Annotated in this window: 51 protein-coding genes and 1 tRNA gene (1 of these 52 cut by a window edge); 14 read left to right on the forward strand and 38 right to left on the reverse strand. The window is 69.5% G+C overall.

The genetic code is table 11. From position 1 onward, the window contains the following. A protein-coding gene (locus tag ACGFRF_RS08290) for an LLM class flavin-dependent oxidoreductase (RefSeq protein WP_393737826.1) crosses the window boundary here: on the forward strand, positions 1-101 show its end. The gene continues 928 nt to the left of window position 1, outside the view; 101 of the gene's 1,029 nt are visible here — the last part of the coding sequence; its start codon lies beyond the left edge, outside the window; it ends in the stop codon at positions 99-101. Between the two features lie 113 nt (positions 102-214). On the opposite strand, the gene ACGFRF_RS08295 is transcribed toward ACGFRF_RS08290, so the two are convergent. Next, positions 215-607: an SCO5389 family protein gene (locus ACGFRF_RS08295; protein WP_317445441.1), complete on the reverse strand. Its 393-nt coding sequence runs from the start codon at positions 605-607 to the stop codon at positions 215-217. Positions 608-883: 276 nt separating this feature from the next. Here ACGFRF_RS08295 and nucS point away from each other — a divergent pair, with 276 nt between their 5' ends. Further along, positions 884-1,555, forward strand: a complete 672-nt coding sequence (gene nucS / locus ACGFRF_RS08300; protein ID WP_393737827.1) for an endonuclease NucS — start codon at positions 884-886, stop codon at positions 1,553-1,555. A 187-nt stretch (positions 1,556-1,742) separates the two neighbouring features. Here nucS and ACGFRF_RS08305 read toward each other — a convergent pair whose 3' ends face one another. The 6 genes from ACGFRF_RS08305 to ACGFRF_RS08330 form a co-directional block, all read right to left on the reverse strand. Beyond that, entirely contained in the window at positions 1,743-4,304 is a 2,562-nt protein-coding gene (locus tag ACGFRF_RS08305; protein WP_393737828.1) for an ATP-binding protein, read from the reverse strand. 269 nt (positions 4,305-4,573) lie between these two features. Then, on the reverse strand, positions 4,574-4,897 hold the full coding sequence (locus ACGFRF_RS08310; protein WP_031171888.1) for an STAS domain-containing protein: 324 nt from the start codon (positions 4,895-4,897) through the stop codon (positions 4,574-4,576). Positions 4,898-5,112: 215 nt separating this feature from the next. Continuing rightward, positions 5,113-5,961, reverse strand: coding sequence for a 3-hydroxyacyl-CoA dehydrogenase family protein (locus ACGFRF_RS08315; protein ID WP_393737829.1), 849 nt, complete (start codon positions 5,959-5,961; stop codon positions 5,113-5,115). Positions 5,962-6,370: 409 nt separating this feature from the next. Further along, entirely contained in the window at positions 6,371-6,913 is a 543-nt protein-coding gene (locus tag ACGFRF_RS08320; protein ID WP_393737830.1) for an SMI1/KNR4 family protein, read from the reverse strand. Between the two features lie 85 nt (positions 6,914-6,998). Further along, positions 6,999-7,433, reverse strand: coding sequence for a hypothetical protein (locus ACGFRF_RS08325; protein ID WP_393737831.1), 435 nt, complete (start codon positions 7,431-7,433; stop codon positions 6,999-7,001). Positions 7,434-7,595: 162 nt separating this feature from the next. After that, complete coding sequence (locus ACGFRF_RS08330; RefSeq protein ID WP_393737832.1) at positions 7,596-8,129, reverse strand: hypothetical protein; 534 nt, start codon at positions 8,127-8,129, stop codon at positions 7,596-7,598. A 1,243-nt stretch (positions 8,130-9,372) separates the two neighbouring features. Here ACGFRF_RS08330 and ACGFRF_RS08335 point away from each other — a divergent pair. The 5 genes from ACGFRF_RS08335 to ACGFRF_RS08355 all read left to right on the forward strand — a co-directional run bounded on the left by ACGFRF_RS08335 (position 9,373) and on the right by ACGFRF_RS08355 (position 19,655). Beyond that, positions 9,373-17,133: a DNRLRE domain-containing protein gene (locus ACGFRF_RS08335; protein ID WP_393738296.1), complete on the forward strand. Its 7,761-nt coding sequence runs from the start codon at positions 9,373-9,375 to the stop codon at positions 17,131-17,133. A gap of 129 nt (positions 17,134-17,262) precedes the next feature. Next, complete coding sequence (locus ACGFRF_RS08340) at positions 17,263-17,766, forward strand: SMI1/KNR4 family protein (RefSeq protein ID WP_393737833.1); 504 nt, start codon at positions 17,263-17,265, stop codon at positions 17,764-17,766. Between the two features lie 227 nt (positions 17,767-17,993). Next, entirely contained in the window at positions 17,994-18,494 is a 501-nt protein-coding gene (locus ACGFRF_RS08345; RefSeq protein ID WP_393737834.1) for a hypothetical protein, read from the forward strand. Positions 18,495-18,646: 152 nt separating this feature from the next. Further along, positions 18,647-19,498: a helix-turn-helix domain-containing protein gene (locus ACGFRF_RS08350; RefSeq protein ID WP_393737835.1), complete on the forward strand. Its 852-nt coding sequence runs from the start codon at positions 18,647-18,649 to the stop codon at positions 19,496-19,498. Beyond that, complete coding sequence (locus tag ACGFRF_RS08355; RefSeq protein WP_393737836.1) at positions 19,455-19,655, forward strand: DUF397 domain-containing protein; 201 nt, start codon at positions 19,455-19,457, stop codon at positions 19,653-19,655. Before ACGFRF_RS08350 ends, ACGFRF_RS08355 begins: the two co-directional genes overlap by 44 nt. On the opposite strand, the gene ACGFRF_RS08360 is transcribed toward ACGFRF_RS08355, so the two are convergent. Then, positions 19,652-20,290, reverse strand: a complete 639-nt coding sequence (locus tag ACGFRF_RS08360) for a TetR/AcrR family transcriptional regulator (RefSeq protein ID WP_393737837.1) — start codon at positions 20,288-20,290, stop codon at positions 19,652-19,654. The two genes, ACGFRF_RS08355 and ACGFRF_RS08360, sit on opposite strands and share 4 nt — an antisense overlap. An 80-nt stretch (positions 20,291-20,370) precedes the next feature. Between ACGFRF_RS08360 and ACGFRF_RS08365 the strand changes: the two genes are divergently transcribed. The 3 genes from ACGFRF_RS08365 to ACGFRF_RS08375 are packed head-to-tail and all read left to right on the forward strand — an operon-like array spanning position 20,371 to position 22,505. After that, entirely contained in the window at positions 20,371-21,156 is a 786-nt protein-coding gene (locus ACGFRF_RS08365) for an ABC transporter ATP-binding protein (RefSeq protein ID WP_393737838.1), read from the forward strand. 13 nt (positions 21,157-21,169) lie between these two features. Beyond that, positions 21,170-21,919: an ABC transporter permease gene (locus tag ACGFRF_RS08370; RefSeq protein ID WP_393737839.1), complete on the forward strand. Its 750-nt coding sequence runs from the start codon at positions 21,170-21,172 to the stop codon at positions 21,917-21,919. A 13-nt stretch (positions 21,920-21,932) separates the two neighbouring features. Further along, complete coding sequence (locus ACGFRF_RS08375) at positions 21,933-22,505, forward strand: cob(I)yrinic acid a,c-diamide adenosyltransferase (RefSeq protein ID WP_393737840.1); 573 nt, start codon at positions 21,933-21,935, stop codon at positions 22,503-22,505. Here the strand turns inward: ACGFRF_RS08375 and ACGFRF_RS08380 are convergent. After that, entirely contained in the window at positions 22,502-23,035 is a 534-nt protein-coding gene (locus ACGFRF_RS08380; protein ID WP_393737841.1) for a hypothetical protein, read from the reverse strand. The genes ACGFRF_RS08375 and ACGFRF_RS08380 overlap by 4 nt on opposite strands. Before the next feature lie 151 nt (positions 23,036-23,186). On the opposite strand from ACGFRF_RS08380, the gene ACGFRF_RS08385 reads away from it, so the two are divergent. From ACGFRF_RS08385 to ACGFRF_RS08395, 3 genes are all read left to right on the forward strand, one after another. Further along, the gene (locus ACGFRF_RS08385) at positions 23,187-24,359 is read left to right on the forward strand and encodes a sensor histidine kinase (RefSeq protein ID WP_393737842.1); all 1,173 of its coding nucleotides are present in this window, start codon (positions 23,187-23,189) and stop codon (positions 24,357-24,359) included. Beyond that, positions 24,356-24,997 carry a response regulator gene (locus ACGFRF_RS08390; RefSeq protein ID WP_393737843.1) on the forward strand — a complete coding sequence of 214 codons (642 nt, stop codon included), beginning with the start codon at positions 24,356-24,358 and terminating at the stop codon, positions 24,995-24,997. Before ACGFRF_RS08385 ends, ACGFRF_RS08390 begins: the two co-directional genes overlap by 4 nt. A 126-nt stretch (positions 24,998-25,123) precedes the next feature. Next, complete coding sequence (locus ACGFRF_RS08395; RefSeq protein ID WP_393737844.1) at positions 25,124-26,944, forward strand: glycosyl hydrolase family 18 protein; 1,821 nt, start codon at positions 25,124-25,126, stop codon at positions 26,942-26,944. 51 nt (positions 26,945-26,995) lie between these two features. On the opposite strand, the gene ACGFRF_RS08400 is transcribed toward ACGFRF_RS08395, so the two are convergent. The 25 genes from ACGFRF_RS08400 to ACGFRF_RS08520 all read right to left on the reverse strand — a co-directional run bounded on the left by ACGFRF_RS08400 (position 26,996) and on the right by ACGFRF_RS08520 (position 53,935). Beyond that, a complete protein-coding gene (locus ACGFRF_RS08400) occupies positions 26,996-27,442 on the reverse strand; it encodes a DUF2550 domain-containing protein (RefSeq protein WP_393737845.1) in 447 nt (148 codons plus the stop codon). Between the two features lie 154 nt (positions 27,443-27,596). Next, positions 27,597-27,971: a F0F1 ATP synthase subunit epsilon gene (locus ACGFRF_RS08405; protein ID WP_030610105.1), complete on the reverse strand. Its 375-nt coding sequence runs from the start codon at positions 27,969-27,971 to the stop codon at positions 27,597-27,599. A gap of 111 nt (positions 27,972-28,082) precedes the next feature. After that, positions 28,083-29,519, reverse strand: coding sequence for a F0F1 ATP synthase subunit beta (gene atpD / locus ACGFRF_RS08410; RefSeq protein WP_393737846.1), 1,437 nt, complete (start codon positions 29,517-29,519; stop codon positions 28,083-28,085). Then, complete coding sequence (locus tag ACGFRF_RS08415; protein ID WP_393737847.1) at positions 29,520-30,437, reverse strand: F0F1 ATP synthase subunit gamma; 918 nt, start codon at positions 30,435-30,437, stop codon at positions 29,520-29,522. A gap of 21 nt (positions 30,438-30,458) precedes the next feature. Further along, complete coding sequence (gene atpA / locus ACGFRF_RS08420) at positions 30,459-32,051, reverse strand: F0F1 ATP synthase subunit alpha (RefSeq protein WP_393737848.1); 1,593 nt, start codon at positions 32,049-32,051, stop codon at positions 30,459-30,461. A 132-nt stretch (positions 32,052-32,183) separates the two neighbouring features. After that, the gene (locus tag ACGFRF_RS08425; protein WP_393737849.1) at positions 32,184-32,999 is read right to left on the reverse strand and encodes a F0F1 ATP synthase subunit delta; all 816 of its coding nucleotides are present in this window, start codon (positions 32,997-32,999) and stop codon (positions 32,184-32,186) included. Then, positions 32,996-33,541 carry a F0F1 ATP synthase subunit B gene (locus ACGFRF_RS08430; RefSeq protein ID WP_393737850.1) on the reverse strand — a complete coding sequence of 182 codons (546 nt, stop codon included), beginning with the start codon at positions 33,539-33,541 and terminating at the stop codon, positions 32,996-32,998. Before ACGFRF_RS08430 ends, ACGFRF_RS08425 begins: the two co-directional genes overlap by 4 nt. Positions 33,542-33,575: 34 nt before the next feature. Beyond that, positions 33,576-33,824: an ATP synthase subunit C gene (locus ACGFRF_RS08435; RefSeq protein ID WP_010357477.1), complete on the reverse strand. Its 249-nt coding sequence runs from the start codon at positions 33,822-33,824 to the stop codon at positions 33,576-33,578. A 72-nt stretch (positions 33,825-33,896) separates the two neighbouring features. Further along, on the reverse strand, positions 33,897-34,733 hold the full coding sequence (gene atpB, locus ACGFRF_RS08440; RefSeq protein ID WP_393737851.1) for a F0F1 ATP synthase subunit A: 837 nt from the start codon (positions 34,731-34,733) through the stop codon (positions 33,897-33,899). Between the two features lie 210 nt (positions 34,734-34,943). Then, positions 34,944-35,384 (reverse strand): hypothetical protein, encoded by a 441-nt coding sequence (locus ACGFRF_RS08445; protein ID WP_393737852.1) that lies wholly within the window; start codon positions 35,382-35,384, stop codon positions 34,944-34,946. Positions 35,385-35,687: 303 nt separating this feature from the next. Then, positions 35,688-37,007 (reverse strand): MraY family glycosyltransferase, encoded by a 1,320-nt coding sequence (locus ACGFRF_RS08450; protein ID WP_393737853.1) that lies wholly within the window; start codon positions 37,005-37,007, stop codon positions 35,688-35,690. Between the two features lie 162 nt (positions 37,008-37,169). After that, a complete protein-coding gene (glyA, locus tag ACGFRF_RS08455) occupies positions 37,170-38,408 on the reverse strand; it encodes a serine hydroxymethyltransferase (RefSeq protein ID WP_393737854.1) in 1,239 nt (412 codons plus the stop codon). Positions 38,409-38,579: 171 nt separating this feature from the next. Then, entirely contained in the window at positions 38,580-39,257 is a 678-nt protein-coding gene (locus ACGFRF_RS08460; RefSeq protein ID WP_393737855.1) for a protein-tyrosine-phosphatase, read from the reverse strand. After that, complete coding sequence (locus ACGFRF_RS08465) at positions 39,254-39,901, reverse strand: L-threonylcarbamoyladenylate synthase (RefSeq protein ID WP_393737856.1); 648 nt, start codon at positions 39,899-39,901, stop codon at positions 39,254-39,256. Before ACGFRF_RS08465 ends, ACGFRF_RS08460 begins: the two co-directional genes overlap by 4 nt. A gap of 52 nt (positions 39,902-39,953) precedes the next feature. Next, the gene (gene prmC, locus ACGFRF_RS08470) at positions 39,954-40,799 is read right to left on the reverse strand and encodes a peptide chain release factor N(5)-glutamine methyltransferase (RefSeq protein ID WP_393737857.1); all 846 of its coding nucleotides are present in this window, start codon (positions 40,797-40,799) and stop codon (positions 39,954-39,956) included. 39 nt (positions 40,800-40,838) lie between these two features. Then, complete coding sequence (gene prfA / locus ACGFRF_RS08475) at positions 40,839-41,906, reverse strand: peptide chain release factor 1 (protein ID WP_393737858.1); 1,068 nt, start codon at positions 41,904-41,906, stop codon at positions 40,839-40,841. Positions 41,907-42,012: 106 nt separating this feature from the next. After that, a complete protein-coding gene (rpmE, locus tag ACGFRF_RS08480; RefSeq protein ID WP_014675000.1) occupies positions 42,013-42,237 on the reverse strand; it encodes a 50S ribosomal protein L31 in 225 nt (74 codons plus the stop codon). Between the two features lie 205 nt (positions 42,238-42,442). Next, the gene (locus ACGFRF_RS08485) at positions 42,443-43,573 is read right to left on the reverse strand and encodes an LCP family protein (RefSeq protein WP_393737859.1); all 1,131 of its coding nucleotides are present in this window, start codon (positions 43,571-43,573) and stop codon (positions 42,443-42,445) included. A 273-nt stretch (positions 43,574-43,846) separates the two neighbouring features. Continuing rightward, positions 43,847-45,871 (reverse strand): transcription termination factor Rho, encoded by a 2,025-nt coding sequence (gene rho, locus ACGFRF_RS08490; RefSeq protein ID WP_393737860.1) that lies wholly within the window; start codon positions 45,869-45,871, stop codon positions 43,847-43,849. 405 nt (positions 45,872-46,276) lie between these two features. Continuing rightward, entirely contained in the window at positions 46,277-47,194 is a 918-nt protein-coding gene (gene thrB, locus ACGFRF_RS08495; RefSeq protein WP_393737861.1) for a homoserine kinase, read from the reverse strand. 467 nt (positions 47,195-47,661) lie between these two features. Further along, the gene (thrC, locus tag ACGFRF_RS08500) at positions 47,662-48,720 is read right to left on the reverse strand and encodes a threonine synthase (protein ID WP_393737862.1); all 1,059 of its coding nucleotides are present in this window, start codon (positions 48,718-48,720) and stop codon (positions 47,662-47,664) included. Between the two features lie 6 nt (positions 48,721-48,726). Further along, entirely contained in the window at positions 48,727-50,076 is a 1,350-nt protein-coding gene (locus ACGFRF_RS08505; RefSeq protein WP_393737863.1) for a homoserine dehydrogenase, read from the reverse strand. 159 nt (positions 50,077-50,235) lie between these two features. Beyond that, on the reverse strand, positions 50,236-51,627 hold the full coding sequence (lysA, locus tag ACGFRF_RS08510; RefSeq protein WP_393737864.1) for a diaminopimelate decarboxylase: 1,392 nt from the start codon (positions 51,625-51,627) through the stop codon (positions 50,236-50,238). A gap of 54 nt (positions 51,628-51,681) precedes the next feature. Further along, on the reverse strand, positions 51,682-52,911 hold the full coding sequence (nrtL, locus tag ACGFRF_RS08515; RefSeq protein ID WP_393737865.1) for an ArgS-related anticodon-binding protein NrtL: 1,230 nt from the start codon (positions 52,909-52,911) through the stop codon (positions 51,682-51,684). 406 nt (positions 52,912-53,317) lie between these two features. Further along, positions 53,318-53,935: a response regulator gene (locus ACGFRF_RS08520; protein ID WP_393738298.1), complete on the reverse strand. Its 618-nt coding sequence runs from the start codon at positions 53,933-53,935 to the stop codon at positions 53,318-53,320. Positions 53,936-54,048: 113 nt separating this feature from the next. On the opposite strand from ACGFRF_RS08520, the gene ACGFRF_RS08525 reads away from it, so the two are divergent. After that, positions 54,049-54,120, forward strand: a tRNA-Arg gene (locus tag ACGFRF_RS08525). A 257-nt stretch (positions 54,121-54,377) separates the two neighbouring features. Here the strand turns inward: ACGFRF_RS08525 and ACGFRF_RS08530 are convergent. Genes ACGFRF_RS08530 through ACGFRF_RS08545 form a run of 4 tightly spaced genes read right to left on the reverse strand, consistent with a single transcriptional unit; the run spans position 54,378 to position 57,586 of the window. Continuing rightward, on the reverse strand, positions 54,378-55,760 hold the full coding sequence (locus ACGFRF_RS08530; RefSeq protein WP_393737866.1) for a tyrosine-type recombinase/integrase: 1,383 nt from the start codon (positions 55,758-55,760) through the stop codon (positions 54,378-54,380). Further along, positions 55,757-55,969: a helix-turn-helix transcriptional regulator gene (locus ACGFRF_RS08535; protein ID WP_393737867.1), complete on the reverse strand. Its 213-nt coding sequence runs from the start codon at positions 55,967-55,969 to the stop codon at positions 55,757-55,759. The genes ACGFRF_RS08530 and ACGFRF_RS08535 overlap by 4 nt, the downstream gene beginning before the upstream one ends. Next, the gene (locus ACGFRF_RS08540) at positions 55,959-57,329 is read right to left on the reverse strand and encodes a replication initiator (protein WP_393737868.1); all 1,371 of its coding nucleotides are present in this window, start codon (positions 57,327-57,329) and stop codon (positions 55,959-55,961) included. The genes ACGFRF_RS08535 and ACGFRF_RS08540 overlap by 11 nt, the downstream gene beginning before the upstream one ends. Next, on the reverse strand, positions 57,326-57,586 hold the full coding sequence (locus ACGFRF_RS08545) for a hypothetical protein (RefSeq protein ID WP_393737869.1): 261 nt from the start codon (positions 57,584-57,586) through the stop codon (positions 57,326-57,328). Before ACGFRF_RS08545 ends, ACGFRF_RS08540 begins: the two co-directional genes overlap by 4 nt. Between the last annotated feature and the right edge of the window lie 85 nt (positions 57,587-57,671).

A 57,671-nucleotide genomic window follows, 5' to 3' on the forward strand; every position in this document is an offset into this window, starting at 1 on the left:
TCTCCCGCTTCGCACTGCTCATGGAGGGCTCGGGCGACCTCGCGGCCACGGAGGAGAACCTGCGCCGCCTCGGCGCCGAGGTGCTGCCCCAGTTGCGCTGACCCTCGCCCGACGCGCAAGCCACCTGGGGGGCTTGCCGCCCCGGCACGGAATGCACCTCCCACGGGTGGAGCGGCAAGCAAGCGCCTCGATGCCTCGGCCGTACCGAGACCGGTCAGCAGTCCCGAAGCTCCGGCGACTGGTTGAGCAACTGGCTGCGCACCGACGTGAAGCGTGCCAACGTCTCGTCCACCGAGGCGTCCAGCGGGAACACCGCCACGCGGTGGCAGTTCTGGAAGGCAAGCCGCACACCGAAGTGCCGCTGCAACGCGCCGCGGATGGCGTCACTCGCGAGCGCGCGCAGCAGCTGACCGCGTGCCTGCTCGTCCGGCGGGGGCGTCTGGTTGTCGGCGAAGGATCCGCCGTCCACCTTCAGCTGGGCCACCAGGGAGCTGATCATCTCCCATGCATAGGGCAGGGAGGTCCGGACGCAGTCGACGAATGCTGCTTCGTCGACCTCGCCTCGCTCGGCCTGTTCGAGTAGGGCCGGTGAGACGTCGAGCGACATGGGTTCTCCTCTCGCACCCCCGAAGAGCAGGGGTTGCCGGACAGGTAAGGGAGTTCGCGATTTCGAACACGCTCAGTACATGGGCCGCGACCTCCCGTTCTCTACGGTAGGCAACGGTCGGTGACCACACCAGCAGAATGCGTATATGGAACGGTCCCGTTACGCCCACAATCGGCCAGGGATGAACAAGAGTTTCCAGGGACATATGGGGCGATCCCTGGGGAGCGGGGCGGGCGGATCGCGCGCACCGACGGGCGTCGAGTAGCGTTGCCGACCATGCGTCTCGTCATTGCCCGGTGCTCGGTCGACTACGCCGGCCGGCTCACCGCCCACCTGCCCTCGGCACCCCGCCTGATCCTGGTCAAGGCGGACGGCAGCGTCTCCATCCACGCCGACGACCGGGCCTACAAGCCCCTCAACTGGATGTCGCCGCCCTGCACGCTGAAGGAGGGCACGGGCGCGGACGAGGGCGTGTGGACCGTCGTCAACAAGGCGGGCGAGAAACTGATCATCACGATGGAGGAGATCCTCCACGATTCCTCGCACGAACTCGGCGTGGACCCCGGTCTGATCAAGGACGGCGTGGAAGCACACCTTCAGGAACTGCTCGCCGACCGCATCGAGACGCTCGGCGAGGGCTACACGCTCATCCGCCGCGAGTACATGACGGCGATCGGCCCGGTGGACATCCTGTGCCGGGACGCCGACGGGCAGACGGTCGCGGTCGAGATCAAGCGGCGCGGTGAGATCGACGGCGTGGAACAACTCACGCGCTACCTCGAGCTGTTGAACCGCGACCCGCACCTGGCTCCGGTCCGCGGCGTCTTCGCCGCCCAGGAGATCAAGCCCCAGGCCCGCGTCCTCGCCACCGACCGCGGCATCAACTGCCAGATCCTCGACTACGACGCCCTCCGCGGCATCGAGGACGACAAGCTACGGCTGTTCTGAGACCCGGCCGGGCGTGTTGCAGTGGGGCGCCCTTCTCCGCCGGTCCGTCTTCTGCGCCGCGACGGCGCTCAGCCCGTACGGCGTCGCCCGGCGGTGCCGGACCGGCCTGAGGCCCGTCGGGCACCGCCGGGCACCTCCGTCGTGGTCCAGCGCCGTCGCGGCGGACGGAGCGCTGCGGAAGGTGCCGTCACATCACTGTGTCCGCCGTCTCCGGTGCGCTCTGCGATGCCGACGCGCTGCTCGACGTCCCCGCGTCGGTGCCCGTCGTCGTGCCGGCGTCCGTGCCGCTCGTGGTGCCGCCGGTGTCGCCCTCCGTGCCGCCCGTGGTCGTACCCCCGGTGGTCGTCGTACCGCCGGTGTCACCGCTCGTGGTGCCGCCGGTGGAGCCACCCGTGGGCGTACCGCCCGTGGAGCCCCCCGTGGACGTACCGCCCGTGGGCCCGCCCGTCGTACCGCCGGTGGTGCCGCCTGTCGTACCGCCGGTGGTCCCACCCGTCGTGCCGCCGCTCGACGAGCTGGTCGACCCCGACGGCCTGGGCGACTTGGACGGGGAGCCGGAAGAGGCGCCGGAGCCGGACAGCTTGACGCTCTCCGACGGCCGGGCGGTGTCCGCCGGCGGCGCCGGGTCGTCCGTCGTGCCGTAACGGCCGTCGGGACCCGGCGACGTGGGCCGGCTCCGTGCCGTGCCGCCGGCGCCGTCCCCGCCGGGCTCCTTCGGGTCCGCGCCCAGGCTGCCGTCGTCCACGCCCTGGCTCGCCGACGGGTTGACGTCGACGGTGCCGGCCGGGTTCTTGCCCGCGTTCTCGTCGGACGTCATGCCGAGGGTGACGACCGTGCCGAGCACGGCGGCGAGCAGCGCGCCCGAGCCGGCCGCCACCAGATTGCGGCGGGCCAGGCGCCGGAAGCCGCCGTACTGCTTGGGGGCCGTGGGCCGATGGGTGACCGCGGGGTCGGCGGCGAGGCCGTACGGCGGCGGCGCCGACTCCTCGTGCCGTACCTCCGGCACCTCCTCGCCCGCCGTGGCCGCCACCCCCGGCACCTCGCCCGAACGGTCGGCGACCAGCGCCAGCGCCCGCCGGCCGGCCACGGTGCCCCGCTTGTCGGCGAGTGCCCCGCGCAGCCCGATGGAGGCCTCCAGCTCGGCGCGTGCCCGGTCGAGCTGCCCGCCGCACAGCGCGAGGACGCCCAACTCATGCTGGAAATAGGCTTGTTCGGATACCTCGCCGGAGGACCGGGAGGCTTCCGAGCCGGAGCGCAGGGCCCGCTCCCAGGCGCTCCAGTGGAGTCCGGCGGCGAAGGCGGGCGCGGCCGTTCTGGCGAGCCGTACCGCGCATGCCTCCTCGCCCTCGGCGGGCGGGGTGGTCTGCGGCACGACGGCGGCGAGCGCGGCCAGCACCGCGTCGGCCTCCGCAGACACCCGCTCGGGGGTGACCGAGGGGTGGCCGGCCCACCAGGCGTAGTGCTGGGCGGCGGTGAGGGCCTGGGCCGGGGCGTCGTCGGCGTACCCGGCGGCCTCCAGCTGGGTCTGCACGCCGGCCGCGAGGCGGTAGCGGGAGCCGACCGCGGAGACCAGTCCACAGCCCGCCAGCTCACCGAGGGCGGCGTCGGCGTGCGTGTCTCCGACCAGGGCCGGCAGGTGTGCCTGGTGGGGCACCTCTCCGTCGAGGGCGACCGCGAAGCGCAGGGCGGCGCGGGCGGAGGCGCTGAGCCGGGAGGCGAGCAGCGGGGCGGGGGCCGCGGCCTCGCCGAGGGAGGGCAGCGGGACGTCCTCCTCCGGGTCGACGGCCATGTCCGCGGGTATGTCCGCCGGCTCGCGCACGTCCTCGAAGACGCCGTACTCGTCCACCGCCCCGGTGCTGACCCGCAGCTGGTCGCGCTGCCGCAGCAGGGCGCCGGCCTGGACGAACCTCAGCGGCAGCCCCTCGGACTCGAACCAGAGGTCGCCGGCCCAGTTGGCCTCCTCCTCGGTGAGGACCCGGCCGACGGTCCGCTCCAGGATCTCCACGCCCGCGGCGCGGTCGAGGCCGCTGAGGAAGATCTCCTCGACCTCCGAGTCGGCGGAGGGCGCGGGGATGTCGGGGGTGGCGCCCAGCAGGAAGGCGCACTCGGGGGTGGCGTCGAGCAGCTCGTCCAGGGCGGTGCCGCCGAACTCGATGTCGTCCAGGACGACGACCGCGCCGATCTCCCCCACCAGCGCGAGCAGTTCGTCCCGTTCCGGGCGGTACCGGGGGGCGTCGTACACGGTGTGGAAGAGGTCGTGCAGGACCTCGCCGGCCGTGCGGTGGAAGCCGCTGAGGCGGACCACGCCGTCGGGGGCGAGGTCCTCGCAGTCCTCGGCGACCAGGTCGAGGAGGGCGGTACGGCCGGAGCCGCCGGGTCCGGTGAGCCGTACGGAGCGGCCCCGGGCCAGCAGCCGGACCAGGCGCTCGCGTTCGTCCTGACGCTCCAGCAGGGAGTACGTCGGCTGGGCGGGTCCGGGCGGCACCGGTGGCCGGGCGGCGCGCTCGGCCTCGGCGCGCTCGGCGGCGGTGCGCTTGCGGGGCCGGCCGGGACGTTCGGCCGGCGGGCAGGGCTCTATCTCGCTGCCGTCGACCGGGTTGACGGTCAGCAGCAGGTCGCCGGAGACGAGCTGCGCCGTACGGGCGGGCGCGGGCGCGCTCGGGACGAAGTCGGAGGTGAGGGATTCCCGGGGCGGGCGGCGACTGTGCGCCTGGCCGTGCTCCTCGGGTCCCTGGGTGTTCGGGTCCATGGGTTCAAGCCCCCAAAAGCGTCGTGTGCCCGTGATCCGGCCCCTCCCGGCCTGCGCACACCGCGCTGTCGCTTCTGGTCCGGGCCCGCTCGGTCGAGGGTTGCGAGGCAGCGGGCGACCGAACCCTAAACCTTCGCTCAGTATGTCCGACAGGGCGGGGTGCCGTGTGGTCCGAGACGTCACAGTCTCGTGAGGATTGCCCGCGACGTTGCGCTTCGGCGGCTGCGCCCGGCTCTCCCCCGTCGCCCGGTTCACACCGGATCCGGACGTTACACCCGGGGCAGTGACTCCACGCCGATGCCGCCCTCGATGGCGAGGATGCGGTGCAGCCGGGTGGCCACCAACAGGCGCTGCATCTGCGGCGGTACGCCGCGCAGCACCAGGCGGCGACCGCAGCGGCCGGCCCGCCGGTGGGCACCCATGATCACCCCGAGGCCGGTGGCGTCCCAGGAGTCCAGTTCGGACAGGTCGAGCACGAGGTCGCCGACCCCGTCGTCGACGGCCGAGTGCAAGGCCGTACGGGCGTCCGCCGCGCTGCGGACGTCGAGGCGGCCCCCGACGACCAGCTCGGCGTGGTCGCCCCTGATGTACATATGCGCTCCCCGTTGAGTGCGGTTGGCGTACTCCGTGACGGTGCTGTGCAACGTCTGACTGTGTGAGTGGCGGCGCGGTTGCTGTTTGTAAGCGAACCGATACCGAATTCACCCCTGGGGGTGACGCTCCCAGGGTGAATGTCCGGCGTATGTGTGTACGGGAGGGTCTCGGTACGTCGTACCGACGGGTCCCGGTACGACGTACTGATGTCTTCTCAGTACGTGTAGAAGCCCTGCCCGCTCTTGCGGCCGATGTCACCGGCGTCCACCATCCGGCGCATCAGCTCCGGCGGGGCGAACTTCTCGTCCTGGGACTCGGTGTAGATGTTGCTCGTGGCGTGCAGCAGGATGTCCACGCCGGTGAGGTCCGCGGTGGCGAGCGGGCCCATGGCGTGGCCGAAGCCCAGCTTGCAGGCGAGGTCGATGTCCTCGGCGGTCGCGACACCCGACTCGTAGAGTTTGGTGGCCTCGACGACGAGGGCGGAGATCAACCGGGTGGTGACGAAGCCGGCGACGTCGCGGTTGACGACGATGCAGGTCTTGCCGACGGACTCGGCGAACTCCCGGGCGGCGGCGAGGGTTTCGTCGCTGGTCTTGTAGCCGCGGACCAGCTCGACGAGCTGCATCATCGGCACCGGCGAGAAGAAGTGCACACCGACGACCCGTTCGGGGTGCTCGGTGGCCGCCGCGATCTTGGTGATCGGGATGGCGGAGGTGTTGGAGGCGAGCACGGTGTCCTCGCGCACGAGTTTGTCGAGCGTGCGGAAGATGTCGTGCTTGACCTCCAGCTTCTCGAAGACGGCCTCCACGACGATGTCGGCGTCGGCGGCCGCGTCCAGATCGGTGGTCGGGGTGATGCGGGCCAGGGCGGCCTCGGCCTCGCGGGCCTCCAGCTTGCCCTTGCCGACGAACTTGTCGTACGAGGCCTTGATGCCGTCGGTGCCACGCCTCAGCGCCTCGTCGGTGACGTCACGCAGGACGACGTCCCAGCCCGCCTGTGCGGCGACCTGAGCGATACCGGACCCCATGAGGCCGGCCCCGATGACGGCGAGCTTCCGTGCCACTGTGCGACTCCCCTGATACGCGCTGTCCCTGTTCTCTCGGGCGGACACTAGCGCCCGTGAGGGGCGGTGCGGCGGAGTTAGTAACGCGTTTCACGTCTCACGGGGTGAGACGCCCGTCACGTCGGCGGCACAGTGGGAGTTGACGCCGTGTCGGTGGTCGCGGGCGTACGGGCGACGCGCCGCTTCTTCGGGACTCAGCGGCCTTCGCCCGGAGACCGGGTCTTCGCCGCCCGTCCGGCGGACGACCACCCCGAGGGGCCGGTCGCGTCCGCGGACCGGACGTACCGGTCGCCGGGGTTGCTGTCCGACAAGTCCTGGAACGCCCGTGCCGGACTCACGTCGGTCTCCGAGCGCGTTCAGGGCCGGCATCGTGCGCCCGACGACGGCACGAGTGAGCTGTCACCGCTTTTCAGTCGACACGGTCGCTGAGCCCCAGCACCTCCGGGTGGTCGCCGGGGAAGTCCCTGGGCATGCCGGGCACGTCGATGGTCCGCCGGTAGACCCCGGCCAGGAACTCGACGGCACCGACCGGGAACTCGAACCACTCGGCGTTGTCCGTGCGGACGACCACCGGCCATGCGTCCGGGTCCGCGGGGCTCGTCCTCCAGTAGAAGGAGTCCCCCGAGTTGGACTCCGCCCAGCAGATCAGGCCTCCCGGCCGTGGGAAGGGAACGTAGCCCTCGGTGTCACCCATCTCGTACAAATCCTGGAGGATCTCGTCCTCCCTGGCCCCGGACGCCCACAACGCCTCCGTACCGGGCGTCGGAAGGGACACCATCAGGAAATCGTCGATGACCAGGACCGGATAGGCCTCCGCCAGGGCGCGGAAGTCCGAGGGCAGCGCCGCCCCGAGGCCCGCCTCGAGGGCAGCCCAGTCGACAGCGCGCCCACCTGGCACGCGCCACCGCGTCATCGACGCAAGCGCGGCCTCCAGCTCTTCGACTCGCTGCACGTCGTCTGCTCCTCTCGTCCCGCTCGCCGCGTGCCGCCCCGCCGCCCCTCGGACCGGGCGGCCTCCTCACGTGCATGAGCCCCTGTCAGTCCCCGGTGAGACCCCAGAAAGCCAGCCCCGCGGTGTTGCCGTGCTCGTCGTACACCGGGGTGCAGCAGCCGGAGCCGCGGAACATGGGTGGCAGATCCGAGGCGGAGGTCCGGTAGACCCGCTCGATGTCCCCGCGCGTGGGGGTGGCCGTACCGAAGAACTCGCTGGTTTCCCGAGGCGTGATCAGCCTGACCGTACCGTCCTCCTCCGCGTCCACGTCATCGGTGACGATCACCCGGTCGACGTCGATGATCGAATGGGTTCCGCCCTCCTCCTCGGCGATTCCGCTCTCCAGCAGATCCGCGAGGGTCTGGAGGAACGGCTCCCGAGGACGCCAGGTCTGCTGGAAAGCCTGCTCGCGAAGCTCGTCCAGGGCGGCTTGCGGGTCGGTGTCGTGGTCGGTGAAGCAGATCCACCTGGAGGCGCCCATGAGCGCTCCCTTCGCTGTGCGTGCCGTTCACCGGATGTCCGGCACAGGTCGGTGCCGGACGCCGTCACGGCAGACGTGGACGCGCCGGTTCGCCGGCGCGGTCGGCCTTCCAGCCGCGTGCGGCGGAAAGGGCGTACGGGTGGCGCGGGGCACCGGCGGGACTCAGCCCCGCGCGTCGCCGCCGGCCGAGGGAAGCGCGCCGGAGCAGGTGGCGCGACCGAAGGAGCCGGTGGCGGTCGCGCTCTGGACGTGGTGGCCGCGGATCGCGAGGGCGCAGCGCGCCGTGCCGCCGTCCTCGCCGAGCACGATGCCGATGAGCGGGTCCCGGCCGACGGGTACGTCGACCGTCGCACGCCAGGGCAGGTGTGCGTCCCGCACCACGGTGGCCTTCCCCGACTCGCTGCTCGCCTGGAAGGTGAGGTCGGCGGTGCCGGTGCCGGTCACCTCGTAGGTGACGGCAGCGGTGGGAGTCCGGGGGTGCGCCGACTCCTTGTCGCCGTCGCCGCCGGCGAGGACGCCGTACAGCACCAGGCCGCTGCACGCGACGAGTACGGCACCGGCGACGAGCAGCCCGGCACGGTCGGGGCGGCGGGACGAGGAGTTCGCGCTTTCCGACGCATTCGGGGATTCCGGCGCTTTTCCCGTCTCCTCGGGTGTTTTTTCGGCGGCCTGCGCCGACAGCTTTTCCTCGCCCATGACATTCCCTTTCCGCTGCGAAACCGGCTCCTTATACGCGATGGCGAGTGGCGTGCGCAAGCAAGGAGACAAATCGGGCGCCGATATTCCGGGATAGGTGAACTGTCGGACATCGGAGATCGCTTGACGCCACGTCATCTGCGTGGTTACAACCTGCGACGCCGCTACGTCTGGCCTGTCCGCAGGTGTTTTCCGGACGTATTCCGGCACTTCTTATGACGTCGGAGAAAAGGAAAGGGTTGCAGTGAGACCCAGACGGGGCAGGCTTACTGCGTGCCTGGTGGTGGCGGCGCTGACAAGTGCCGCGCTGCCCCAGGTAGCGTATGCGGCACCCACATCGGACGACGGCGACGACAAGGGAATTGTCGATGCCCTGAAGGGATGGTTCACGGGCGATGACGAGCACACGCTCGGCAAGCCCCCGTCCCACGACGAACTGGACATAGCCGACCGGCAGAAGCTGCCGAAGGGCACGAACGCGCCGAAGGCCGTGCGCGTCAAGGAGCTGACCGGCCGGCGCACCTCCAGTGCCCGCTTCTGGCAGCTTTCGGACGGTCGGGTCCAGGCCGAGCTGTCGGCGGTGCCGACCTCCTACCGGGACGCCAGGTCGAAGTCCTGGAAGGCCATCGACACCACCGTGCACGCGTCGGACGCACGGGGCTTCGACTTCGCCAACACCACCAACGAGGGCCGCAGCTGGTTCGGCGGCGACGCAGGCAAGCTGGTCCGCTTCCAGGCACCGGACGGCCGTTCGGTCACCCTGGGTCTGGCAGGCGCGGGCAAGAAGCTCAGGCCCACGGTCAAGGGCTCCAAGGTCACCTACCAGGACGCCGTGAACGGCGCCGACCTGGAGTACGGCGTCGGTCCGGGCCGGGTGAAGGAGAACATCACCCTTACCGAACCGCCCAGCGGCCCGGTGCGGTTCACGTTCACCCTCGACACCGCCGGCCTGACGCCGAAGGCCCGCAAGGACGGCTCGATCGCGCTGTACGGCGAGCTGCCGAACACCCCGGTGATGGTGATCCCGGCGCCGTACATGACGGACGCCAGGAAGGCGGACACCTCCGTCTTCGGCAAGACCTACAGCACGAAGGTCACGCAGAAGCTCACCCGGGACGGCACGTCCTGGAAGCTGACAGTGACCCCGGACCAGGCGTGGCTCGCTGCCAAGGAGCGGCAGTACCCGGTCGTCATCGACCCGACGATCACGATCGCGCCTTCCCCGTCGGAGTCGCAGGACACGATGGTCCTGTCGGACCAGGCGTCCACCAACTTCAACACCACCTGGAAGCTGGCGGCCGGCAAGACCGACACGGGCACCTCCCGCTCGCTGATCAAGTTCCCGCTGAGCGAGATCCCGTCGGGTACGAAGATCGACTCTGCGCGTCTGGAGATGTACTTCGACCAGGCGCACACCACCAACGCCAACGACGTCACCATCGGCGCCTACCGGGCGACCGGCGCGTGGGACGAGTCGACGGCGACCTGGTCCAACACCAGCTCCCTGGTGGGTGAGCTGTCGGGAACCAGCGTCCAGGTGGACGACGGCGACGCCGGTACCACGGCGGCGAAGGGCAGCTGGCCGCTGTCGACGTCGACCCTGGCGCAGTACGGCATCGGCGCCGACTACCGCGCGAACAAGGACTCGGTGGCCGGGGACACCTACACCTGGCAGCCGAGGATCCCGGAGACCGCCTCCTACCGCGTCGACGCGCACTACGTCGCGGCCACCGACCGCGCCACCAACGCGCCGTACACGGTGACCGGCCAGGACGGCACCGCCACCTACACGGTGAACCAGGCCTCCGGCACCAACGGCGTGTGGGCGTCGCTGAACGGTGGCACCCAGATCGACTTCAACCAGGGCACCGCCGGCAAGGTCGTCCTCGGTGACGGCCCCGCCTCCACGTCCACGGCGGTGATCGCGGACGCGGTGCGCTGGGTGAACCCGGCGTCGATCGTGAAGAACACCGGCGAGTACAACCAGTGGCACAGGTTCCCGGTCACCGACACCGTCCAGGGCTGGCTGAACGGCACGTACGCCAACAACGGCTTCGTGCTGAAGGCCGCCGACGAGTCGTCCACCGCCCCGACCGGCGGCCCGCGCTACGAGTCCGGTGACGGCGACTACGACGGCGAGACGGCCACGATCCCGCGGCTGACCGTCACCTACGGCAAGGTCGGCACCACGCTGAACTCGCCGACGGTGATCCACTCCACGGGCCCCGAGCTGAGCTGGAAGGCGTACACCAACACCACCGGCGACAGCGGCTACGACATCGCCGAGTACCAGCTGCACCGCTCCACGCAGCAGGTGTTCACGCCGTCCGCGGCGACCCTGGTCGCCCCGATCGACAAGTCGCTGACCGCGTACACGGACACCACGGCGACGCCGACCCCGGACTCCTCCTCGGCGGAGATCGGGCGGTCGTACTACTACCAGCTCGCGGTGAAGACGACGAACGGCCAGCTGCTGGGGTCGCCGACCCGGATCGTCGGCGTGCCGAAGGCGGGCCGCACGATGCGGCTGCTGCAGGGCACGACCGGGGTCACGGACACCACCCTCTCCTCGGGCCAGCCGACCACCAACGAGGACACCATCGCCTCCTTCGGGGTGGGCCAGAAGTGGCTGGAGGTGGGCAACAACTCCACCACCTACGGCAAGGCGCGCGCCGCGCTGAAGTTCACCACCAGCGCCATCCCGACCACGGCCACCGTGCTGGAGTCGCGGCTCTTCATGTGGGGCGCGGAGACCACCACCGACACCGACGGGGCGGTCTACGAACTCCACGGCCTGACCAAGGACTTCAACGAGACCCAGGCCACCTGGAACAACGCCACCTCGACGACGGCGTGGACGACGCCCGGCGGTGACTACTCCGCCACCGTCTCCGACACGGTCGCCCAGGTCTCTGAGGTCGGCCGGCACTGGTGGGACGCCACGTCCCTGACCCAGGGCTGGATCAAGACGCCGACCAGCAACAAGGGCGCCCTGATCAAGCTGAAGGACGAGTCCACCACGGGCCCCCAGGAGCGCACCCTGTTCCTGGCCTCCGAAGCCCCCGACCCGCAGCTCGGCCCGCTGCTGCGGGTGATCTACGTCGACTCCACCACGGACGACACGTACTACGCCCCGCAGACCCCGGCGCGGATGACCCCGAACTCCACGTACACGGTGGACTTCACGGTCACCAACACCACCTCCAGCGCGTGGGCGGCCGGTGAGCGCGTCCTGTCCTACACCTGGAAGCTCCCGGACGGCACGGACGTGACGACCGGCGGCAACCAGGCGTCCACGGCGATCCCGGCCCTGTCGCCGGGCCAGTCGGCGACGATCAAGGCCACGGTCAACACCCCGATCAACTCCGACAGCGGCAACAAGCGCACCGACTACGTCCTCGGCTGGGACGTGAAGAAGGTGTCGGACGGCAGCTGGCTGTCGGTCACCAACTCCAGCATCCAGCCGCTGAAGCAGAACGTGGCCGTGGAGGACCCCACCTCCAACGCGCTGGGTCTGGAGAAGTTCTACACCTACACCGGCAAGAACACCGGCGCCGGCTCGACGGTGATGAACAACCTCGCCTCGGGCAACAGCGTCTGGACGTACAACGCGTTCACCAACCCGGGCCGCGGTCTGACGACGTTCGCGCGGTTCGCGTACAACTCGCTGGACACGTCCGACACGGTGTCGGGCGCGGGCTGGTCGGCGCAGCTGGCCGGGCCCGTCCGCCTGGGCGCCCCGCTGGACTTCCACCCCAACCCGGGCCCGACCGAGATCCGCCTGCCCGACGGTGACGGCACCACGCACGTCTTCCGCAAGCAGGCCGACGGCAGCTGGAAGGCCCCGGCGGGTGTCCACTACCGCATCACGGCCAAGGCGGGCCTGGACTGCACCCCGGACAAGGACAACACCACCGACGCCTGGACGCTGCTGCGCCCGGACGGCACGCGCTTCCTGTTCGGCTGCGACGGCTACCTGACGTCGGTCGTCGACAAGAACGGCAACACGCAGACGTACACGTACGAGGAGCGCAAGTCCAACAACAAGCCGACGAAGTTCCTCACCTACATCACCGACCCGGCGGGCCGGCAGTCGCTGACGGTGGACTACTACAAGAAGGGTGACGCGTCGTACGACTACATCGACGACACGGGCGCCAAGGTCACCGGCAGCAACCTGACCAACTCCAAGATCTACGACCACGTCAAGTCCATCACGGACATCTCGGGCCGGAAGATCTCCTTCTACTACACCACCAAGGGCCTGCTGGGGCAGTTCACCGACGGTGACGGCTCCTCGCAGCCCAAGGTCTTCAAGTTCACCTACGACGCCACCCAGGGCAACAAGAACGTCAAGCTGGTCAAGGCAACGGACCCGCGTGGTCACGGCACGCAGCTGGCGTACTACGCGCCGCAGACGGGCGACGACCCGAAGTACCACTGGTGGACGAAGACCATCACCGACCGCCTCGGCGGCGACACCGGCTTCGCCTACGCGGCGGACACCGCGAACACCAAGTTCACCGACACCACGGTGACGGACGCCGAGACGCACGCCACGAAGTACGTGACGGACGACTTCGGCCGCGGCGTCCAGACCACCAACGCCAAGTCCCAGACCACCAAGATGAGCTGGGACGCGGACAACAACGTCACGTACCTGGAGGAGGACAACGGCGCCAAGACCGCTTACTGCTACGACCAGAAGACGGGCTACCCGCTCTGGCAGCGCGACGCGGAGAACAACAAGGCGGGCGTACCGGACCAGACGGCCACCTGCGTCACCGACTCCACCAAGTGGCCGGCGAACGCGGCGAAGTACGAGTACCAGACCCGCGCCGACGGCTACTCGGCCGACCTGTTCCGCAAGACATCCCCGGAGGGGCGTGCCTGGCAGTTCGGGTACGACAGCTTCGGCAACCTCAAGACGGTCACGGACCCGAAGGGCGTCGCGACCACGACGGCGGGTGACTACACCACGTCGTACGAGTACGACTCCTACGGCGAGCTGACCAAGGCGACGGACGCCAACGGCAACCCGACGACCAACAGCGACTTCGGTTCGACCGGTTACCCGAAGACCATCACGGACGCGCTGAACAACTCGACGACCTTCGTCTATGACGAGCGCGGCCAGGTCACGTCGGTCACCGACGCCTTGGGCAAAAAGACCACGCAGACGTACGACACGTTCGGCCGTCCGCTGGTCAACACGGTTCCGAAGGACCAGTCGGCGGGCACTCTGATCACGACGCCCGCACCGGTGTACGACGCCAACGACAACGTCACCACGTCGACGGCACCCAACGGCGCGGTGTCCACGGCGGTGTACGACGACGCGGACCAGATCACGTCGGCGACCGGGCCGGCGAACAACCTGACCGACCCGCGCACCTCGACGTACACCTACGACAAGGTCGGCAACCTGAAGACGACGACCGAGCCCAAGGGCACGGCGACGACGACGGATCCGACCGACTACGTCACGACGAACAACTACGACGAGATCTACCAGCTCACGTCCGTGGTCAACGCGAACGGTGACAAGGTCTCCTACGAGTACGACCGTGTCGGCAACGCCACCAAGGTCATCGACCCGAAGAAGAACGCGACCACCGACACGACCGACTACACCGCCAAGACCGACTACGACCTGGACCACCGGGTCACGGTCGTCACGGACGCGGCCGGCAAGACCACCAAGAAGGGCTACGACAAGGACGGTTTGGTCACCTCGACCACCGACGCCGAGAACAACACCACGCTGATCACCTACGACGAGCGCGGCAAGACGACCGAGGTCAAGGTCCCGCACGAGGGCACCACGACGCGGTCGACGAAGTACGAGTACGACCAGGTCGGCAACACGACCAAGGTGCTCACCCCGAGGGCGGTCGCCGCGGGCACGACCACGGCGTTCACGGCGCGTACCGAGTACGACGAGCTGAACCGCCCGGTCAAGCAGTACCAGCCCTACGACCCGGCGGACTCCCGCTACAACGACCCGAACGTCTACACCGAGACGACGTACGACAAGGTGGGCCAGGTCGCCAAGACCTCCCTGCCCCCGTCGGACGGTGAGACGGTCCGCAACGACACGACCTACACCTACTTCGACAACGGCTGGGCGAAGTCGTCCACCGACCCGTGGGACATCACCACCACCTACGACTACAACGACCTGGGCCAGCAGACCAAGCGGACCCTGACCTCGGCGGGCGGCTCCTCGGACCGCACGATGACCTGGTCGTACTACCCCGACAGTTCGCTGAAGTCCCGCGCGGACGACGGTGTCCCGGCGGGCAAGTCGGTCGTCCTGGTCGACAACTCCGACACTCAGAACACCTCCAAGACCGGCACCTGGGCCAAGGGAGACATCACCGGCCAGCAGGGCTACAACCACGAGACCCACGCGGCCGGCAGTGGCACGGACGCCTACACGTGGACGCTCAACATCCCCAAGGACGGCACGTACACCGCGTACGTGAGGTTCCCCAAGGTGACCGGCGCTGCGACCACGGCCAAGTACACGGTCACGTACGACGGCGGGACCGCCGACAAGACGATCGATCAGAACGCCACCGCCAACCAGGGCACCTGGGTCTCGCTCGGCTCCTACGCCTTCAAGCAGGGCAACGCGGCCAAGCTCCAGCTGTTCCAGAACAGCGGCGGCGCTGTTGTGGCCGATGCCGTCAAGCTCGTCCGTGACACCAGCGGCGACCCGGCCGACGCGGAGAAGGACAACTTCGCCTACTCCTACGACCTCAACGGCAACCTGACATCGATCGACGACACCTCGTCGACCGCGAAGTTCGACAACTACACGCTCACCTACACGGGCCTCAACCAGGTCCAGAAGGTCACCGAGAACCTGGCCGGCGCGGAGAAGAAGGCCACGTCGTACACGTACGACGCGAACGGCCTGTCGGACACGATCACGCACCCCGACCAGTTCTCCAAGTACACCTACGACCTGCGTGACCTGGTGAAGACGGTCTCGGTCGGCAAGTCCGCGACCGACGCGTCGCCGAAGGTGACCTCGTACACGTACACCGACCGCGGCCAGAAGCTCAAGGAGACCAAGGCCAACGGCAACACCGTCGACTACACGTACTACCTGGACGCCGCGCTGAAGTCGACGACGGAGAAGAAGCCCAACGGCACCCTCGTCGCCTCGCACACCTACGCCTACGACCCCAACGGAAACAAGTCGCAGGACGTCGCGAAGAAGATGAACGCCGACAACCACTCGGCGTACCTCGACTCCACCACGGACTACACCTACGACCCCGCCGACCGGCTCAAGCAGTCGACCAAGACCGGCAACGGCGCGGGGACGGAGACATACGTCCACGACGACAACGCCAACGTCATCAGCCAGACGGTCAAGGGCACCACAACCACCTACAACTACGACCGCAACCGACTGCTCACCGCGACGACGTCGGGCAGCACGGCGAACTACAACTACGACCCGTTCGGCCGTCAGGAATCTGTCACCTCGGGCGGCCGGATCATCGAGCGAAGCGTGTACGACGGCTTCGACCACGTCGTGGAGTCCCAGAAGATGGACGACACGGGCACGATGAAGTCCACGACGTACACCTTCGACCCGCTGGACCGCACCACCTCGAAGACCGCCAACGGCAAGACGACGGACTTCGAGTACCTGGGCCTGTCCTCCGACGTCCTGGACGAGAAGGTCGCCGGCACGCTGACCAAGTCCTACCAGTACAGCCCGTGGGGCGAGCGCCTGTCGCAGATCAAGCACAACAGCGACGGCACGACCGAAGACGGCTACTACGGCTACAACAGTCACTCCGACGTCGAGACCCTCACGGACAAGAACGGCGACACGAAGTCGACGTACGGCTACACGGCCTACGGCTCCGACGACACCTCCGACTTCACCGGCATCGACAAGCCGGACGCGGCCGACCCGACGAAGGAGGCCTACAACCCCTACCGGTTCAACGCCAAGCGCTGGGACGCCCAGTCCGGCACGTACGACATGGGTTTCCGTGACTACAGCCCCGGCCTGAACCGCTTCACCAGCCGGGACATGTACAACGGCGCCCTCGCCGACATGAACCTCGGCGCCGACCCCTACACCGGCAACCGCTACGCCTTCGGCGGTGGCAACCCCACCAGCATGGTCGAGCTCGACGGCCATCTTTCCATTCCGGGCGTGATCGGCGACATCGGCAGCGCGCTGAAGAGCGGTGCCGGAGCGTTGGAAGGCGCCCTGTCGGGCACCGCTGACGCTGCGGCGAGTACGGCGGCGAGTGGGGGCAGCCTGCTGAGCCGGCTGAGCCCCTGGGGCATCGCGGCATCCGTCTTCGCGTATGCATCCAAGCCCACGGCGACCGCGCCCGGAGGTTACCTGTCAAAGCCCGGCGCCAAGCCCGACTACAGCAAGGGCCTGTTCGTCACGCCGAAGGAGGAGAACGAGTGGCAGCCGGGGGCCGATCTTTATCCCCGGACCAAGGACGACTGCGGACAAGGCAACACCTTCGTCTACTACAGTCCACTCGACGACAAGAGCAGGGCGCAAGGCGTTCAGGCCTGTCTCAATAAGGGAGACTTTACCTACGTCGATGCGTGGACCGAGAAAACCGGGGAATTGAGCAATGACTCGGCGATCGTCGGCACCCCGGTACCGCGGCCACAGCGGAACTACCCGGAACTTGACCCCCCCGGCTTCCGAAAGGGCATGAACCGTGCTCACCTCCTGGCCAACCAGTTGGGTGGAACCGGTACGGACAGAAGGAACCTGGTCTCCCTGTGGGCTACGCCCAACGGATCCCAGATGAAGACGGTGGAGAACAAGGTGGCCCGTATGGTGGCCGCCGGTCAGACCGTGTACTACCAGGTCAATGCCCATTACACGGGAGCAAATGGAGCTCCCGACTACCTGAGCATCACCTGGGCGAACCTGACCACAGGGGCGAACTCGGGTGGGCCGATAACCATCTGGAACACCAAGGACGGCCTCCAGCCCTGAGCCGTCGTCTACCGTAGGGAGGTCTCGGGCGGGCGGCGCATCGCTCACCGCCCGCCCGAGACCTCCCGTTTCTGTTCTCCTCTCACCGCGAAAGGCCTTGATATGTGGGTCCAGCGAATTCTGGAATTTATGGGACGGGAGCCTGCCGGCATCCCCGTTGACTGGGAGGCGATCGAAAGGGAAATCGGCGCCCCACTGCCTCCGGACTACAAGGAGCTCTCCGAGGCTTTCGGTGGGGGCCTCTTCAGTGACACGGTCACCTTCCTGGCGCACGAAGAGAACAAGGCGTTCGACCTGGTGACGCGATGGCGGTCCGCTCTCGCCGCCGACCGGGACCCGCGCCTCGGCGACGTGTCCGCTGTCACGCCGTACAAGATTTACGAGCCGGGCGGCGAGGGCCTCATTTCGTGGGGATCCACAGAATGGGGTGACGAATACTTCTGGCTCATCCACTCTGCGGAATCCGGTAAATGGCCGATCTTCGCACGGGCCGGCGACATCGATCAGTGGCATACCTTTGACATGTCAACCTCGGAATTCTTGTACCGTGTCCTGACGGACACCGACTTCCACCCCTTCGGGATTGCGCAATACGCCCTTGGAGCGACATTCGAACCGGGACACACCCTGTGACTACAGGGTCCCCGGCGTTTGTCCGGCTCGCTCGACGCTGGATCGGTTGATGTCGGTGGCGAGCCCTGTAGGCGCACACGGACCATGTGGGTCATGGAGTTTTTTACGCTTCACAACGAAGGTCCCCCGCAGCGACGGCCGGGCAGGTGCCGGACGTTCGTCAGTAGTTCCGTCAGCGCCGGTTCCGTCGCGTCGGGGCGAATAAGCAGAGAGATCGTGTTATGTGGGTGGACTCCCTTCTCGGTGCCACAGGTCGTGACGCGCGGAACGCCGCGCAGCCCTGGGCGGAGATCGAAGCCGAACTGGGCACCGCGCTGCCCGGTGACTACAAGCAGCTGTGCCAGGCGTTCGGTGTCGGCGAGTTCTCGCAGGCGGTGTGGGCGCTGTGCGCCGACGAGACCGGAGTGCTGGATCTGCTGAGGACGTGGCGCTTCGTGCTGTCGCACGGTTCGGACGGCCCCTTCGCGCCCTACCGGATCCATGCGCCCGGGACGACGGGTGGTCTGATTCCGTGGGGTGGCTCGCGTGCGGCCGAGTCGTTCTACTGGCAGGTCACGGACGGTCCAGTCGACGCATGGCCGGTCCTGGCCAAAATGGAGGACGCCGAGGACTGGGACCGCTATGAGATGACCGCCACCGAGTTCCTCTACCGGATCCTCACCGATCCCGGATTCCGGCCCTACACCGTGGCCGATTCCGTGCCCGAGCCGTTCTTCGAGCCTGCCTAAAGGGTGACTGGGGTGCCGCGCGGTAGCGCACCCCAAGCCCCTCCCCCGGCAGACCAGTTACGTCGTTCATGCCACCACCACGCGACGGATCGCATACGCTCGACTACGCAGCGAAACCGACACCGCGAGGTGTGGCAGGCCGGAGGTACGACGTGGCCAACGTCCAGAATCTCGACCCCACCGCTTCCCCGCTGGACTACTACGGCTGGGAACTGCGCCGTCACCGTGAGGCCGCGGGCCTGAGCCAGGGGCAGCTCGGCGAGATCATCTTCTGCACGGGGTCGTTGATCGGCCAGATCGAGACCACGAGAAAGGTCCCCACACGGGATTTCTCCGAACGCGTGGACGCCGCGCTGGGCACGGACGGTCTTTTCTCCCGCCTCATCGGGCTGGTCCTGCGCAGCCAACTGCCCACCTGGTTCCAGCCGTACGCGGAGATGGAAGCGAAGGCTACGTACATCTCCACGTATCAGGCGCAGGTGGTGTACGGGCTGTTGCAGACGGAGGAGTACGCGCGGTCGGTGCTCGCCACCGGCATGCCGGACGACCTCGACGGCCTGGTCGCGGCCCGCATGGAGCGCCAGCGCATCCTGGAGCGGGAGCAGCCGCCGCTCGCCTGGGTGGTCCTGGACGAGGCCGTACTGCTCCGGCCGATCGGGAGCAGCGACGTCATGCGGCGCCAACTCGCCCACCTGCTGGAGTTCACCCGTCACCGCTGGATGCACATCCAGGTGCTGCCGAACTCGGCGGGTGAACACGCCAGCCTGGACGGGGCGTTCAACCTGCTCCGCTTCGACGACGATCCGGACATCATCTACACCGAGGACCTCATCTCGGGCCATATGACCGCCAGCCCCGAGACGGTCAGGGAGGCAGCACTCCGTTACGCTCGCTTGCAGGCCGCGGCCCTCTCCGTGAAGGATTCGGCGGTACTGATCACGCGTGTGATGGAGGAACGCTATGGAAACCGCTCCCAGCCCGTGGAACGCCCCCCAATGGCGTAAGTCCAGCTACAGCGGCAGCACCGGCGGTGATTGCGTCGAGGTCGCCGACAACTACCCGGCCCCCGCCGTCCCCGTCCGCGACAGCAAGAACCCCGCCGGCCCCGTCGTCATCGTCGGCGCAGCCGCCTGGCAGGCCTTCGTCGACGGGCTGCGCTAACCCTCGCGCACCGCGTACGCCAGTACCCGTTCGCTCAGCAGCTCCTCGACCTCGTCGAGGAGCTGAAGCGTTTCCCGGGACACCTCCGCCGGCTTCCGCTCCTTGAGCATCTCGCGGCCGATGGAGGCGAACACCGTCGCGTAGATCCAGCAGATCTGGCCGGCCATCAGGTCCGGCAGCGGATCGTCCCCGGCGGCGCCGGTCTCCTCGTACAGGGCCGCCTTCAAGTTGTCGTGGCTCTCCTGCTGGAGGCTCCACAACCGGGAGCGCAGGGTCGGCGCCTCGTGGATGACGCGCATGAAGCGGCTGTAGCCCTCCATCAGGCCGACGCGCGGTGAGACGGCCTCGACCTCCTCGCGCAGTTCCCGCAGGACGGCGCGCGCGGCGGACTCGCCGACGTCCCGGCCCCGGACCCAGCGGGCCAGCCTGTCGACCACGCCGGCCGAGCGGTCCAGGAAGAGGTCCTCTTTGGCGGGGAAGTAGTTGTAGACGGTGTTGACGGAGACGTTCGCCGCCTCGGCGACCTCCGCGACCGTCACCGCCTCGAAGCCGCGCTCCAGGAACAGACCCGTGGCGACATCCGAGATGTACTGCCGGGTCTGCCGCTTCTTCCGCTCCCTGAGCCCCTCTGCCATGCCCCCATCCTAACTTCGCTGGGGCCGCTCAAAACTTGGAGCCGTTGCAAAATTTCAGGGACTCTGTTTTTCTGGGGAGCATGCCAGCAGTCATCAGCGCGGCCGGACTGGCGCGCACCTTCACGACCAAGCACGGCCCCGTCGAGGCCGTGCGCGGCATCGACCTCACCGTCCACGAGGGCGAGATCCTCGGCTTCCTCGGCCCCAACGGCGCCGGGAAGACCACCACCCTGCGGATGCTGACCACCCTGCTGAAGCCGACGGGCGGCACCGCCACCGTCGCCGGGCACGACCTGGCGACCGACCCGGTCGGTGTGCGCCGGGCCTGCGGTTACGTCGCCCAGTCCGGCGGCGTGGACCCGCAGATCAGCGTCCGGGAGGAGCTGGTCACCCAGGGCCGGATGTATCGGCTGACGCAGGGCGAAGCCGTCGCACGCACCCACGAGCTGGCGCGTGACCTAGACCTCACCGAGCTGCTCGACCGCACGTGCGGCGCGCTCTCCGGTGGTCAGCGGCGCCGGCTGGACATCGCGATGGCGCTCACCCACCGCCCCCGGGTGCTCTTCCTCGACGAGCCCACCACCGGCCTCGACCCCGGCAGCCGCGCCGACCTGTGGGACCTGGTGCGACGGCTGCGTGACGAGCACGGCACGACCGTCTTCCTCACCACGCACTACCTGGACGAGGCCGACGCCCTCTCCGACCGCCTGGTGATCGTCGACAAGGGCACGGTCGTCGCCGAGGGCACCCCGACCGCGCTCAAGCTCCGGTACGGCGGCTCGATCGACGCCACCCTCCAGGACACCTTCCTCGCCATCACCGGCCGGGGTGCCGCCCCGGCCGACGCCGCCCCCGTAGCCGTATAGGACACCCGGACAGATGCTGCTCCACGACACCGGCCTCATCTACGGCCGCTATCTGCGCCAGACCCTGCGCTCCCGCTTCGCGATGCTCTTCGGCGTGCTGATGCCGCTGCTGTACCTGCTGTTCTTCGGGCCGCTGCTCACCGATCTGCCGCTGGGCGGCAAGGGCAGCTCCTGGCAGGTGCTGGTGCCCGGACTGCTGCTCCAGCTGGGCCTGTTCGGCGCCCTGTTCGCCGGCTTCATGATCATCCTGGAGAACGGCCAGGGTGTGGTCGAGCGGATGCGGGTCACGCCCGTCAGCCGGCTCGCGCTCCTGCTCGGCCGTGTCCTGCGGGACGCCACGGTATTCGTGTTCCAGGCGGTGCTGCTGGTGCTCGCCGCCCTGGTGATGGGACTGCGGGCTCCGCTGCCCGGCGTGCTCATCGGCTTCGCGTTCGTCGCCCTGCTCACCGTGTCCCTGGCGTCGCTGTCGTACGCGGTGGCGATGAAGGTGCGCAGCCCGCAGGAGTTCGGGCCGCTGATCAACGCCGTCTCCATGCCGTCGATGCTGCTGTCCGGGCTGATGCTGCCGATGACGCTGGCGCCGGGCTGGCTGGACGTCCTGTCCCACTTCGTACCGTTCCGCTATCTGGTGGACGCCATGCGCGACGCGTACGTCGGCGAGTACGCGACCGCGCACATGCTGTACGGCACCCTGGTGGCCGTCGGTTTCACGGCGCTCGCCGTGACGGTGGGCACACGAGTGTTCCGGAAGGCCGGCGCGTAACTACGCTGGCCGCATGGTCAATCTGACGCGCATCTACACGAGGACCGGCGACCAGGGCACCACCGCCCTCGGCGACATGAGCCGGGTCCCCAAGACCGACCTGCGCATCGCCGCGTACGCCGACGCCAACGAGGCCAACGCGGTGATCGGCACGGCGATCGCGCTGGGCAGCCTCGATCAGGAGGTCGTCAAGGTCCTCACCCGCGTGCAGAACGACCTGTTCGACGTGGGCGCGGACCTGTCGACGCCGGTCGTGGAGAACCCCGAGTTCCCGCCGCTGCGGGTCGAGCAGTTCTACATCGACCGGCTGGAGGCGGACTGCGACCGCTTCAACGAGCGGCTGGAGAAGCTGCGCTCCTTCATCCTGCCGGGCGGCACCCCGGGCGCGGCCCTGCTGCACCAGGCGTGCACGGTGGTACGGCGGGCCGAGCGCTCGACGTGGGCGGCCCTGGAGGTCCACGGCGAGATCATGAACCCCCTCACCGCGACCTACCTCAACCGCCTCTCCGACCTCCTGTTCATCCTGGCCCGCACGGCGAACAAGGAGACCGGCGACGTGCTGTGGGTACCGGGCGGGGATCGCTAGCGCTCCCGCTTGGGAAACAGGGTGTAGCTCGCGGCGATCACCACGTTGATGCCGATCACCCACAGCATGCGCAGCTGCCACGCCCGCAGCGAACCGGTCTCGCCCTCGCCGCCGACGTACCAGACCGCACCCTGCAACAGGGCCACGGCCACCAGCGCCGCCAGGATCCAGCGGCCCGCGACCTTCCACTCGTGGACGGCGCGGGCCGTGCCGTACTTCGGGGGCTTGACCGGGGACGGGCCGCCGGTGAAGCGGTGGGCGACCCGGGCGTCGGCCCACTTGACGGTGGAGTGACCGAGGCCGACGGTGAAGCCGATGTAGACGGCGGCGAGGCCGTGCCGCCAGTCGGGTTCGGCACCGTTCTTGAGGTCGATCGCGGTCACGGCGAGGAGCACGATCTCCAGCAGCGGCTCGCACAGCAGCAGCGCGAGACCGGTGCGCGGCATCCGCAGGGCGTATCGGAAGGCCAGTCCGGCCGCCAGCAGTACCCAGAACGCCACCTCACAGGCGACGATCATTCCGACGATCACGGCTCGCTCCCTTCGCTCACCCGCCCAGGCTCCCGTGGGCCGGCGCGCTCGTCGTCGTCGCCGCTGACGAGACCGTCGTAAGCGAAAGTCGCAGTCCGGGACCCTCCCCGGGACGCACGCGGAGCGGCCGGGGGCCGTGTTGGATGGGGGCATGCCCCTCGCACCGCCCCGGCCGCACCGTGACGACTGGAGCATCGCCGTGGGCGGGCTGCTCGGCGGGGTGCTGATGTGGGCGCTCGGGATCCACCCGCGCCCGGCCTCGGACCCGCTCGTGCTCTGGCACGCGCCCTGGGCCCCGCTGGTGCCGTTGGCGGTGACCGTCGCCTGCGAGCCGCTGCGCCGCACCCGGCCCCGCCTCGGCCTGCTGATCGGCACGGCCGCGCTGACCCTGGACACGGTGACCGTCGGCAGCATCGTCACCGTCGTGCTGTACACGGACCTGATGTACGCGGCCGTCCTGTACGGCACCCCGGCCTCCGCCCGCCGCATCCCCTGGGTCACCGGGATGCTGACGGTCCTCGGCGGCCTGGTGCCCGCCGCCCTCTGGCGCGATCCGCAGGCCCTGCTGATCGGTGTCGCCGTCGGCGTGGTGGCGTTCGCGCCCGCCGCCACCGGCTGGGTGGTGCGCAACCACCGCGACGCCGCCGAGGCGGCCCGGCTGCGCGCCGAACAGACCGCGCTGCTCGCCGAGATGGACCGCACCCAGGCCGTCACCGCCGAACGTGCCCGTTTCGCCCGGGAGTTGCACGACATGGTCGCCAACCACCTGTCCGCGATCGCCATCCACTCCACGGCCGCGCTCTCCCTGGACGATCCGGGGACCTCCAGGGACGCCCTGGCCGTGATCCGGGAGAACAGCGTCGAGGGACTGGCCGAGATGCGACGGCTGATCGGGATCCTCCGGGACAGCAGCGGTGACCTGGAGCCTTCCGCCATCCCCACCCTGGACGGTCTCGCCGCTCTGGTCGAGGGCGCCCGCGCCAACGGCCTGGACGTCACCCTGGACGCGGGCCACGACCGGGTGCCCGCGCCGGTCGAGCTGGCCGCCTACCGGATCGTGCAGGAGTCGCTGACCAACGCCCTGAAGCACGCGGCCGAGGGGCGGGTCGATGTCGTCCTCCGCCGGGAGAACGACACCCTGCACGTCGGGGTGACGAGCCCCTACCGCCCCGGCGACACCGCCCGCGCACCCGGCTCGGGCTCCGGTCTCACCGGGATGCGGGAGCGCTCCGCGCTGCTCGGCGGGCGTTTCGAGGCGGGGCCCGAGGATGGCCGGTGGGCCGTACGCACCACGCTTCCGCTGACCGAAGGAGACCCCGCATGATCCGTGTCCTGGTCGCCGAGGACCAGTCCGCCGTCCGCGCCGGGCTCGTCCTGATCCTGCGCAGCGCGCCCGACATCGACGTGGTCGGCGAGGCGGAGGACGGGCTGCGGGCGGTCGAACTGGCCCGGAGCACCAGGCCGGACCTGGTGCTGATGGACATTCAGATGCCGCGCCTGGACGGGGTGTCGGCGACTCGGCAGATCGTCGCCGAGCAGCTCGCGGACGTGCTCGTGCTGACCACCTTCGACCTCGACGAGTATGTGTTCGGGGCGCTGCGGGCCGGGGCGGCCGGGTTCCTGCTGAAGCACGCCGAGGCGAAGGATCTGCTGCGGGCGGTGCGGACGGTGGCCCGCGGGGAGGGGATCGTCGCGCCGGCCGTGACCCGGCGGCTGATCGCGGAGTTCGCCGCGGTACCGGTGCGGGAGGCGAAGGCCGACCCGGCTGTGCCGGCGGGGCTGACCCGGCGCGAGCGGGAGGTGTGGTCGTGCGTCGGCGAGGGGCTGTCCAACGCCGAGATCGCCGAGCGGCTGCGGATGGCGGAGGGCACGGTGAAGACACACGTCAGCCGTCTGCTGGCCAAGCTGGAGCTGCGCAGCCGGGTCCAAGCGGCCGTGCTCGCACAGGAGTTGGGGGTCTAGCGGGCCCAGGGAGGCTAGTGGTCCAGACCTATTGACCTGTGGTCCAGACCTTTCTACTCTCGCAGCACCGCGGGTGTGAAGGCTCAGTCACGCCCCTGACACCCCCAACGAAGAGGGAGGCGCAGCATGCGCTTCAGACACAGAGCCGCGGCAGGGTTCGCGACCCTGTTGCTCCCCCTGGCCGGCCTCGTCGGTCTCGCGAGCCCCGCCCAGGCCGCGACCAACGCGACGGCGAGCTTCACCAAGACCAGCGACTGGGGAACCGGCTTCGGCGGCCAGTGGACCATCAAGAACACCGGTACCGCCGGTATCAGCTCCTGGACCGTCGAGTGGGACTTCCCCTCCGGCACGTCCGTCACCTCCGCCTGGGACGCCGACGTCACGAACTCCGGCACCCACTGGACCGCCAGGAACAAGTCCTACAACGGCACCCTCGCTCCCGGCGCCTCGGTCTCCTTCGGCTTCAACGGGGCGGGCTCCGGCTCCCCCTCCAACTGCAAGCTGAACGGCGACAGTTGCGACGGTACGACGGTCCCGGGTGACGCGGCGCCCTCCGCCCCCGGCACGCCGACCGCCTCCGGTATCACCGACACCTCGGTGAAGCTGAGCTGGAGCGCGGCCACCGACGACAAGGGCGTCAAGAACTACGACGTCCTGCGCGACGGCGCCAAGGTCGCCACCGTGACGACCACCTCGTACACCGACACCGGCCTGACCGCCGGCACCGACTACTCCTACACCGTGCGGGCCCGCGACACCGCCGACCAGACCGGCCCGGTCAGCGGCGCGGTCGCCGTGCACACCACCGGCGGCGGCACCACTCCCCCGCCCACCGGCGACAAGGTCAAGCTCGGCTACTTCACCGAGTGGGGCATCTACGGCCGCAACTACAACGTCAAGAACCTGGTGACGTCCGGCTCCGCCTCCAAGATCACGCACATCAACTACGCCTTCGGCAACGTCACCGGCGGCAAGTGCGCGATCGGCGACTCCTACGCCGACTACGACAAGGCCTTCACCGCCGACCAGTCCGTCAGCGGCGTCGCCGACACCTGGGACCAGCCGCTGCGCGGCAACTTCAACCAGCTGCGCCAGCTGAAGGCCAAGTACCCGAACATCAAGGTGCTGTGGTCCTTCGGCGGCTGGACCTGGTCCGGTGGCTTCGGCGAGGCCGCGAAGAACCCGGCCGCCTTCGCGCAGTCCTGCTACGACCTGGTCGAGGACCCGCGCTGGGCCGACGTGTTCGACGGCATCGACATCGACTGGGAGTACCCGAACGCCTGCGGGCTCAGCTGCGACACCAGCGGGACTGCGGCCTACAAGAACCTGATGTCCGCGCTGCGCGCCAAGTTCGGCTCGAACAACCTGGTCACCGCTGCCACCACGGCCGACGGCTCCTCCGGCGGCAAGATCGAGGCCGCGGACTACGCGGGCGCCGCCCAGTACGTCGACTGGTACAACGTGATGACGTACGACTTCTTCGGCGCCTGGGACGCCCAGGGCCCGACCGCCCCGCACTCCCCGCTCACCTCGTACTCCGGCATCCCGAAGGCGGGCTTCACCACCGCCGACGCGATGGCCAAGTTCAAGGCGATCGGCGTCCCCGCGAAGAAGCTGCTCATCGGCATCGGCTTCTACGGCCGCGGCTGGACCGGCGTCACCCAGGACGCCCCGGGCGGCACGGCCACGGGCCCGGCGGCCGGCACCTACGAGCAGGGCATCGAGGACTACAAGGTCCTGAAGACGTCCTGCCCGGCCACCGGCACGATCGCCGGCACCGCCTACGCGCACTGCGGCAGCAACTGGTGGTCGTACGACACTCCCGCCACCATCGCCTCGAAGATGACGTGGGCCAAGAACCAGGGCCTCGGCGGCGCCTTCTTCTGGGAGTTCAGCGGCGACACCAGCAACGGTGAACTGGTGAACGCCATCAGCAGCAACCTGTGAAAAACCCGCCTGAGCGACGTTGACGCTCCCCCACACAGCGAGTGAATGCGGCTACGCCACATTCACTCGCTGTCCGGGCGGGGCTGCTTCCAGCCACGCGAGAAACCCGGTCAGCGCGTCCTCGCTCATGGCGAGTTCGAGGCGCGTGCCCCGGTGCGTACAGGCCAGCACCACCGCGTCGGACAGCAGCGCCAGCTCCTCCTCGCCCTCGGGCAGCCGGCGGCCGGCCACCTCGATCTGCGCGCGCTCCAGGGTGCGGCGGGGGCGGGGGGCGTAGGAGAAGACGCGGTACCACTCGATGCGGTCGCCGTTGTAGCGGGCGACGCCGTAGCTCCAGCCCTTCCCGCCGGCGTCCGGTTTCTCGGCCACGTCCCAGCGCAGGGAACAGTCGAAGGTCCCGCCGGAGCGCTGGATCAGCCTGCGGCGCAGTCCGAACAGGAACAGCCCCACCACCACGAGCGCGACCACGATCCCGCACACAGTCAGAGCGAGGACCATCGGCACCGACCTCCTCGTCTCCTAGGTAGGGGAACTGCTTCTGCAACTGAGTAATGAAACGTAAAAGACACCCACATCTGCCTCAGCCGCGACCGGCACCGGATTGCTCCGGGCCGGCCGCGGCTGAGTGACGTCAACGTACAGCGCGGCAGGTTCAGCGCGCCGTCGCCGCACGGAGGCGGACGTCCGCGCGACGCTCGGCGGCGGCGTCGCCCTCCGCCTTCGCGCGCTCCAGCTCCCGCTCCGTGCGCTGGACATCGATCTCGTCCGACAGCTCGGCGATCTCGGCCAGCAGCGACAGCTTGTTGTCCGCGAACGAGATGAAACCGCCGTGCACCGCGGCGACGACCGTTCCACCTTCACTCGTACGGATGGTCACCGGGCCCGACTCCAGCACACCGAGCAGCGGCTGGTGACCGGGCATGACGCCGATGTCGCCGGACGTGGTGCGCGCGACGACCAGGGTGGCCTCGCCGGACCAGACCTGGCGGTCGGCGGCGACCAGCTCGACGTGCAGCTCAGCAGCCAAGGGTGGCTCCTCGGGTCACCACCCGGCGGTAGTGCCGGGTGTTGGGTCAATTCTACGGGGCGTGGATGAGGGGGCGGGACGGGACCCGCCCCCTCAGTCAGAGCACAGGGCTCAGGAGACGCCCAGCTCCTTGGCGTTGGCCTTGAGGTCCTCGAGGCCACCGCACATGAAGAACGCCTGCTCGGGGAAGTGGTCGTACTCACCGTCGCAGATCGCGTTGAACGCGGCGATCGACTCGTCGAGCGGCACGTCCGAACCGTCCACGCCGGTGAACTGCTTGGCGACGTGGGTGTTCTGGGACAGGAAGCGCTCCACACGACGGGCACGGTGGACGACGAGCTTGTCCTCCTCGCCCAGCTCGTCGATACCGAGGATCGCGATGATGTCCTGGAGGTCCTTGTACTTCTGCAGGATCGTCTTCACGCGCATGGCCGCGTTGTAGTGGTCCTGCGTGATGTAGCGCGGGTCCAGGATCCGGGACGTGGAGTCCAGCGGGTCCACGGCCGGGTAGATGCCCTTCTCGGAGATCGGACGGGACAGAACCGTCGTCGCGTCGAGGTGGGCGAAGGTGGTGGCCGGGGCCGGGTCGGTCAGGTCGTCGGCGGGGACGTAGATCGCCTGCATCGAGGTGATCGAGTGACCGCGGGTCGAGGTGATGCGCTCCTGCAGGAGGCCCATCTCGTCGGCCAGGTTCGGCTGGTAACCCACCGCGGACGGCATACGGCCGAGCAGGGTGGAGACCTCGGAACCGGCCTGCGTGAAGCGGAAGATGTTGTCGATGAAGAACAGCACGTCCTGCTTCTGGACGTCACGGAAGTACTCGGCCATGGTCAGGCCGGCCAGCGCGACGCGCAGACGGGTGCCCGGGGGCTCGTCCATCTGACCGAAGACCAGCGCGGTCTTGTCGATGACGCCCGAGTCGGTCATCTCCTCGATGAGGTCGTTGCCCTCGCGGGTGCGCTCGCCCACACCGGCGAACACGGAGACACCGTCGTGGTTGTTGGCGACACGGTAGATCATCTCCTGGATGAGCACCGTCTTGCCGACGCCGGCGCCGCCGAACAGACCGATCTTGCCGCCCTTGACGTACGGGGTGAGCAGGTCGATGACCTTGACGCCCGTCTCGAACATCTCGGTCTTGGACTCGAGCTCGTCGAAGTTCGGGGCCTTGCGGTGGATCGGCCAGCGCTCGCCGTCGTAGGTCTCGTCGACGTTCAGCACCTCGCCGAGGGTGTTGAACACCTTGCCCTTGGTGAAGTCGCCGACCGGCACCGAGATCGGCGCGCCGGTGTCGACGACCGGGGCCTGGCGGACCAGACCGTCGGTCGGCTGCATGGAGATGGTGCGCACCAGACCGTCACCCAGGTGCTGGGCGACCTCCAGGGTCAGCGTCTTCTTCTCGCCGGCGTTGGCCGGGTCGGCCACCTCGACGTGCAGGGCCTGGTAGATGTCCGGCATCGCGTCGACGGGGAACTCCACGTCGACGACCGGGCCGATGACCCGGGCGACGCGGCCCGTAGCCGTCGCGGTCTCAACAGTGGTGGTCATTTATCGGTCACTCCCCGCGGTCGCGTCGGCCAGGGCGCTCGCGCCACCGACGATCTCGCTGATTTCCTGGGTGATTTCGGCCTGGCGGGCCGCGTTGGCAAGACGGGAGAGCGTGTTGATCAGCTCACCCGCGTTGTCGGTGGCCGACTTCATCGCGCGCCGCGTGGCGGCGTGCTTCGAAGCGGCCGACTGGAGCAGCGCGTTGTAGATACGACTCTCCACGTAGCGCGGCAGCAGGGCGTCGAGGACGTCCTCCGCCGACGGCTCGAAGTCGTACAGCGGGAGGATCTCGCCCTGCGGCTTGCCCTCCTGCGCGACCTCGTCGAGGCGCAGCGGCAGCAGCCGGGCGTCGAGCGCCGTCTGCGTCATCATCGAGACGAACTCGGTGAAGACGATGTGGAGTTCGTCCACACCACCCTCGGCCGTGTCCTTCTCGATGGCCTCGATCAGGGGCGCCGCCACCTTCTTGGCGTCCGCGTACGTCGGCTCGTCGGTGAAGCCGCTCCACGACTCCGCGACCTTGCGCTCACGGAAGTTGTAGTGGGCGACACCGCGCCGGCCGACGATGTACGTGTCGACCTGCTTGCCCTCGCGCTCCAGGCGCGCGGTCAGCTGCTCCGCCGCCTTGATGGCGTTGGAGTTGAAGGCGCCGGCCAGACCGCGGTCGCTCGTCAGGAGCAGGACCGCGGCACGGGTCGGGTTCTCGGCCTCCGTGGTGAGCGGGTGCTTGGTGTTCGAACCCGTACCGACCGCCGTGACCGCGCGCGTCAGCTCGGTCGCGTACGGCGTGGAGGCCGCCACCTTGCGCTGCGCCTTGACGACGCGCGAGGCGGCGATCATCTCCATCGCCTTGGTGATCTTCTTGGTCGCGCTGACGGATCGGATGCGACGCTTGTAGACCCGGAGCTGGGCTCCCATGAGTCAGGTCCCTTCCTTACGTCACTTGGAAGCAGCGGCAGGAGTGTCCTCGCCGAGCAGCTTGCCGTCGCTCGTCTCGAACTGCTTCTTGAACTCCGCCACGGCGTCGTCGATCGCCTGGATGGTGTCGTCCGACATCTTGGCGCCCTCCTTGATGGAGGTCATCAGGCCCTGGTGCTTCCGGTGCAGGAAGTCGATCAGTTCCTTCTCGAAGCGGCGGATGTCGACGACCGGGACGTCGTCCATACGGCCGTTGGTGCCGGCCCAGACGGAGACGACCTGGTCCTCGGTGGCCATCGGCTGGTACTGGTCCTGCTTCAGCAGCTCGACCATGCGCTGACCGCGCTCGAGCTGGGCCTTGGAGGCCGCGTCCAGGTCGGAACCGAAGGCGGCGAAGGCCTCCAGCTCACGGAACTGGGCGAGGTCCACACGGAGGCGGCCGGAGACCTGGCGCATCGCCTTGTGCTGCGCGGAACCACCGACTCGGGAGACGGAGATACCGACGTTCAGCGCGGGGCGCTGACCGGCGTTGAACAGGTCCGACTCCAGGAAGCACTGGCCGTCGGTGATGGAGATGACGTTGGTCGGGATGAACGCCGAGACGTCGTTGGCCTTGGTCTCCACGATCGGCAGACCGGTCATCGAGCCGGCACCCATGTCGTCGGAGAGCTTGGCGCAGCGCTCCAGCAGACGGGAGTGCAGGTAGAAGACGTCACCCGGGTAGGCCTCACGGCCCGGCGGGCGGCGCAGCAGCAGCGACACGGCACGGTAGGCGTCGGCCTGCTTCGACAGGTCGTCGAAGATGATCAGGACGTGCTTGCCCTCGTACATCCACTGCTGGCCGATGGCCGAACCGGTGTACGGCGCCAGGTACTTGAAGCCGGCCGGGTCGGACGCCGGGGCGGCGACGATGGTCGTGTACTCCAGCGCGCCGTTCTCCTCCAGCGCGCGGCGCACGCCGGCGATGGTGGAGCCCTTCTGGCCGATGGCGACGTAGATGCAGCGAACCTGCTTCTTCGGGTCGCCCGTGCGCCAGTTGTCGCGCTGGTTGATGATCGTGTCGACGGCCAGGGCGGTCTTGCCGGTCTGGCGGTCACCGATGATCAGCTGACGCTGACCGCGGCCGATCGGGGTCATCGCGTCGACGGCCTTGTAGCCCGTCTCCATCGGCTCGTGCACCGACTTGCGCTGCATGACCGTGGGGGCCTGCAGCTCGAGGGCGCGGCGGCCGGACGTCTCGATCTCGCCGAGGCCGTCGATCGGGTTGCCGAGCGGGTCGACGACGCGGCCGAGGTAGCCCTCGCCGACCGCGACGGAGAGGATCTCACCGGTGCGCGTGACCGGCTGACCCTCCTCGATGCCGCTGAACTCGCCCAGGACGACCGCACCGATCTCGCGCTCTTCCAGGTTCAGCGCGAGACCGAGGGAGCCATCCTCGAACTTCAGCAGCTCGTTCGCCATGGCCGAGGGCAGACCCTCGATCTTGGCGATACCGTCGCCGGCGACGGTGACCGTACCGACCTCCTCGCGCGAGGCCGCGTCCGGCTTGTACGACTGGACGAAGTTCTCCAGCGCGTCCCGGATCTCCTCCGGCCGGATCGTGAGCTCCGCCATCTGGGTTCCCTGCTCTCCTTGTTGGGCCCGAAGTTTCACTTTGGGGGTCTGGGGGCGACCCCCAGGAATCCTCTGCACGGCCCAACCAGGGCCGTAAGTACGTACTGCTTTTCTCGAGATGTCGAGTTGCTGCTAGCTCGCCATGCGGCGGGCGGCCTCGTCCAGCCGGTCCGCGAGGGAGCCGTTGATGACCTCGTCACCGACCTGCACCCGGATCCCGCCGACGACCGCGGGGTCGACGTCCAGGTTGAGGTGCATCCGACGACCGTAGAGCTTGGTCAGGGCGGCGCCGAGGCGCTGCTTCTGTCCGTCGCTCAGCGGCACCGCCGAGGTGACGACCGCGACCACGCGGTCCCGGCGCTCGGCGGCGAGCTTGGACAGGGACTCCAGTCCCGCTTCCAGGCTACGTCCCCGCGGCGCGGTGACGAGGCGCGTCACCAGACGCTCGGTGGCCGGCTTGGCCCGCCCGCCGAGCAGCCGGTGCAGCAGCTCGGTCTTGGCCGCCTTGCCGGCGGCGCGGTCGGTCAGCGCCGCGCGCAGCTCGGTGCTGGAGGAGACGATCCGGCCGAACCGGAACAGCTCGTCCTCGACGTCGTCGAGCGTGCCCGTCTTCTCCGCGGCCGTGAGGTCGGCGATGTCCGCCAGCTGCTCCAGCGCGTCCACCAGGTCGCGGGACTGCGACCAGCGGGAACGCGCCAGCCCGGACACCAGGTCGGCGGTCGCACCGCTGACCTGGCCACCGATCAGACGCTGAACCAGCTCCGCCTTGGCCTCTCCGGGCTGCGCCGGGTCGGTGAGAACCCGGCGCAGGCCGGCCTCGCGGTCGAGCAGCGCGGTGACGGCCGCCAGCTCGTCGGCGAGCTGCGCGGCGTCCACGGACGTGGAGTCCGTCAGCGCGTCGAGACGCTCACGTGCGGCTGCCAGTGCCTCGCGGCTCGCTCCGTTCATCGCGTGGCCTCGGCCTTCTCCTCGAGCTCGTCGAGGAAGCGGTCGATCACACGGCTCTGGCGGGCGTGGTCCTCGAGGGACTCGCCGACGAGCTTGCCGGCCAGGTCGGTGGCGAGCTTGCCGACGTCCTGACGCAGCGCCGACGCGGCGGCCTTGCGGTCGGCCTCGATCTGGGCGTGACCGGCGGCGACGATCTCCTCGCGCTGCCGCTGGCCCTCGGCCCGCATCTCGGCGATGAGCGCGGCACCCTGCTCCTGCGCCTCCTGGCGCAGACGCGCGGCCTCGTGCCGGGCCTCGGCGAGCTGGGCCTTGTACTGCTCAAGGACGCTCTGGGCCTCGGTCTGCGCGGCCTCGGCCTTCTCGATACCGCCCTCGATGGCTTCGCGGCGCTCTTCCAGAACCTTGTTGATGTTCGGGAGGAGCTTCTTGGCGAGGAAGCCGAAGACGATGACGAAGGCGATCAGGCCGATGACGAGCTCTGGGATCGGCGGGATGAGGGGGTTTTCGGCCTCCTCAGCCGCCAGCTGTACCAGGGGGCTCATATCAGTGCCTTTCGTCTAAAGGGCGACGGTCGGATCAGGCGCTCGGGTAAACGAACGGCATGACCAGACCGATCAGGGCGAGCGCCTCACAGAAGGCGAAGCCCAGGATCTGGTTGGCGCGGATGAGGCCGGCCGCCTCGGGCTGGCGGGCGAGGGCCTGCGTGCCGTTACCGAAGATGATGCCGACGCCGACGCCCGGGCCGATGGCGGCGAGGCCGTAACCGATGGAGCCGAGGTTGCCCTTGATCTCGACGCCGGCGGCAAGGGTCTGGAGAGCGGACATGCCGGTTCTTCCTTCTCTTTCAATGACCGGTGGGGGTTGGCCACCGGATGTCTGGGTGGGTGGTCGGGGTGCTCAGTGGTGCTCGGCGAGCGCGCCCTGGATGTAGCTGCAGGTCAGCAGTACGAAGACGTACGCCTGGACAGCCTGGATGAAGAGCTCGAAGGCGGTCATCACGATGACCATCACGAACGAGACACCGGAGTAGGCGATACCGATGCCGTTCAGCATGTACCAGCTGGCGATCGTGAAGAGCAGCAGCAGCGTGTGACCGGCGAACATGTTCGCGAAGAGTCGCACGGCGTGGGTGAACGGCCGCACCAGCAGGTTCGAGAAGAACTCGATCGTCATCGACAGCGGCAGCACGGGGCCGAGCGTCTTGTCGTAGCCGGTGAAGTTCTTGAAGGCGCCGACGAAGCCGTGCCGCTTGAAGGTCAGCGAGACCCAGGTGATGTAGACGATGCCGGCGAGGACCGCGGGGTACGAGATGATCGCGGTGACCGGGAACGCGGCGACCGGGACGATCGACCAGACGTTCATCATCCAGACGAAGAAGAAGAGCGAGACGACGAACGGGACGTACTTCTCGCCTTCCTTCTTGCCGATGGTCTCGTAGACGACGCCGCGACGGACGAAGTCGTAGCCGGCTTCGGCCACCAGCTGGAGCTTGCCCGGGACGACCTTCGGCTTGGCGAAGGCGGCCCAGAAGAAGCCCACGATGATGATGGAACCGAGCAGCGCCAGCAGCATCGTCTTGTTGAAGTACACGTTGCTGTCCGCGTCGCCGAAGAGCGGCTTGAACAGGAACGAGTGCAGGCCCGGAGCCGGGAAGCCGCACCCGTCGAACAGGTGGCAGCTCGTGTCGAAAGCGAGCGTCTGCGTCGGGTCAGCACTCACCGCGGGCTCCTTCATCGTGGCGCATAGGTACGGCAACCTCGTTGTGTCGGCGCGGCGTGCGGCCGCGGGTCGGCACGGGACTGGTGTTACGGATGTGAGGGCGGCTGGGGGGCATCTCGCCTCGCGATTGAGCAGGCGTCAGCTCAGATGCCCGCGCCCGCGATGCCGCAGTTGGCACCGGACGATAGCAGGATCTCTCGTGCGCCTTTATCCCGGCCCTACCCCTCACGACGAGTGCCCTGTCTTCTCGGGCTTGTCGCCCTTCGACGAGGCATCGGGATCGACGTAGAGGATCTTGGCCTTCATGTGCGCACGCGTCTGCGCGGCGATCCACGCCAGGGTGGCGACCACCAGCGTGATGGCGAAGGCACGGGGGTTGAACAGCGTGGTGTTCTTGAACAGGGCGACGAAGATGACCAGCAGCAGCAGCTGGGCCGCGTAGAGCATCAGGCCCATCATCTGGAACAGCTGCGGGAAGGACTTGGCGGTGCGCTGGAGCACGTAGAGGCCGATCCCCATGAACACGATCACGACCAGCGTCCCGACGACGGCTCCGACGGCTCCCTTGCCGCCGGCGACCACACCGCTGACGACGGCGGCAAGCGCGCCGACGACAGCCGTGGGTACGGCGGCCTGGGCCAGGATCCGGGCGTCATTGGACGGCATGGCGGCAACTCCGCTTTCACAGGGGGGCAGGGTGTCGTCATGGACGAGCGTAGTCCCGGGCCGAGTGATCGATACCTCTCGCCAACGGGCCGTCGCACACGGTCCTTCGGCTCTACCCCGGGTTCTCGTGAACCGTATCACAAACTATTTGATGAGGTCTTTACCTGGTTGGTGTGCTTGCTGTCACACATGAGAGTGACAGTGCGCGTCTGTGCAAAAACAGTGCCGACTTGTCTGGTATTAGGGAGCTTTGCTCTCCCACGAGTTGGCAATGCTCTAGTCAGATTCTTACCTTGGCCGTTATCAGCGACGGTTCGGGAAGCGAGAACGGGCACCGATCGCGGTCGCGCCGTTGACGCCCGAGACACCCGCCGTGACGGGGGCTCGCTCCTCGGCCTCGTCGGCCTCCGCGGCCTCCTGCGCGGTCGTCTCCTCGGGCACGGCCGCCTCGGCCCCACGGCGTCGCCTGCGGTACCGCGGCGGCACGAACCGCTGGGCCCACACCGGCACCCGCGGTGTGAAGCGCGGGAGCAGCAGCAGGACCAGGCCGACGGCGCAGAGGAAGACCACGCCCAGCACGATCCACATCGACGCGGAGTTGACCGAGTACGCCAGCGCCCCGAAGCCGATCAGCGCCGACCAGAAGTACATGATGAGCACGGCCCGGCTGTGCGAGTGGCCGATCTCCAGCAGCCGGTGGTGCAGATGGCCGCGGTCCGCGGCGAACGGGGACTGGCCGCGCCAGGTCCGCCGGACGATCGCCAGCACCAGGTCCGCGGCCGGCACGGCGATGATCGTGAGCGGCATCAGCAGCGGGATGTAGACCGGCACCATCTGGTGCACGGTGCTGCGCTCGGAGGCGCCGAACAGGTTGTCCGGGTCGACCTGGCCCGTGACGGAGATCGCGCCCGCCGCCAGCACCAGGCCGATCAGCATCGAGCCCGAGTCGCCCATGAAGATCCGCGCGGGGTGCATGTTGTGCGGCAGGAAGCCCAGGCACATGCCCATCAGGATGGCCGCGAACAGCGTCGCCGGGGCGGCGGCCTCGATGCCGTACGAGTACCAGATGCGGTAGGCGTACATGAAGAACGCGGCCGCCGCGATGCACACCATGCCGGCGGCGAGGCCGTCGAGGCCGTCCACGAAGTTGACCGCGTTGATGGTGATGACGACCAGCGCCACCGTCAGCAGGGTGCCCTGCCACTGGGTCAGCGCGACCGTGCCGACGCTCGGGATGGGCAGCCACAGGATCGTCAGACCCTGCATGACCATCACGCCCGCGGCGATCATCTGGCCGCCCAGCTTGATCAGCGCGTCGATCTCGAACTTGTCGTCCAGGACCCCGATCAGCCAGATCAGGGCCGCCCCGGACAGCAGCGCCCGCGGCTCGTTGGACTTGGCGAAGACCTCGTTGAGGTTGGTGAGGTGGTCCGCGACCAGCAGGCCCGCGCACAGGCCGAAGAACATCGCGATACCGCCGAGGCGCGGAGTGGGTTCCCGGTGCACGTCACGGGCCCGGATCTCCGGCATCGCCCCGGCCACGATCGCGAACTTCCGTACCGGCCCTGTCAGCAGATACGTCACCGCGGCCGTGATGCAGAGCGTCAGCAGGTATTCACGCACGGGCTTCCCCACAGGTCTCGCTGGCCATCACAGCCCCACACCCTAGCGACGGACGCATATGGATGAGGACTTCCGGGTAGCGACGATGGTTGCACGTGTGGCTGTGGACGACGGTCCGGGGTCGGGGCACACCACCCTGTACGGAAGTGCGCCTACCCCCGCTCAGCCGGGATAGGGCGGGAATCGACCGGTCAGTTCGCGTACCTCCTCCCGCGCCCCGGCCGGGTCCGTCTCGCCGCGCAGCACGGAGCCGAGCAGGGCGGCGATCCGCACCATCTCCGGCTCCCCCATGCCCTGGGTGGTCACGGCGGCCGTGCCCAGGCGCAGGCCGCGGCCGTCGCCGTGCGGCAGTGCGCAGCAGTCCAGCACCAGGCCGGCCGCGAGGAGCCGGCCGCGTGCGGTGCGGCCCTCCACGCCGAGCGGGCCCGTGTCGACGGTGATCAGGTGGGTGTCCGTGCCGCCGGTGGTGACGGCGAGCCCCTCGGCGGCCAGGTGGCCCGCGAGCACCCGCGCATTGGTGACCACCTGACGGGCGTACACGCCGAACGCCGGGGTTGCCGCCTCACCGAACGCGACGGCCTTGGCGGCGATGGTGTGCATCTGCGCGCCGCCCTGCGTGAACGGGAAGACGGCCCGGTCGACACGTTCGGCCAGCTCGGCGCCGCACAGGAGCATCCCGCCGCGCGGGCCGCGCAGCACCTTGTGGGTGGTGGCGCACACGATGTCCGCGTACGGCACCGGGTTCGGCGCGGCTCCCCCGGCGACCAGGCCGATCGGGTGGGCCGCGTCCGCGATCAGATAGGCCCCGACCTCGTCGGCGACCTCGCGGAAGAAGGCGTAGTCGAAGTGGCGGGGGTAGGCGATGGAGCCGCAGACGATGGCCTTGGGCCGGTGGTTGCGGGCCAGGTGGCGCACCTGGTCGTGGTCGACGAGCCCGGTCTCGGCGTCGACGCCGTAGCCGACGAAGTCGAACCAGCGGCCGGAGAAGTTCGCCGGTGAGCCGTGGGTGAGGTGGCCGCCGTAGGGCAGGCCGAGGGCCAGGACGGTGTCACCGGGGCGCAGCAGGGCCGCGTAGGCGGCCAGGACGGCCGAAGAGCCGGAGTGCGACTGGACGTTGGCGTGCTCCGCGCCGAACAGCGCCTTGGCGCGCTCGACGGCGAGGCGCTCGGCGACGTCCACGAGTTCGCACCCGCCGTGGTGCCGGGCACCGGGGTAGCCCTCGGCGTACTTGTTGGCGAGCGGTGAGCCGAGGGCCGCGAGGACGGCGGGCGAGCTGAAGTTCTCGGCCGCGATGAGCTGGAGCGTCGTCGACTGCCGCCGCAGCTCCCCGAGCAGGATCTCGGCCAGCTGCGGGTCCTGGCCCCGCAGGACATCGGTCTCGTGGGCAGTGGTGACCGACATGACGGGCTCCGGGCGGTCGACGGTGACGTAGGTCCAATGTAGGCCCGGCACAGTGCGGGCGCCCGGTATCGCAGCCGCACGAGAACGCGCGGCGTTCCGCGGTGACGGCGACCGCGGGTCCGTCTGGCCGGTCGCGCCGTTCCCCGCGCCCCTGACGGGCGGGCCCGCGCCCTAAGCCCGCGCCGGAACCCCCGTCAGCGCCGTCACCACCGGATCCAGCGCCTGGTGTATCTCGTCCCCGATCGACCGGAAGAACGTCAGCGGCGCGCCGTAGGGGTCGTACACCTCGTCCGCCTCCGCGGTCGGGGCCAGCAGCCAGCCGCGCAGCGCGGCCGCCGCACGGACCAGCGCACGGGCCCGCATGACCACGCCGTCCTCGAGGGGCGGCAGGGTCGCGGGGTCTATCGCCCGGACCAGGCGGGTGAACTCCTTCAGGGTGAAGGTGCGCAGGCCCGCCGAATGGCCCATGGAGATGACCTGGGCGCGGTGGTCACGGGTGGCGGTCAGGACGAGGTCGGCCATGATGACGTGCTCGTCCAGCAGCTCCCGGCCGACGAAGCCGGTGGCGTCCGCGCCGAACTCGGCCAGCACGGTCTCCGCGTTGGCCTCCATGGGGGCGCCCTCGTGGCCCCAGGTGCCCGCGCTCTCCACGATCAGGCCGCCGCCGAGGACACCGAGCCGCTCGGCCACGAAATGGCGGGTCAGCCGCTCGGTGATGGGCGAGCGGCACACGTTGCCGGTGCTGACGTGGAGGATGCGGAAGGTGTCGCGCGGAAAGCCGAAGGTCGTCGTCTCCTCCGCCACACGCTCCCCGATGCCTATGCCACGCCCCGCTTCAGGGGCCGTCAATTCGCCACCTCGAGGTCGGGTACGACCTTGCGCAGCTCGTCCGGGGAGATCGCGCCCTCGCGCAGCAGCAGCGGCACCTCGCGGGAGACGTCGACGATGGACGACGGCACGTTGCCGGGGGTGGGGCCGCCGTCCAGGTAGACGGAGACGGAGTCGCCGAGCATCTCCTGGGCGGCGTCGCAGTTCTCCGGCGCCGGGTGGCCGGTGAGGTTCGCCGAGGAGACGGCCATGGGGCCGACCTCGTTGAGCAGCTCGATGGCGACCGGGTGCAGCGGCATGCGCACGGCGACCGTGCCCCGGGTGTCGCCGAGGTCCCACTGCAGCGACGGCTGGTGCTTGGCGACCAGCGTCAGCGCGCCCGGCCAGAACGCGTCGACCAGCTCCCAGGCCGCCTCCGAGAAGTCCGTGACGAGCCCGTGCAGCGTGTTCGGTGAGCCGATCAGGACAGGGGTGGGCATGTTGCGGCCCCGGCCCTTGGCGGCGAGCAGGTCGGCGACGGCCTCGGAGGAGAACGCGTCGGCGCCGATGCCGTACACCGTGTCGGTCGGCAGGACCACCAGCTCGCCCCGGCGGACGGCGGACGCGGCCTCGCGCAGACCCGTCACGCGGTCGGTCGCGTCGTTGGTGTCGTATCGCCGTGCCATCTTTAGCGGGCCTCCTCGTACACGTACTGCGGGGGGAAAGACTGGGGTGTGCTCACGGCAGCGCCTTGCGCGCGGTCGCGAACCGGGGGCGGTTGTTGAGGTCGGGGTGGTCGGCCGCGTCGGCCCAGCCCCGCTCCTCGGTGAAGATCCACGGCACCTGTCCGCCCTGGGTGTCGGCGTGCTCGATGACGACGACCCCGCCGGGGCGCAGCAGCCGGTGCGCGGTGCGCTCGATGCCGCGGATCAGGTCGAGGCCGTCCTCACCGGAGAACAGGGCCAGCTCCGGGTCGTAGTCGCGGGCCTCAGGAGCCACGTACTCCCACTCGGTGAGCGGGATGTACGGCGGGTTGGAGATGACCAGGTCCACGTGGCCGTCGAGGTCGGGAAAGGCGGTCAGCGCGTCGCCCTGCCGCAGATCGACCCTCGATCCCGCCATGTTCTTGCGGGTCCACACCAGGGCGTCCTCGGACAGTTCCACGGCGTGCACCCGGGAGCGCGGGACCTCCTGGGCGAGGGCGAGCGCGATGGCGCCGGAGCCGGTGCACAGGTCGACGATGCACGGCTCGACCACGTCCATGGCGCGTACGGCGTCTATGGCCCAGCCGACCACGGACTCGGTCTCCGGCCGGGGCACGAACACACCCGGCCCGACCTGCAGCTCCAGGTACCGGAAGTAGGCCCGGCCGGTGATGTGCTGCAGCGGCTCGCGCTGTTCACGCCGGGCGATGACCTCCCAGTACCGGGCGTCGAAGTCCGCATCCTTCACGGAGTGCAGTTCGCCGCGCTTCACGCCGTGCACGAACGCGGCCAGCTCCTCCGCGTCGTTGCGCGGCGAGGGCACGCCGGCGTCGGCCAGCCGCTGGGTGGCCTGGGCCACCTCCGCGAGCAGCAGGTTCACGCAAGTCCTCCGTGTCGTACTCGTGCGTGCGTACGCCTCTTACGCGGCCGCCAGCTTCGCCGCCGAGTCGGCGTCGACGCAGGCCTGGATCACCGCGTCGAGGTCGCCGTCCAGGACCTGGTCCAGGTTGTAGGCCTTGAAGCCGACCCGGTGGTCCGAGATGCGGTTCTCCGGGAAGTTGTAGGTGCGGATCTTCTCGGAGCGGTCGACGGTGCGGACCTGGCTGCGGCGGGCGTCGGCGGCCTCCCTCTCCGCCTCCTCCTGCGCCATGGCGAGCAGCCTGGAGCGCAGGATACGCATCGCCTGCTCCTTGTTCTGCAGCTGGCTCTTCTCGTTCTGGCAGGAGGCGACGACTCCGGTGGGAATGTGCGTGATGCGCACGGCGGAGTCGGTGGTGTTGACGGACTGGCCGCCCGGCCCGGAGGACCGGTAGACGTCGATCCGCAGGTCGTTGGGGTTGATCTCCACGTCCACCTCCTCGGCCTCCGGCGTGACGAGGACACCGGCTGCGGAGGTGTGGATACGGCCCTGGGACTCGGTGGCCGGCACGCGCTGCACGCGGTGCACCCCGCCCTCGTACTTCAGCCGCGCCCAGACGCCCTGACCGGGCTCGATCTGCCCGCGGGCCTTCACGGCGACCTGGACGTCCTTGTAGCCGCCCAGCTCGGACTCGGTGGCGTCGATGATCTCGGTCTTCCAGCCGACGCGCTCGGCGTACCGCAGGTACATGCGCAGCAGATCACCGGCGAACAGGGCGGACTCGTCGCCGCCGGCGCCCGCCTTGATCTCCAGGATGACGTCCTTGTCGTCGCTCGGGTCGCGCGGGACGAGCAGCAGGCGCAGCTTCTCGGTCAGTTCCTCGCGCTGCTTCTCCAGGTCCTTGACCTCGGCCGCGAAGTCGGGGTCGTCGACGGCGAACTCGCGCGCGGTCTCGATGTCGTCGCCGGTCTGCTTCCAGGAGCGGTACGTGGCGACGATCGGGGTCAGCTCGGCGTAGCGCTTGTTCAGCTTGCGCGCGTGTCCCTGGTCGGCGTGGACCGACGGGTCGGCGAGCTTCTTCTCCAGATCGGCGTGCTCGGCGACGAGTTCCTCGACGGCCTCGAACATCTTTGGCTCCTGTACTGCGGTGAAGGGAAGGACGGGCGACCAAAAACGCCGGTCCCGGACACACCCCGGAAGAGGGCGTGACCGTGGACCGGCGAAATGGGGCTCGCTACTTCTTGGAGCCGGCGGCAGCCTTGCCGAAGCGGGCCTCGAAGCGGGCCACACGGCCACCGGTGTCGAGGATCTTCTGCTTGCCCGTGTAGAACGGGTGGCACTCGGAGCAGACCTCGGCCCGGATGGTGCCGGACTCGATGGTGCTACGGGTGGTGAACGACGCGCCACAGGTGCAGCTGACCTGCGTCTCGACGTACGCGGGGTGGATGTCGCGCTTCAAGGTTTCTCCTAGGTTTCGGGAGGGCGCCGGGTCGCCGCCGCGGGATGCGGGAGCGTGAACCGGAGCCGACGTACCAGTCTGCCAGGACTGGGGCCATCCACCCAAACCGGGGGTGCGGTTGTTCTATTCCTGCGAGTGATCGGGGTGCGCCCAGGGGGCTGCCGGGGTTCCGCCGTGGGTCGGTCGCGCGGTCGCCCCGCGTCCCTCAGCTCACCACGCCCTGGGCCTCGCCGGTGGCGGTTCCCTGCGTGGCCGACTTCGGGATCGGTTCGTCGTTCCTCAGGGCGTTCCACACCAGCCGGGCCTTCGACTTCGCCGGCAGGACGCGGTTGGGGTCGGCCGGGTCGTACCGGACGGGCATCGTGACCATCGTCATGTGGGACGAGCTGATGCCCTTGAGGCCGTCGGCGAAGTCGACCAGGGAGTTGACCGAGCCGAGGTCGGAATCGGTGGTGACGGCCTTGGTGGCGGTGTCGGCGAGGTCGTACAGCTTCTTCGGGCTGGTGAACACGCCGACGTGCTTGACCTGGTCGATCAGTGCCTTGATGAACGCCTGCTGGAGCTGGATGCGGCCCAGGTCGGAGCCGTCGCCCACGCCGTGCCGGGTGCGGACCAGGCCGAGGGCCTGCTCTCCGTCGAGCGTGTGGGTGCCGGCCTTGAGATCCAGGTGGCTCTGCGGGTCGTCGATGTTCTTGCTGGTCGTGACCGTGACCCCGCCGAGGTCGTCGATGAGCTGCTGGAAGCCCTCGAAGTCGACCTCCAGATAGTGGTCCATGCGGACGCCGGTGATCGACTCGACGGTCTTCACCGCACACGCCGCCCCACCGGTGGAGTACGACTCGTTGAACATCACGCCGGACGCGGCGGGGTGGGTGGTGCCCTTGGTGTCGGTGCACCGGGGGCGGTCGACGAGGGTGTCCCGCGGGATCGAGACCACGCTGGCCTTCTTGTGGCCCTCGTAGACATGGACGATCATCGCCGTGTCCGAGCGGGCGCTGCCGTCGTCGGCGCCGCCGCCGAGCTTCTTGTTCTTGCCGGAGCGCGTGTCCGAGCCGAGGACCAGGATGTTCTCGGAACCGTTGTCGACCTTCGTGGGCCGGTCGTTGCCGAGGGCCTGGTTGATGTCGACGCTCCGGAGGTTGCCGTTGAGCTTGAAGTACACGTACCCGGCGCCGGTACCGCCCAGGACGACCACGCCCGCGGCCGTCCAGGCCGTCACCAGCAGGGCCTTGCGGCTCCCACTGCGGGGCTTGCGGCGGCGGCCCTTGCCACGGTGGCGGGGGCCTGTCTCGGCCGGCTCCGGTATGCCGGACTCCGGCGTGCTCTCGGCGGACACATCGCTCCCAGGTCTCGTCTAGGTCGGTTACCCCCTGCTTTCAGGGTCAGGCGCGGTCGTCACCGCTCCATCGTCGCTCCGCCCGGCCAGACGGAGAAACTCGGGAAAGGGTTGCACAACGCAGAGTGCCCACCGCATACAGCGATGGGCACTCTGCGTCACGACTCGGGTGGGGTCACACCCCGCTCACCTGCGTGTTCGGTCGAACCGGGGGTACCGATGGACGTCGGTACCGGCCGAGATCCCTGTGGTGAAGATCTCGGCGGGGAACACTCAGTCCCCGTTGCCCGGAGTCGGCGTCGTCTTCTGGATCTGCATCAGGAACTCGACGTTCGACTTGGTCTGCTTCATCTTGTCCAGGAGCAGCTCGATCGCCTGCTGCTGGTCGAGCGCATGCAGCACCCGGCGCAGCTTCCAGACGATGCCCAGCTCCTCGGCGCCGAGCAGGATCTCTTCCTTACGGGTGCCGGACGCGTCGACGTCCACCGCCGGGAAGATGCGCTTGTCGGCGAGCTTCCGGTCGAGCTTGAGCTCCATGTTGCCGGTGCCCTTGAACTCCTCGAAGATCACCTCGTCCATGCGGGACCCGGTGTCCACCAGGGCGGTGGCGAGGATGGTCAGCGAGCCGCCGTCCTCGATGTTGCGGGCCGCACCGAAGAACCGCTTCGGCGGGTACAGGGCCGTCGAGTCGACACCACCGGACAGGATGCGGCCGGAGGCCGGCGCCGCCAGGTTGTAGGCACGGCCCAGACGCGTGATGGAGTCGAGCAGCACGACGACGTCGTGACCCAGCTCCACCAGGCGCTTGGCGCGCTCGATGGCCAGCTCGGCGACCGTGGTGTGGTCCTCGGCCGGGCGGTCGAAGGTCGAGGAGATGACCTCGCCCTTGACCGACCGCTGCATGTCGGTGACCTCTTCCGGACGCTCGTCGACGAGGACGACCATCAGGTGGCACTCGGGGTTGTTGTGCGTGATCGCGTTGGCGATCGCCTGCATGATCATGGTCTTACCGGTCTTCGGCGGGGCCACGATCAGACCGCGCTGGCCCTTACCGATCGGCGAGACCAGGTCGATGATGCGGGTGGTGAGCACACCCGGGTCCGTCTCCAGGCGCAGGCGGTCCTGCGGGTAGAGCGGGGTCAGCTTGTTGAACTCCGGGCGGCCACGGCCGTGTTCGGGCGCCATGCCGTTGACGGAGTCGAGGCGGACCAGCGCGTTGAACTTCTCGCGGCGCTCGCCCTCCTTCGGCTGACGGACCGCACCGGTGACGTGGTCACCCTTGCGCAGGCCGTTCTTGCGGACCTGGGCGAGCGAGACGTACACGTCGTTCGGGCCCGGCAGGTAGCCGGAGGTCCGGATGAAGGCGTAGTTGTCGAGGATGTCCAGGATGCCCGCGACGGGGATCAGGACGTCGTCCTCGGCGAGCTGCGGCTCGGCGATTTCGTCGCGGCCCCGGCGGCCACGGCGGTCGCGGTAGCGGCCGCGACGGCCCCGGCGGCCGCCCTCGAAGTCGTCGTCGTCCTGCTGCTGACGGTCCCGGTCCCGGTCCTGACGGCCGCCGCCCTGCTGCTGGCCCTGCTGCTGACGGTCCTGACGGCCGCCGCCCTGGCCCTGCTGGTCGTCGCCCTTGTTGCGGCGGTCGCGGTCACGGCCGCGCTCACGGCGGTCGCGGCGGCCACGGCCCTCACCGTCGCCGGCGTCGCCCTGCTGCTGGGCCGGCGTCTCGGCCTTGGGCTCGCTCTTCGCCTCGGCGGCGACGGTGTCGGCGCCGCTCGCGGCAGGGGCGCCCGCGTCGGCGGTGGCACGGCGGCGACGGCGCTCGGTCGGGGCGTCGTCTCCCCCACGCTCGGCTTCTCCCCCACGCTCGGCTGCGTTCGCGCGGGAGGGGCCCCCGGCCGGCTGCCCGGGGATCTCGATCTGCTGCTGGGCCACGGCCTTCTCGGCGGGGGTCTCGCCCTTGGCCTCGGCCTTCTTCTCCGTGTCCTCGCCCGTACGGGCCTTGGAGGTGGCCCGGCGCTTGGGCTTGGTCTCGGCGGCGGCCTCGGCCTTGGGGGCGGAGCCCCCGCCGGCCTGGGCCTCCTTGATGACCTCGATCAGCTGGCTCTTGCGCATGCGCGCGGTGCCCCTGATACCGAGGCCCGAGGCGACCTGCTGCAGCTCGGCCAGCACCATGCCCTCGAGGCCGGTACCGCGGCGCCGCCGGGAGCCGGCACCGGTGGCAGGCGCGGAGGCGTCCGTGGCGGGCGCGGCAGCGGTCTCCTCGACACGTGCGCCCATCAGATCGGTGGTGTCGCTCACGAAGGGTCCTTCCCTGGAGCGGACGTCGGCCTGTCTGGCTCGGCGACCGGTTGTGCTGTCCGGCTACGGTCCTGTCTTCCGTGAACCGTGCCGGGGCGGTGGTCCGCCAAAGCGGCGGAAAGAGATTTGCTGGTGATGGCGCTTCCGCGAGCCGTGGCACCCAGTGTCACGTGGCGTGGTCGCACCGATTCCGGAGCGTGCCCGGCGGCCCGCTCAGTGCCCGCATACGCCGTACTGCCCAGGTGCGGCGCAAGGAACACGGAGTGGCGTGGGAGGCTCCCGGAAGAATGTCTGTCCCGGACGGGGACACGAGGCACCTCGCCATGGTGGGGTCGGGTGCAGACTTGAGGTTAACACTACCGGATCCAACAAACATTCCCCCTCTCCAAATCCGGCAACCGTGTCTCAGGTCGCAAGCGGCAGCACGCTCGCTCCCTGCACATCGAGGTCCAGCCGGTTGGCGGCCCAGCCCTCACCTGCGAGGTGAGACACCTTGTCGGCGCTGTCGGCGTCGGCGAGGGCCATGACGGTGGGCCCGGCGCCCGAGATCACGGCCGGGATGCCGTCGGCCCGCAGTCGCTCCACCAGCGCAGCGCTCTCCGGCATGGCCGGGGCGCGGTACTCCTGGTGGAGGCGGTCCTCGGTGGCGGGCAGCAGCAGCTCGGGGCGCCGGGTGAGGGCCTCGACGAGCAGGGCGGCGCGGCCCGCGTTGGTGGCGGCGTCGACGTGTGGCACGGTGCGCGGGAGCAGGCCGCGCGCGGTCTCGGTCAGAACCGGCTTTCCGGGCACGAAAACCACCGGAACGATGGAATCGTGCGGCTCCATCCTGATCGCCCGGGCGGCACCGGACTCCATCCAGGACAAGGTGAAGCCGCCGAGCAGACAGGCCGCCACGTTGTCCGGGTGACCCTCGATCTCGGTGGCCAGCTCCAGCAGCGCGGCGTCGTCGAGCCGGGCCTCGCCGCCTATGGTCACCGCGCGGGCCGCGACGATGCCGGCGCAGATGGCGGCGGACGAGGAGCCGAGGCCACGGCCGTGCGGGATGCGGTTGGCGCAGACGATCTCCAGGCCGCGGGGCTGTCCGCCCAGCAGGTCGAAGGCCGTGCGCAGGGAACGGACGAGCAGGTGGCGTTCGTCCCGGGGCAGGGTCTCGCTGCCCTCGCCCGCGATGTCGATATGCAGCCCGGAGTCGGCCACCCGGACGACCACGTCGTCGTAGAGCCCCAGCGCGAGGCCCAGGGCGTCGAAGCCCGGACCGAGGTTGGCGCTGGTGGCGGGAACGCGCACCCGGACGGCGGCGGCGCGGAACGCTGGACCGGCCATCGCTCGTTGACTCTCCTTGAGCTGCGTGACGGTCGAATGGCACTCGAGGGACTCGATGGACATTCGACCGATGTTCGGTGGACATCCGATGACGTACGAAGACCCGTCGGACCGCGGAGACGACGCGGCGCCGTGCCACACGCGAGGGCATATGCGGTGGGCGGGTTCAGTACAGCCTATCGAAGGAAGGTTCTGTGGCGACATAGGGCGCACAGGAGGCGCACGATGCGTGTCGCAAGCCCCGTGTGCTCCCTGTCAGGGAAAACCCGGGTCTCCCCTGCCGGGAAGGCCCGCTGTCCGCTACCGGGAAGGCCCTGGAGTGCCTGCCAGGAAGGGTCCGGAGTCCCTCTCGGGAAGGGTCCGGGGTGCCTTCGGGGAAGGCCCGGGCCCTGCCGCCGGGAAAGCCGGGCCTTGCTGTCCGGGAAAGCCAGGCCCCCTGTCGGGGGAGGCCCGGCTTTCCCGGGTGCTCAGGCGAGGCCGAGGCGCTCGGCCGCGGTGGCCGCGTCGACGGGGACGGTGACCGGCTGCGGAGCGCCGGCGACGGCCCAGTCGGGGTCCTTCAGACCGTTGCCGGTGACGGTGCACACGATGCGCTGCCCCGGGTCGACCTTGCCCTGCTCGGCGGCCTTGAGCAGACCGGCCACGGAGGCGGCGGAGGCGGGCTCCACGAAGACGCCCTCCTGCGCGGCCAACAGCCGGTAGGCGCGCAGGATTTCACGGTCCGTCACCTCGTCGATGGCGCCGCCGGACTCGTCCCTCGCGGCGAGGGCGTAGCTCCAGGAGGCGGGGTTGCCGATGCGGATGGCGGTGGCGATGGTCGACGGGTCCTTGACGACCTCGCCGCGCACGATCGGCGCACTGCCGGAGGCCTGGAAACCCCACATACGGGGCGTCCTGGTGGCGATGCCGTCGGCGGCGTACTCCTTGTAGCCCTTCCAGTAGGCGGTGATGTTGCCCGCGTTGCCGACCGGGAGGACGTGGATGTCGGGCGCGTCGCCGAGCATGTCCACGATCTCGAAGGCGGCCGTCTTCTGGCCCTCGATACGCACCGGGTTGACCGAATTCACCAGCGCCACCGGGTAGTTCTCGCTCAGGGCTCGAGCGAGCGTCAAGCAGTCGTCGAAGTTGCCGTCGACCTGGAGGATCTTGGCACCGTGCACCAGGGCCTGGCCCATCTTGCCGAGGGCGATCTTGCCCTGCGGCACGAGCACGGCGGAGACCATGCCGGCCCGTACGGCGTACGCGGCCGCACTGGCGGACGTGTTGCCGGTGGAGGCGCAGATGACGGCCTTCGCCCCCTCCTCCTTGGCCTTGCTGATGGCCATGGTCATGCCGCGGTCCTTGAAGGATCCGGTGGGGTTGGCACCCTCCACCTTCAGGTGGACCTCACAGCCCGTGCGCTCGGAGAGCACCTGCGCGGGCACGAGGGGCGTGCCGCCCTCGCGGAGCGTCACGACCGGCGTGGTGTCGGAGACGGGCAGCCTGTCCCGGTACTCCTCGATGATTCCGCGCCACTGGTGGGTCATTGCTGGTTACTCTCCTTCAACCCGCATGATGCTGGCGACACCCCGCACGGTGTCGAGCTTGCGCAGCGCCTCGACGGTCCCGGTGAGGGAGGCGTCGGAGGCCCGGTGGGTGACGACTACGAGGGAGGCCTCACCGCCCTCCCGTCGCCCGCCACCACCCTGTTCGATGGCGACTGCGTCGCCGCTGCTTTGATTTCTGCCCTGCTGCCGAACGGTGTCGATCGACACGCCGTGTTCGGCGAAGACGGTGGCGACCTGGGCGAGAACGCCCGGTTTGTCGGCCACGTCGAGGCTGATGTGGTACCGGGTGACGACGTCGCCCATCGGGGAGACGGTCAGGTCGGCGTACGCCGACTCGCCGGGCCCGGTAGAGCCGCTCAGCCGGTTGCGGCACACGGCGACGAGGTCGCCGAGGACGGCGGACGCCGTGGGCGAACCGCCGGCGCCGGGGCCGTAGAACATGAGCTGCCCGGCCGCGTCGGACTCCACGAAGACGGCGTTGTACGCGCCGCGCACGGAGGCGAGCGGGTGGCTGAGCGGGATCATCGCGGGATGCACGCGCGCGGTGACCGACGCGCCGTCCTTCGAGCGCTCGCAGATGGCGAGCAGCTTGATGGTGCAGCCCATCTCCTTGGCCGAGCGGAAGTCGGCGGCCGTGACCTCGGTCATGCCCTCGCGGTAGACGTCGTCGAGACGCACGCGCGTGTGGAAGGCGATACCGGCGAGGATGGCGGCCTTGGCGGCGGCGTCGAAGCCCTCGACGTCGGCGGTCGGGTCGGCCTCGGCGTAGCCCAGGGCGGTGGCCTCGTCGAGCGCCTCCTGGTAACCCGCGCCCGAGCTGTCCATCTTGTCGAGGATGAAGTTGGTGGTCCCGTTGACGATGCCGAGCACCCGGTTGACCTTGTCCCCGGCGAGGGACTCGCGCAGCGGACGGATCAGCGGGATGGCACCGGCGACGGCGGCCTCGTAGTACAGGTCCCTGCCGTGCTCCTCGGCGGCGGCGTGCAGGGCGGCCCCGTCCTGGGCGAGCAGCGCCTTGTTGGCGGATACGACGGAGGCACCGTGCGCGAAGGCGGTGGTGATGAGAGTCCGGGCGGGCTCGATCCCCCCGATGACCTCGACCACGACGTCGATGTCGCCGCGTTTGACGAGGGCGGTGGCGTCGGTGGTGACGAGGGCGGGGTCGATGCCCTCGCGCACCTTGCTCGGGCGCCGCACGGCGACCCCGGCGAGCTCGACCGGGGCGCCGATCCTGGCGGCGAGGTCGTCGGCGTGCGTCGTCATGATGCGCGCCACCTCTGAGCCGACCACTCCACAGCCCAGCAGCGCCACCTTCAGCGGACGCGTACGCATCATCCGACCTCGTTTCCTCATACCGTCTACGGTTGGACCAGTCTCACTCACCGGACGGGAGTTTCTACCCTTCGTCCGGATCGTGAGACATCTATTTCATTTGTGCAGGGGCGGAAGACCGTAGATCTTCCACCCCCCGGCTTCTCCCGCCCCGGGCCGGTCTCACCCGACGTCGAGACGCAGCAGGTCCTCCTCCGTCTCCCGACGGACGATGACCCGGGCCTCGCCGTCCTTCACCGCGACGACGGGCGGCCGGAGGACGTGGTTGTAGTTGCTGGCCATGGACCGGCAGTAGGCGCCGGTGGCGGGTACGGCGATGAGGTCACCGGGTGCCAGGTCGGCGGGCAGGAACGCGTCCTTGACCACGATGTCGCCGCTCTCGCAGTGCTTGCCGACGACGCGGGCGAGCATGGGCTCGGCGTCGGAGGTGCGGGAGGCCAGGGCGACGCTGTACTCGGCGTCGTACAGCGCGGTCCGGATGTTGTCGGACATGCCCCCGTCGACGGAGACGTACGTGCGCAGTCCGTCGAGCGGCTTGACGGTGCCGACCTCGTACAGCGTGAAGGCGGTGGGCCCGACGATGGCCCGCCCGGGCTCGACGGAGATCCGGGGCATCCGCAGCCGGGCGGCCTCGCACTCGCGGCCGACGATCTCGGTGAGCGCCTTCGCGATCTCGTGCGGCTCGCGGGGGTCGTCGTCGCTGGTGTAGGCGATCCCGAGCCCACCCCCGAGGTCGATCTCCGGCAGCTCCACGCCGTGCTCGTCGCGGATGTCCCTGAGCAGCCCCACCACGCGGTGGGCGGCGACCTCGAACCCGGACATGTCGAAGATCTGCGACCCGATGTGCGAGTGGATCCCGATCAGCTCGAGCCCGTCGAGCTGCAGGGCCCGCCGTACGGCCTCGGCGGCCTGCCCACCGGCCAGCGGAATCCCGAACTTCTGGTCCTCGTGGGCGGTGGCGATGAACTCGTGCGTATGGGCCTCCACCCCCACGGTGATCCGGATCTGGACCTTCTGCCGCTTGCCGAGCGACTGCGCGATGTGCGCGACCCGCACGATCTCCTGGAAGGAGTCGAGAACGATCCGCCCGACGCCGGCCTCGACGGCCCTGGTGATCTCGTCCACGGACTTGTTGTTGCCGTGGAAGGCGATGCGGTCGGCGGGCATGCCGGCGGACAGGGCGGTGGCCAGCTCGCCACCGGAGCAGACGTCGAGGTTCAGCCCCTCCTCGTTCAGCCACCGCACGACGGCACGCGAGAGGAAGGCCTTGCCGGCGTAGAACACGTCGGCGTCGGCCCCGAAGGCGGTGCGCCACGCGCGGGCGCGGGCCCGGAAGTCGCTCTCGTCGAGGACGTAGGCGGGGGTGCCGAACTCCTCGGCGAGCCGCGTGACGTCGACCCCGCCGACGGTGACGACGCCGTCGGCGTCGCGCGTGACCGTCTGGGCCCACACCTTCCGGTCGAGGGCGTTGAGGTCCGTGGGCGGCGCGGAGTAGTGCCCCTCGGGAAGGACGTCGGCGTGACGGGGCCCGGCGGGGTGCGCGGAACGGCTCATGACGTGACTCTCAGACTCTCTGTGTCTCTCCGGGGCCCATGTCTTCTCCGGCCCTCAGAGGTGTTCGGGTGCGTCGATGCCGAGCAGGGAGAGGCCACCGGCCAGCACCGTCCCGGCGGCTTCGGCGAGGGCCAGCCGGGCACGGTGGGCGGCCGAGGGTTTCTCCTCGCCACGGGGAAGCACGCAGGGCAGAAAGGCCAGCACGGCATCAGCGACGGTCACGAGATGCCGAGCAAGCCGGTCCGGGGCACGGTGGGTGGCGGCCACGGCCAGGATGCGGGGGTGATCGGCGAGGGGGGCCAGGAGGGGACGGAGGATGTCGGCTGTGCTGTGGGGGGTGGGGGGGTGGGGGTTGTCGGTGTCGGGGCGGGGGGTGGGGGCGGTGACCGCGGCGTCGGCGTCGGGGCGGTGGGCGTCGGGGTTGTCGTCGGCGTCGGTGTGGACGGGGGCGGCGCCCGTGTGTGACTTGACGCCGTCGATGCCGGTGTTGATCTGGGCCCCGGCAGACATGTCGATGTGGGCCCCGCCAGGCATGTTGATCTGAGCCGCGGCAGGCATGCGGGTCTCGCCGAGGGCGACAGGGCCGGGCTCGGCGGTGAAGCCCAGGCGGGCGGCGTTGCGGCTCAGGGAGCGGATGCGGGCGTGGGCGTACCGGACACGGAAGAGGGGGTTGCTCTCGCGCTGCACGAGGTGATCGGCGGTGATCCGGGGCCGGTCGTGCGGGGCGGGGTGGAGGAGGGCCCACTGGGCGGCGTCGAGCCCGAGCGGGGCGGGGTCCTCGGGCGCGGGCACGGGCCGCAGATTGACGGGCTCGCCGTGCTCGACGGTGGCCCGCCCGCCCTGGGTGGCGACGATCCTCACCACCGCGTCGGCGACGACCTCGGCCCGGACTTCGTACGGCACCCGCAACGCGATGACCTGCCCGGCAAGGGCATCGCCGTGTCCGTACGCGGCGCCACGGGTACGGATCTCCCGGACCAGATCGCCGACGAGGTCGGTCTGCGCGTCGAGGCTGATGTTGAGGAACCCGGGCCCGGTGACGACGACGTCCCGGATGCCGTCGGCACCGACGAGACGAGGCCGCAGGATCTCGGCGACCCGCCGCGGCGGCTGCCCGGCCGGCCGAGCGAGCTGAAGGGCGATGTTGGTGGCGTAGTCCCCACACCCCCCCGGCCCTGGCTCGGTCACCACGGCCCGCTCGGGCACGGTCACACTCAGCTCCCCGTCATCGACAGCACAGCGCACCGCGCGCAGCACGGTGCGGGACAGCTCGACGGGGGTCACGGGACAAGCGTAGGGGAGGAGGGGGGCGGGTAGGTGAGGCGGTTCAGCCTACGGACAGACGCTTGCCGGTGCCGGGGTCTGGCCCACGCCGGACCAGTGCTTCCGACGCGGAGAAGCCCAGGCAGACGTCTACCGGTGGTCCAGCGCCAACGGCTACGGGAAACCGAGGGCGGGGGCTGGAGGAGACCTGAGGCCGGGGGCCACGGAGAATGCGGGGCCGGGGGCCACAAAGGAATCGAGGCCTGACGACCACGGCAACGGGCCAGCCAAGGAATCGGGACCCGCGACCACTGCAACGGACCGCTTCTGACGGCCACGGCCAGGCGCCCCTTCCGGCCAGACCTGCCCCTGGCGACGCCATGCCTACGGCAGCCCCAGCACCCCCACCCGGCCACAGAGCCGGTCCCTACCCACCGAAGGAAATCCCACCCGGTACGCCGTCGGCGACCCCGTCATCGTCCCCTTCACCCTCACCGCCCGCACCCCGGTCCGGGCCGCTGCTTCCTCCCCCACGCCCTTCCCCGTCGCACTCTCCCCCTCCGGTCCCTTCGTCGCCGCGCCCGTCTCCCTGACGCTCCGCTCCCCCGTGCCCGGTCCGGCGCTCGATCAAGTGCTTGACGAGCCGCACGAGTTCGGCCGGTTCGAAGGGCTTGGCGAGGAAGGCGTCCACGCCGACATCGAGGCCGGTCTCGACCTCGTACTGCGTGCACGCGCTGATGATGGCGACGGGGAGGTGATGCGTACGGGGATCGGCACGGAGCCGGGCGGCGGTGCGCAGCCCGTCCAGACGGGGCATGACGACGTCGAGCGTCACGACATCGGGCCGCACCTGATGCACCACATCCAGACACTCGGCACCATCGGCCGCGGTCACGACCTCGAGCCCTTCCAGCTCGAGGTTGACCCTGATCAGCTGCCGGATGACCTTGTTGTCGTCCACAACAAGCACCCGGCCCGACGCGCCTGACACAAGTCGAGAGTAGGTCCGGACCGGCCACCGCGTCCGGGTTTTCCCCACTTCCACCCCGTACAGGGGACCCACCTTCGCCCCACCCGGGGAAACGGGTTCCTGATCACCCCGCCGGACCTGCTAGTGTTCTATCCGTCGCCGCGAGCGAAGCGCTCCGCAGCCGACACGCCCCCGTAGCTCAGGGGATAGAGCAACGGCCTCCGGAGCCGTGTGCGCAGGTTCGAATCCTGCCGGGGGCACCCTGCATGAGGTGCCCAAAGACCCCGTCACCAGCGGAAACGCTGAGGCCGGGGTCTTCGCGTATGTGCAGGTGATTGCCGCCGGAAGCAGCCGTTTGCCAGTGATCACGTAATGGCGACGTAATGATCTTGATCAGCCTCGCCGCAGGTCAGATGGCGTTTCCCGCCCCTCCGAGCGTAGCCGCGTGGACCACCTGTGGACAGGCCGAAGCCCCGGACCGCAGTCCGGGGCTCCTGTAGTTGATCAGGGCGTTGACTCAGTCCGCCGAGTCCTCCCCCAGCCCCAGCATGATCCGGTCGTTCATCTCCTGCTCCTGACCGTCGATGCACTTGGCGTAGATCTTCAGCAGGACGTCCACGGAGTGGCCTGCCCGAGCGGCGACCTCCGGAGCCGGCACACCCGAGTTCAGCCATTGGGAAACTCCCGCGTGCCGAAGGTCGTACGGGCGGAAGGCCAGGACCGAGGCCACCTGGTCCGGCATGAGTGCCAGTTCCCGAGCCTGCTTCCAGGCCCGGGAGTACGACGAGGCAGCGATCACGTTGCCCCGTTCGCTGGCGAACAGTCGGCCGTCCTTCGCCGTGCCGAACTCCCTGAGGTGCTCGCGGAGCAGCCGTACCAGCGGAGGCGGAATCGGCACAATGCGCACCTCCCCGTGTGCCCGCTGCTTCAGGCCACGCCGGTCGTGCGCCTCACCGGAATCCGTCCATGCCTTACCCGCCGTGGGGCGGGTCTCCGCCAGCTCGATCCGGCCCCAGCCCGACTCGGGAAGCGTGCAGTCGGAGCGGCGAAGACCGAGCGCCTCCCCCGGTCGCATGGCCGCGTAGTAGAGGCACCCGAAGAACGCACGGAGCCGCCGACCGCTCGCCCGCTCGTAGCCGCCCACGTACGTGAGGGCGGTCAGAAGCTCCCGAGCCTGCCGAGGGTTGACCACCACTCGACGGTCAACCTCCTGCAACGCCCGCTTGCCCCGCTTGCGCCGGACCCGGCTCAGGGGGTTGGACGGAAGAAGCTCCAGCTCCACCGCGTATTCGAGCACGTTGAAGACCACGGCGCGCCGCCGCCGGTACGTCTGCGTCGCCGCAGGCTTGCCGTCCAGCCTTCGACCTAGCGCATCGATCAGGTCATGCGCCCTGGTGATCTCTTGCAGTTCGGCCACCGGCAGAGACGCCTTCTCGACCCACTTCACCGCTGCGGCGATCTCCTCTGGCCGCTCCCGCTCTCGGCGAGAAACCGGTAGGACGTACGAGCGCAGCGCCCGCCGCAGTACCTCAGGGCCAGGCCGACCCCGCCCCGGCTTGACCAGGACGGGAACGACCGTCGCCAGCGCGTCCGTCATGCTGTCCCGTTGCTTGGCCGACGCCTCCGCCCACCGGGCGTCCACGTACTTCACCGCCAGGTCCAGGAACGACAGGGCAGCTTTGCCACCGCGCAGCGAGTCGGGCAGGCCGGTCACGGTGTCGAAGGGCTCGCCCTTGTCCGCAGCCCGCAGTAATTGAGACCGGAAACGATCGGCCAGGGCTTTGGTCTTGTAGGACTCGTGAAACGGCTGGCCGTCCACAGTCCAGCGGACGAGATGGGTGGGCTTCTTCGCCGAGCGGTTGACGCTGAGCTTCCAGACGACCACCTTGTACGACTTCACGATGCCACCCCCTCAGCCCGTTCCTCCAACCACTCGTTGAGCACGTCCCGGCGAATCCGCAGCTCCCCGTTCGGCAGCCGGATGCAGGCAGGAGCGAGCCGCAATTCCCGCCAGCGGTAAAAGGTCCGCCGGGAGATGCCGCCCAGTTCGTCGAGCACCTGCCGGACCGTGAGGAGTTCGGTCGTCCTCGCACGGCTCTCACGCGCCATGGAGACCACCTGCCTCCCGCACCGAGGCAGCCAGGAGGGCTGCGTCCGGCGAGTAACCGCGCCCGGCGTAACGCCACTCGCCGACCGTGACCGTGGGGTGGTCGGTCAGGCCGAGGGAGGCCCGCTGCTGCTCCGCACGGTGGTCGGCACGGGCCCGCCGGAGCGCGGTCAGCGTGATCGAGTACCGACGTGACTTGGTCGAGAAGTGGCCGCCGTACCCGAGCATGTGGGCCCAGCGACGCAGCCCGAGCGGCTCGAACTCCGGCAGACCGCCGAGCCACCAGCACGTACCGATCATGCGCAGCACATGGGCGCGCACCGGCAGCATGACCATGTCCCGCGCGTGGTGAATGCGGCCGTCCACCGCGCCGGCGGACTCTGCCCCCTTGGTGGCGTACTTGGCGATGTAGCCCGCCACAGCCCCCGCAGAAGCAGGCCGCTCCCCCGCATCCCGCCGGTGCGAGGTGACCGGCCGTACGTCGACCTGCGGTCCGAAGCGCAGCACCCGCGGACCGACGACGTTCGCGCCCGGAGCGGTCAGCCGCACTCGACCGACCACGCCCCGCACCGCGTCCACCAGGAGCGGCACGGTTGCCCAGCCCGGCGGGACCGAGCCGGGCCCGTCCGGACCGTCGAGCCTGATCACGGCATGGAAGTGGACCAGGCCCCGCCGCTGGTACTCGGCGACTTTCGCGTACGACAACCGGGCGACCTCCGCGAACTCCGTACGCGAAAGCCCGGCCCGCCGGGCGACCTCCCGCCGGAGCTCCAGCCCGAACCGGTGCCAGAGCCGACCGGCGAACGCATGCCAGAGCACGGCCCCCGCGTAGTCGTAGCAGAGTGGGCAGAGCGGTTCGCCAAGGCGGGGATCATCCGCCGCGTGCCGCTCCCGACATCCGGCCGAAGCCCCGTGCGGGCAGCACTCCCCCGTTCGGCGAGGCCGGCAGGCCCGCACGCTCCCGTCTCGCTCACGGCGCGTGTGGACCGGGCCGAAGCTGGGAGCGGTGAGCGTGGCGAACACGCGCGGATGCCCGCTCACCGCCTCCGGGATGCTCTTGCCTCCGACGAGGCCAGCCCGGACGAGTTGGTACGTGTCCGCCCGGTACACGCCCGAGCAGGCCGGGCAGACCGTCGCTCGCCGGTTGCCGCACGAGGTGAGCAGGCGACCGCCGTAGACGTCCGAACCGTAGGAGAGGAGGGCCGCGCCAGTCGTCGTGTCGTAGACGGTTGCCGCACCGACCAGATGGATGGGGTTGGTGCAGCCACCGAGGCGGACGATGTTTCGGCGCCAGGCGGCGAAGTCAGGCTCCGCCGCCCTGGTGACCAGCGCGGCAGCGCCGGCCGCAATCGCGGTGGTCATCGGCGACCACCCCCGCGCCCGAACGCCTGCCTCATCACAGCCGAGATTCCCTCCGGCCGGGTCTTGGCGCTGAAGCGGAGCGTCGGGTCCGTGAGCCAGAGCGCGGCAGCGTGCGCGGGGCACAGGCGCTGCTCGCCTCCGTCGAGGCCGACGAGGACGATCTGTTCCCGCCCGTCGCAGATCGAGACCTGCGTCCCACGCTGGCTGAGTTCGCAGTCGGGCGGCGGGGATTTGCGCGAATGATGCGCGGTGGACAAAGTGTGAGTGCTCCTTTCACTGCTCACGTGGCGGATGGAGTGGGTTCCTGACGGGGTCGGGTTTGGCGACTTCGCGCCCCGTCGG

Source organism: Streptomyces sp. NPDC048521 (genome assembly GCF_043199855.1).
Classification (GTDB): domain Bacteria; phylum Actinomycetota; class Actinomycetes; order Streptomycetales; family Streptomycetaceae; genus Streptomyces.

Excerpts from the sequence above, each read along its gene's own strand:
- ACGFRF_RS08295 (WP_317445441.1), bottom strand. The coding sequence starts at position 607 with ATGTCGCTCGACGTCTCACCGGCCCTACTCGAACAGGCCGAGCGAGGC.
- nucS (WP_393737827.1), top strand. The coding sequence starts at position 884 with ATGCGTCTCGTCATTGCCCGGTGCTCGGTCGACTACGCCGGCCGGCTC.
- ACGFRF_RS08305 (WP_393737828.1), bottom strand. The coding sequence starts at position 4,304 with ATGGACCCGAACACCCAGGGACCCGAGGAGCACGGCCAGGCGCACAGT.
- ACGFRF_RS08310 (WP_031171888.1), bottom strand. The coding sequence starts at position 4,897 with ATGTACATCAGGGGCGACCACGCCGAGCTGGTCGTCGGGGGCCGCCTC.
- ACGFRF_RS08325 (WP_393737831.1), bottom strand. The coding sequence starts at position 7,433 with ATGGGCGCCTCCAGGTGGATCTGCTTCACCGACCACGACACCGACCCG.
- ACGFRF_RS08330 (WP_393737832.1), bottom strand. The coding sequence starts at position 8,129 with ATGGGCGAGGAAAAGCTGTCGGCGCAGGCCGCCGAAAAAACACCCGAG.
- ACGFRF_RS08335 (WP_393738296.1), top strand. The coding sequence starts at position 9,373 with ATGGTCCTGTCGGACCAGGCGTCCACCAACTTCAACACCACCTGGAAG.
- ACGFRF_RS08340 (WP_393737833.1), top strand. The coding sequence starts at position 17,263 with ATGGGACGGGAGCCTGCCGGCATCCCCGTTGACTGGGAGGCGATCGAA.
- ACGFRF_RS08355 (WP_393737836.1), top strand. The coding sequence starts at position 19,455 with ATGGAAACCGCTCCCAGCCCGTGGAACGCCCCCCAATGGCGTAAGTCC.
- ACGFRF_RS08360 (WP_393737837.1), bottom strand. The coding sequence starts at position 20,290 with ATGGCAGAGGGGCTCAGGGAGCGGAAGAAGCGGCAGACCCGGCAGTAC.
- ACGFRF_RS08365 (WP_393737838.1), top strand. The coding sequence starts at position 20,371 with ATGCCAGCAGTCATCAGCGCGGCCGGACTGGCGCGCACCTTCACGACC.
- ACGFRF_RS08370 (WP_393737839.1), top strand. The coding sequence starts at position 21,170 with ATGCTGCTCCACGACACCGGCCTCATCTACGGCCGCTATCTGCGCCAG.
- ACGFRF_RS08375 (WP_393737840.1), top strand. The coding sequence starts at position 21,933 with ATGGTCAATCTGACGCGCATCTACACGAGGACCGGCGACCAGGGCACC.
- ACGFRF_RS08385 (WP_393737842.1), top strand. The coding sequence starts at position 23,187 with ATGCCCCTCGCACCGCCCCGGCCGCACCGTGACGACTGGAGCATCGCC.
- ACGFRF_RS08390 (WP_393737843.1), top strand. The coding sequence starts at position 24,356 with ATGATCCGTGTCCTGGTCGCCGAGGACCAGTCCGCCGTCCGCGCCGGG.
- ACGFRF_RS08395 (WP_393737844.1), top strand. The coding sequence starts at position 25,124 with ATGCGCTTCAGACACAGAGCCGCGGCAGGGTTCGCGACCCTGTTGCTC.
- ACGFRF_RS08400 (WP_393737845.1), bottom strand. The coding sequence starts at position 27,442 with ATGGTCCTCGCTCTGACTGTGTGCGGGATCGTGGTCGCGCTCGTGGTG.
- atpD (WP_393737846.1), bottom strand. The coding sequence starts at position 29,519 with ATGACCACCACTGTTGAGACCGCGACGGCTACGGGCCGCGTCGCCCGG.
- ACGFRF_RS08415 (WP_393737847.1), bottom strand. The coding sequence starts at position 30,437 with ATGGGAGCCCAGCTCCGGGTCTACAAGCGTCGCATCCGATCCGTCAGC.
- atpA (WP_393737848.1), bottom strand. The coding sequence starts at position 32,051 with ATGGCGGAGCTCACGATCCGGCCGGAGGAGATCCGGGACGCGCTGGAG.
- ACGFRF_RS08425 (WP_393737849.1), bottom strand. The coding sequence starts at position 32,999 with ATGAACGGAGCGAGCCGCGAGGCACTGGCAGCCGCACGTGAGCGTCTC.
- ACGFRF_RS08430 (WP_393737850.1), bottom strand. The coding sequence starts at position 33,541 with ATGAGCCCCCTGGTACAGCTGGCGGCTGAGGAGGCCGAAAACCCCCTC.
- ACGFRF_RS08435 (WP_010357477.1), bottom strand. The coding sequence starts at position 33,824 with ATGTCCGCTCTCCAGACCCTTGCCGCCGGCGTCGAGATCAAGGGCAAC.
- atpB (WP_393737851.1), bottom strand. The coding sequence starts at position 34,733 with ATGAAGGAGCCCGCGGTGAGTGCTGACCCGACGCAGACGCTCGCTTTC.
- ACGFRF_RS08445 (WP_393737852.1), bottom strand. The coding sequence starts at position 35,384 with ATGCCGTCCAATGACGCCCGGATCCTGGCCCAGGCCGCCGTACCCACG.
- glyA (WP_393737854.1), bottom strand. The coding sequence starts at position 38,408 with ATGTCGGTCACCACTGCCCACGAGACCGATGTCCTGCGGGGCCAGGAC.
- ACGFRF_RS08465 (WP_393737856.1), bottom strand. The coding sequence starts at position 39,901 with ATGGCACGGCGATACGACACCAACGACGCGACCGACCGCGTGACGGGT.
- prfA (WP_393737858.1), bottom strand. The coding sequence starts at position 41,906 with ATGTTCGAGGCCGTCGAGGAACTCGTCGCCGAGCACGCCGATCTGGAG.
- thrB (WP_393737861.1), bottom strand. The coding sequence starts at position 47,194 with ATGGCCGGTCCAGCGTTCCGCGCCGCCGCCGTCCGGGTGCGCGTTCCC.
- thrC (WP_393737862.1), bottom strand. The coding sequence starts at position 48,720 with ATGACCCACCAGTGGCGCGGAATCATCGAGGAGTACCGGGACAGGCTG.
- ACGFRF_RS08505 (WP_393737863.1), bottom strand. The coding sequence starts at position 50,076 with ATGATGCGTACGCGTCCGCTGAAGGTGGCGCTGCTGGGCTGTGGAGTG.
- lysA (WP_393737864.1), bottom strand. The coding sequence starts at position 51,627 with ATGAGCCGTTCCGCGCACCCCGCCGGGCCCCGTCACGCCGACGTCCTT.
- ACGFRF_RS08535 (WP_393737867.1), bottom strand. The coding sequence starts at position 55,969 with ATGGCGCGTGAGAGCCGTGCGAGGACGACCGAACTCCTCACGGTCCGG.
- ACGFRF_RS08540 (WP_393737868.1), bottom strand. The coding sequence starts at position 57,329 with ATGACCACCGCGATTGCGGCCGGCGCTGCCGCGCTGGTCACCAGGGCG.